Source organism: Nocardia sp. MH4, assembly GCF_019266065.1.
GTDB lineage: Bacteria > Actinomycetota > Actinomycetes > Mycobacteriales > Mycobacteriaceae > Nocardia > Nocardia canadensis.
In genome coordinates this window covers 1-53,187 of the sequence record NZ_LPNR01000125.1, presented here as the reverse complement: position 1 = coordinate 53,187, position 53,187 = coordinate 1, and the positions used below count along the sequence as shown (strand labels likewise).

Genomic DNA, 53,187 nt, shown 5'->3' with positions numbered 1-53,187 from the left:
CTCGCTGCGATGCTGCGCCGCCACCGGCTCACCCCGGCGTGGCACTACCACCTCATCGACATCGAAGCACTGGCTGTTGGCTACCTCCATGGCGGCGGACGCACCGACGTGATGCCGCGCGAGGCACGCGAGACCCTCGCGCTGCCGTGGAAGTCCGACGATCTGTCTCGCGCCATCGGCGTCGAGCCTCCCACCGAGGAGGAGCGGCACACCGCGATGGGTGATGCCCGCTGGGCGATGCGGGTCTACGACGCGATCACCGGCGGCCAGCAGTGACCGCCGCCTGCCAGCACTGGTCTATCCACGGTGGCCGCTGCACCGTCTGCGGCCTGCCTGCTCACCAGATCCCCACCCGCCCGAAGGTGGCCAGCCGATGACCCGCCGCACCCTCACCCTGACATGCGACCACTGCGGCTACCTCCAGCGCCGGGACATCCCCGACGGCCAGACCCGCGACGACATCGAACCCGGCTGGCACGTCGAGCTCGAGGAGGAGGGCTGGGAGTTCGCCGGCGGCTGCGAGCAAGACGTCTGTCCCGCCTGCGCCCGAGCCCAGGCAATCCCGTTCACCACCACCGAGGAGATCCGAGCATGACCACCCCCGAGCCCACCATCACTGCCACCCGCTACGAGGTGTCGTGCCTGCCGCCCGAGCACGCCGCCCACCGCCGGTCCACGGTCGCCATCGAGCGTCGCGGCCCGGACAGCTGGGCAGTCATGATCGACGGCTTCGCCCACGACGCCCACGGAGAGCCGTCGATCGAACCGCGCCCGTCCGAGCGGACCGATGAATGGCTCGCTCGGTACCGGTTCGACCTCGAAACCGCAACCGCGGTTGCCTCGAAGCTCGCTCGCATTGCCGCGGCAATGCTGACCGGCGGTGCGCGATGAGCCAGAACCCGAACCACCCCCGCGTGGACGCCGTCGCCGAGATGGAAGCGGCCCTGGACGCCATCCATGACGGCTTCATGGACCACCTGATCAACGGCGAGGACAACAGCGATGGCGAGTGACCGCGACACCCTGACCGAGATCATCGACGCCGCATCGTTCCAAGCGCCCAGCTACAGCGCGTGCGCGGCTGACGCGGTGATCGCTGCTGGCTGGCGTCCACCCGCCCGCGAGATCACCGACCCGGCCGAGCTCGACAAGCTCCCCGGCAGGTCGATCGTCGTCGGGACCCGAGGCACCCACGGCGGCATGGCGTATCAGCTGACCTCATGGGACGGCTTCACCAACGCGCCGAACTGGGCCAGCGCCTACGACACCGAGGACCGCTCGAGCTCGCGCCAGGTGATCAAGCGCGAAGGCAGCGTGATCGTCCTGTACGTCCCAACACCGGGGGCGCGACCATGATCGACGTCCTGATCCTGCCCGGCACCGGATTCCCGCGCGGCGACGGCATCTCGCAGGCCTTCGCCGACGCCCTCGACCCGGCGAAGTTCCGGCCGCGGATCGTCGAGTACGCCGCGGCCTACGGCGGACTCGATATGCCGTACGCGCAGAGCCGCTTCACCGGCCGCCGCTCGCTGCTCCGAGCAATCTCCGGCTATCGGCCGTACGTGCTCGCCGGGTACTCGCAGGGCGCTGGCATTGCTGGCGACCTCGCCCGCGAGATCGTCGAGCACATGCCCGGCGTGGCCGCCGACCACCTCGTCGGCTGCGCGCTCATCGCCGACCCGCTCCGGCCGGTCGGCGCCGGGATGCCGCACCGGCCACCCGCGCCCGGCTACGGCATCGCCGGACAGCGTGCCGTGCCCGGGCCCGTGTGGTGGGCGGCGGCCGACGGCGACCCGATCACCGCGCTGCCCGCAGGCAATCCGCTCCGGAGCGTGGCCGACCTGTCCGAGTGGTGGTCGCTCGCAGGCCCGGCCGAGATCCACGCCTGGGCCCTCGACCTCGTCGACAAGGCGCGACACCAGCGCATCCAACGGTGGTGGTCCGGCGAGAACTGGCGGACGTGGGCCGGGGCGTTGAAGTTCGCCCGCGGCTACCTGATCGACGGCCGCCACACCGCCGACTATCTGCGCCTCGGCCACGTCCAGGCGCTCGCCGACACGGTCAACCGGGAGGTGGTCGGCCGTGGCTGACTACGACCCCGCGTGCCCGTTCTGCCAGCGCATCGACAACCGCGACTGGGAGCAGGACTACGCCGGAACTGTCGCCCGGTTCGAGCCGCTCAATCCGGTCACGCCTGGGCACATGCTGTTCGTCCCGATGTGGCACGCCGAGCACCCGTCGGCCGAAGCGGTGCGCGCCTGCATGGGCTACGCCGAGACCTTCGCCGAGAGTCAGGGCCCGGACTTCAACCTGATCACCTCGTCCGGCCCGGCGGCGACGCAGACCGTGCCACACGTCCACATCCACTACGTACCCCGCCGCGCCGATGACGGCCTGGCGCTCCCATGGACAGGACAACACCGATGACCGACCACCTCCACGCCGTCGAGATCACCGGCGACCCGGACAACGTGGTGACCTGGCGCATCAAGTTCACGTGCCACGGCGACAGCACCGCGCCGTGCCACCGATACCCGGACTGCGACTGCGAAACCTGGCCGTACGACGAGTCCGAGCACGAGCATCCCTACGTCGGGCATGACAGGTGCTGGATGCAGGACTGGTTCGACAACGACGCCATCGACCCGTCGACGGACACCCTCGACGAGGGCGACTACCGGCCAGGCATGTCGGGCCCGATCAGTGCCCGGCCGGAAGTGCCGGACTACATCGAATGGCACTTCACCACCGAGGAGGGCCGATGACCGACACCTGCTCCTGCCCGCCCGACGACTGCCACGGCGGGCACACCATCCAGATCGGTCGCCTCACGGACGAGCATCTGCGGCGGGTCACGGAGGGCAGGGATTGGCTGTCGCAGTCCGAGCGCTCGTCGATGGCCGCCGAGCTGCTGGCCCTGCGCGCCCGCGTCACGACCATGGAGGCCCAGGCCGCCGACCTCGCCGACGCGGAGTCGGAACGCGCCCGACTGTCGCTGTACGCTCGCAACGCCCGCCGCGTGATCGACACCCTGTGGAAGTCACGGCGAGGGCACCAGTCCCGCGCCTCGATGCACGCCCGGATGTACCGGCGGGCACGGCACTCCGAAGCCGAAACCCGCCGCGACCATGACGCGCTGGCCGCCCGCGTCGCCGAGCTGGAGGCCGCCCAGCGGGAGCCGATCGGGTATCTCCCGCTGGTGATCCGCGGCAACGGGAGGTTGTGGCTCGCAGGCACCGAGCCGACTTCACGGGCCGCCGCTGAGGCGCGCCTGATGCGGTGGAGGGGCGGCGAGCTCGACTGCCGCGTGGTCGAGCTACGGGAGGTGACCGAGTGAGCGCGTTTCCACCCAGCCCGAACCCGATGGCCGCGCTGCATGACGCCATCGTGTTCAACTCCCGCGACTTCGCCGAGTCGAAGTTCGAGGCGTGGATCTACGGCATCGTCGTCGGCTGGGACGACGAGGGCGACGAAGGCGAATCCGAAAGCGCGATGGACGCCGTCGCCGCCAAAGTCGGATGGACCGCGCAGGAGGTCGCGATCCTGCGCAAGCTGCGGACGCGCTGGCGCCACATCGAGTCCGCGGCTCCGGCGCTGTTGCGGGAGGTGCCCTGATGCCCTGGTTCGACCGCTACGAGGCCGCCCCCGGCCGCCCGACCGGCCTGCACGTCCTCACGGGCGGCATGACTGTCATCCCCGAGCCCGCCGACGACCCCGAACCGGTCACGCCTGTTGTGCCCGGTCTGCTCGCTCTGCTCGTGTCCCTCATCGCCAGGAGGTAGCCCCGTGGCCGACACCGACATGTTCCTGTCCCGTGCCGACTGCAACGAGCTCGTCGCCGCGCTGCGCGAGATCCCCGACCTCCTCGAGCCCCTCGCCCTGGCGATCGTCCGCGGCGACCGGCAGGGCCTCGATGCCTCCACCTGCCGCCCCGCGCCGCAGTCCAAGCCCCCGATCGATGTCGCCGCCCAGCAGATGGCCGACGACCTGCACAACCTGCTCATCGGCTGGGTGCGGGTGGTGTGCGAGCAGCGCGCCATCGACCCGCCCGCTGTCGAGACGATCCCCGCCGCGGCGAAGTGGCTCGACCGCAACGTCATTGCCCTGGCCATGACCGAAGGCGCCACCGATGCCTACCGGTCGATCACGCGGGCAATCGCGGCGCTGCAGCGGCGCCTGGACCGGCCTGGCGACGGCACGCTCACCGAGGACGAGCTGGCTGGCGCGAACCGACAGGTGCTGACCGCCTACCAGATCGACAAGGTGGTGCACCTGCTCGGCGAGCGCGGGGAAGGGCTCTCACGGCGCCGGGTCGAGGTGCTGGACAAGGCCGGGGCGCTGCATCCGTGCTCGCGGGACCGGGACACGGGGACCAGGTTCTATCGGCTGGGGGACATTCTGGAAGCGCACGCCGTGCATCCGCGACGTGGGAGAGGATCGACGGCATGATCGACTTGGACGGCGCTTTCCGCGCCCTCGGTGCACATCTCCGGGCCGAGCGCGCGCGGGCCGACTTCACTCAACCGGAACTGGCCCAGCTGACCGGTATCCACGTCGTCACGATCAGCAACATCGAACGCGACAAGGCGAACCTGAGCTTGGACCAGCTGCTCAAGATTGCGCCCGCGCTCGGCATGTCGCCGGGGCAGTTCCTCAACGCGGCGCTGGCGAACGTGGAGGAGAAGGCGTGAACATCGAGGATTTCATCAAGGCGCGGCTCGACGAGGACGAGCAGATCGCCGAGGCCGCCGCTGGCGGTAGCGCGGCGCGGTGGGTCGCCGACGAAGACGAGGTCTACGCGGTATTCGGATCGCTGACCGATCCAGATCGGTGCGAGGATCACGCGCCCGGCCGGCCGAACATGTGCGAGGACAACCGGATCGCCACCGCCGACGACTGCAGCGATCGGTGGCTGGACGAGCGGGCCCGCCACATCGCCCGGCATGACCCCGTCCGCGTGCTGCGGCAGGCGCCGATCCTGCGGGCCATGGTTGAGCTCATCCGGGGCATGGCCAGCATCACCCAGCAGATCGAGGCCGAGAGCGCGGTGCTGTACCCGCTTGCCGCGATCTGGGACCAGCACCCCGACTATCTGGAGGCGTGGAAGCCGTGACCATCGAGGAGTTCATCGAAGCGCGCCTCACCGAGGATGAGCGCGATGCGGAACGAGCGCAGGCCGCCGCCAGCCGCCCGGGCAGCGGTGGCGTGCTGTGGGTCGTCACCGGCACGGACAACGCCGTCGGCGTGTTCCACGACCCCGCCCGCGTGCTGCGGCAGGTGGCGGCGACGCGGGAGTTGTTCGAGCGTGCGAAGCCCTGGCCGAAGTGCCGAGGCCATCCTGGACCGTGGATGCCACATGGCGACTACGGGCCCGGATTCTGTGGCACGCCCGAGGAGGCCGACTCGCTCCGAGTGATCGCCGCGATCTGGTCCGATCATCCCGACTACCGGCCGGAGTGGGCGACCGCTTGACCGAATCGGAACTTGTCAGACCCCACTGCTGTACTGAATGCCTACCGATTTTCGTCACATCTTGGCCGTTCACGGCCATTTCGTGACCTTGAGTGCCTACCATTCGGGTATGGCGGATCACGCCACGGCCAATCAAGGAGGTGACACGCCCGATGCTGTGCGCTAACGACGTCGCATCGGTGCTCATCGCCCGACATGGCAGCCGCATGGACAGCCTGCCGCTACAGAAGCTGCTCTACTACGTCCAGGCGTGGCACCTGGCGATCACTGATGAGCCCCTGTACGCCGACACTCTCAAGGGGTGGGACAACGGACCAGTGGTCCCCGAAGTGTGGCATGCGCGTAAGGATGTCCGATCGCGCCAGCCGGAAAGCCAGGACCTCGCTGGGATCAACCTCGATGACGTCGCATCCAATGTCATCGACCTTGTCCTGCGGCAGTACGGCTCGATGTCCGGCGGTGAGCTGATCGCATTGACGCACGACGAGGATCCCTGGAAGGAAGCCCGCGGACTGCTGGGGCTTCGCAACCGTCCCATCAAGACCGAAACCATGGCGCGGTTCTATCGCAAGGAGCGGCGCCTGGGCGGACGAACCGCAGCAGATCTTGCCGCTAGCGGGGTCTCCGGGTCGGAGAGCATGGATCATCACAGCCCAATCGACGTCGACGCCCTCCTCGCACAACTGCAAGAAGAAAAACTTGAGGACGATCCATGGGGCGGGGCCAACCTTGAGGCGTTTTCCCCGATGGAGCTTGTAGATGTGCCGCTGGTTCGTAGTCGGCGCAGCCAGGAGCCGTAGCCGTTGCAGTCAGCCGGTGTTCCGCCGCAGCGACACATTGTCGTCTTCGACTGCAACGTCTATCTGGACGTCGCGGCCTTGGTTGGTCCCCCGTTCAGTTGGGATGAGTTCGACGAGGTAGTCGCGAGGTTGACCAAGAACTCGTCCCCCACTGTCATGGTCGACAGGGCGCCTCGTAACGGTCGCGTCTATCCCGATTCGATCCGAGCCCTGGCGCTGTGCACATCAGGCAACTTCGCCGGGCTTGAGACGATGCACGTCGGAGTGAATGACTCGATCCAGACTCTCGTCTTCCGGAAGGCGATGCAGGACCTTGGCTGGAGCAGGGCGGATGCCGCGACGCTGCTGAGCGAGATGATCGGGGGGCTCGTGGATTGGTCGGACGGGTTCACGATCATCGATAACTACCCCGACAGCAATCCACCTCTGGATCACGAGGACGGTATGGTATTCGGGGCATGCCGAAAGTTGGCGTCTGATGATCCGTTATCGCGGGTCTACTGCGTCACACGCGACATCGATTTCCTGGACTACCACCGGATGGGCCAGTTGCAGAACCACACAATCGTTCTGCCGCCGCCGCAGTTCGTCAGCTTGGTCCGGGCTGCCCGCAACCCTGCCAGCCGCATGGCTCCCCGCCGATAGCTGGGGCTGCTCGAACAGGTGGACACGCCGGACTGGCGAGGAGCCGCCAGCCGTTACGTCTGCTGTAGTCTCTAAAGTGCGCGAGTAATGGGTTAACACCCTGCACTGCGTACTAGCCCTAACCCCCAAGTCATCCCCTCCGACTTGGGGGTTTCGTGCGTCTGCAGGATTACCGCGACGCACCCCAAACTCAGCGCGTCAAACCGGAGTCATGCCCGGCAAGCAGCCCAACGCACCGATGACGGTCCTGAGGCCGGCCTATCCCGGTCCACCGTGGGCCCGACTTCCCAGCGCTCACACGCTCGGTGCCGCAACCCCGTCTACTCGGAACTCACCCGGGGGGGCCACGCTGCGCGCTGCTCAACGTCGCACCGGCCCTAGCGGTCAACCCCCCGCGCTCGCGCTACGGGCTCGGTGCGGCCCAGAAGTGCCACATCGTCGCTGGTCGCATATGAACCGATCGGTGCATCACCCAGAGGAGCACGTCATGCTGAACACCGCCTCCGCCATCGCCGCCCTGGTCCCGTGGGAGCTGCTCGGCCGCATCGCCATCGCCGTCCTGCGCGAGGTCTTCGCGTGACCGTGCGGACCACCGAGAGCGTGAGCGTCGACCCCACGACGGGCAGCGTCGTGTGGAATCCCGCCACCGACATCACGCCATCCGCCGAGGTGGTACGAGAGCGATTCCTCGACGCGGTGTTCACCGCCTCGGCCACGATCGGCGCTGCGCTCGGAATCTCCGGGCGCGCGATGTACGAGATCCTCGCTCCGCTGGCTGACGACGCTGCTGCTGCGTGCGTCGCAGCTGCCACCACGGGCGGTGCGGAATGAATCTCGCCGACCTGCTCGCCTGCCTCCTGCATCGGCCGATCCGCACGCTCGAGCAGCCGATCTACGTCACGCCGCTCGGTTATTGGGCGTGGTGATGGCACGCACACCGGAGCAGGTCGCGGCCGACGATGCTCTCACTACCGCCATCGACGCCGTGCACCGGGCGTACGACGAGGACACAGAGGGCGTGCTCACCGGCTACGTGCTTGTCGCGAAGCGGCACTTCTGGGACAGCGACGGCGACAGCCTGACCGCTGTCCACATGACCACCGGGAGTGACACCGCCATCTCCGACCAGCTCGGGATGCTCGAATACGCGAGCACCCTGTGCCGCAAACGGATCGCGGAATGACCGTGCCTGAGTGGCTCGATCGCCTGATCGTCGCGGCCATCGGCCGGCTCATTACCCTCGCCCGCTGGAACCGCTGGCCATGACCTGGTCCCGCGAGCCCGACCGATACCGCGGCGTCGGCCCGACCGTCGCTGCACGCATCCGTACCAGGGACGGCAACACCTGCCAGCTCTGCGGAGCAGCAGGCAACGAGGTCGACCACATCACCAACCGGCTGGCCGGCGGCACGGACGACGAGAGCAACCTGCGAGTCCTGTGCACCGGCTGCCACCGCGCCAAGACCCAGGCCGAGGCAGCCGAGGCACGCGCACGCCGACGAGCACGCGGCCGACTTCCGGTCGAGCCTCACCCCGGCCTGGTCGCCCGTCAGCGCACCGGCGCGTAACGCTCACCCGTCACCGCGATGAACCGGCCCCAGCTGTAGTAGGACACCCGCTCACCCACCCGAGCAGGCTCTTCCTCACCCCGCACGAACACGTGCAGACCACGCCCCGACATCGACCGCTCGACCCACAGCGCCCGCGTCCCCACCCGCTGCAGCACCGCCGCCGCCTCGGGATGCAGGCGCCCGTCGTCGTCGATCACCCCGTCCAGATCCCAGCACGCCAGCCCCTCACCCAGCATCACCCCGTGCTCGCGCCGAGCCACACGCTCGTGCGTCGTCCAGGTACCTGCATCGGTCGAGGACGCAGGCCGACCCGACACTTGCACCGGCCGCTTGCCCACACGCCGGGCCCACCGAGGCCGGGCAGTGAGGGAGGACGGCACCGTCGCCGGCATCCGCTGCTTGCGCTTGCGGCACCGCTGACCACACACGGCCGGACGAGGACCGCGGCCCGACCACTCGAAGGGTCGGCCGCACACCTGGCAGGACAGAGTCACCCCACCAGAATACCGGTTGACCTGGCGTTTGTCCCGAGTAGTGCAGGGCTGACCAGGGCAGCGGTGATCGTCTGTCAGGGGTGAGCGAGAGCCCAACGTGTCACGATCGGCCGCCCACGAGCCACCCAGGCCCCTCCACGGGGTGGGGGTGCACCCAGGCCCAGGCGGCCGAGTTCGGCGGAGCGCATAGAGCCTGCCAGGCCGTACGGGATGAGAAGCCCGTGGAGAGTCCATCCGCCCAGGCGGCGGAGCACCACCCCGACCCAGGAGGTCACCCCATGCCCGGACCCCCGCCCAAGCCCGCCGGCCAGCGTCGACGCCGCAACAAGCCCGCCTCGCACGGGGCTGCCGAGCCGGTCGTCCACCAGGCCGCCGTCGACGCACCCGAACTCGGGTACGACGCGCACCCGCTGGTCGCCGACCTCTGGGCCGCGCTCGTCGCGGGATCGGTAGAGGGCCGGTACTTCTCGGCCGCGGACTGGCAGCGGGCGCGGATCGAGCTGCACTACCTGAACGAGCTGCTCACCGCCGGGCAGACGCCGGGCGCCATGGCATGGGCGCAGGTCCAGTCGGCGCTCAACACCTTGCTGGTCTCGCCGGCCGACAAGCGCCGCCTGGGCGTCGAGCTCGAGCGCAAGCAGGTCGACGCCGACGAGGACGCCGCAGTCGCGCAGCTCGCCGAGTACCGTGACCGGCTCAGCGGCTGACCGGCTAGTCACACTGCCGCAGACCATTCCCGAGCTCACCCTCGGCTGGGAGGCGGTGAAGTGGGCGAGCAAGTACCTGCGCCAGCCGAACGGCCGCAAGGCGGGGGAGCGGTTCCAGTTCATCGACAGCCAGATCCGGTTCCTGCTGCACTGGTACGCGCTCAACCCGGACGGCTCGTGGGTCTATCACCACGGTGTCCGGCGGTTGGCGAAGGGCTCCGGCAAGTCGCCCTTCGCTGCGGTGCTGTCGCTGATCGAGTTCTGCGCGCCGGTCCGGCTCAAAGACTTCGACCCGAAGGCGCCCGGCGGGGTGGTCGGCAAGCCCGTGGCGATGCCGCTGGTTCAGATCGCCGCCACCGCGGAGTCGCAGACCGCGAACACGATGCGCATGGTCCGCGCGTTCGCGCCGAAGGGGTCGCGGGTGTGCGTCGAGCACAACCTCGACCCCGGGCGCACGCGATACAACATGCTGCCCGAGGGCTCGCTCGAGGTGATCACGGCCAGCTCCAGCGCGGCGGAAGGCGCTGAGGCGACCCACATCACCGCGGACGAGACCGAGTGGTGGTTGCCGTCCAACGGCGGGCCGACGATGGCGAGCACACTGCTCGACAACCTGACCAAGTCCGGCAACCGGATGCTGGAGACCTGCAACGCCTGGAAGCCCGACATCGGCTCGGTGGCACAGGACTCGTGGGAATCCTGGGTCGACCAGGAGGACAACGGCAGCACGTCGGGCTCGCTGACCCTCTACGACGCCCGCGTCGCCCCGCCGGACACCGATATGGCCGATGAGGACTCGCTGCGCGATGCGCTCGAGCACGTCTACGGAGACTGCTGGTTCGCCGACATCCGACCAATCATGGTCCGGATCTGGGATCCGAAGTCGCGCGCGGACGACTCGAAACGCAAGTACCTGAACTGGCCGACGGCGCCTGAGGATTCATGGTGCGACCCGCAGCTGTGGGCGCGCCTGGGCCCGCCGACCAAGCCGGTCCGGCCCGTCGCTGCCGGCGAAGAGGTCGTGTTGTTCTTCGACGGCTCGAAGTCCCGCGACGCCACCGCGCTGATCGGGTGCTGCATGTCCGACGGGCACGTGTTCACGCTCGGCGTGTGGGAGCCAGACCCGAACGATGAAGACTCCGTGGTCCCGGTCGTCGAGATCGACAACGCCGTGGCGAAGGCCTTCGACACCTACACCGTGATCGCCTTCTGGGCGGACGTGCGGGAGTGGGAGGAGTTCACCAAGGTCTCCTGGCCGGAGCGATACCGCGACCAGCTGGAGATCTGGGCCGTCCCGAGCGGGAAATCCCAGGAGCCGATCGCGTGGGATATGCGCTCGCACTCCTGGGATTTCGAGATGGGCTCCGAGCTCGTCGAGGCCGAGATCCGCGAGGGCAGCTTCACCCATGACGGGAACGCGCTGCTGTCCAAGCATGTCGGCAATGCACGCAGGTTCCAGGGCCGCTACGGCGTGACGGTCCGCAAGGAGTCGGCGCGCTCGCCGGACAAGATCGACGCCTGCGTGTCGATGATCGGCGCCCGAATTGCCTGGCGCCACGCGAAAGCCGCACCACGGAAAGACCAGATGACCGGCGAAGCCTTCTTCCTGTGAAAGGGGTGGCATGAACAAGACTCAGGCCGTCGATGCCGCCCGCGATCTGCTGCAGGGCCCGCGCGCGTACGAGGCGGATCGGCTCAACGTGATCGACGCCGCGATGCGCCCGTGGAACGCCGAGCGAGCGTTGGACTCGCTGACGATCAGGAACGTACGGTCCGAAGCTGCCCAAGCCAGGCTGGTCAACCTCGCGCGCAAGTCGCAGACGAACTTCCTGCCGCTGATCCTCGACATCTTCGGCCAGGGCCTGAAGGTAGACAACTACCTCGCCAGCGGCGGCCAGGAGACCGGGCAGCCGTGGACATGGTGGCAGCGCAACCGGATGGATGCTCGCCAAACTGGCATCCATCGCACCGCCCTGCAGTACGGCGTCAGCTACGCCACCGTCCTGCCGTCACTAACCTCCGGTGACGACCAGAACCCGGCCGCGGTGATCCGGGGTGTGAGCCCCCGGCAGATGACCGCGCTCTACGGCGAACCGCTGGAATGGGATCCGCGCACCGGCGGGCCGGTCGATGACGATTGGCCGATCGTGGCGCTGGAGATGAAGGGGCCGATGATCCGGCTCTACGACGAGAAAGCCGTCCACTTCATCGGCGTGAAGAACGTGCCGGCCAGCGCACTCGGTTGGACCGACCCGACCTACAGCTCGGTGAACAACTTCGAGTACATCGAAGGCCGCAACCATGACGTCGGCGTTTGCCCGGTCGTGCGCTACCGCGACCGCATGCTCCTCGACGGCGAAGAGGTCTACGGCATCATCGAGCCGTTGATGGCGATTCAGGGACGCATCGACGAGACCGTCTTCCACATGATGGCCAGCCAGTACGTTGCCGCCTTCAAACAGCGGTACGTCACCGGCTGGGCGCCGAAGGATGAGACGGAAGCTCTGCGCCAGGCCGCGTCCGACACCTGGTTCTTCCGGGACAAGGAAGTCAAGGCCGGCCAGTTCGACGAGACCGACCTGAAGAACTACATCGACTCCCAGTCCAGCGCGGTTCGCGATCTGTCGGCCATCGCCCAGATCCCGCCCCAGGCCATGGGCGTTGCGGGAATCAGCAACCTGTCCGAGGCGGCACTGGCGGGCCTGGAATCGGGACGCGAACGTAAGTCTGGCGAGCTGGAAACCTCTCTCGGCGAGAGCCACGAGCAGCTGCTGCGCACCTGCGCGCACATCACCGGCGACGCGGCGTCGGCCGCCGACTTCGCCAGTGAGGTGAAGTGGGCCGACGCCACAGCGCGCAGCTTCGCCCAGACGGTCGACGGCTTGGGCAAGCTCGGCACCATGCTCGGCATTCCGCCCGAGATCCTCTGGGAAGACATCCCCGGATGGACGAAGACGAAGGTCGACCGGGCGCGGACCGCATTGCTTGCGCAGGGTGAGGTCCCCGACATTCCGTTCCCGCCGGAGTAGCGCGTGATCGAGGCGACCGAGCTGGCGGTCTGGGCCGCACAGGTCTCCCGCCTGATCTTGCGGTACATGACGACCTACGGCATCCCCACCACCCGCGACCAACGGTGGGCAATGGCGCGGCACCTGTATCCGACCGTCACCCAGATGCGAGCGGAGGCATACGGACGCGTATCGGCGCAACTGCGCGCCGAAGGGCTACGGCCCGCGCCGGCGCCTCAGTACAGGCCCTCGGCGCTGGTGGCCGCGATCGAGCGCGCCACCAACGCCGAGCCGTACGTCCGGCCCGGTCGGGAGCGCGAGGGCGAACGTCCGGAACAGCGCGAGCGTGAGGAGCCGCAACGGCAGGCCGCCGAAGCGGAGTCGCAGGCTGAGCCAGAGCGTGACCGCCCCGTGGAGTCCCGTGCCAGAGTGCAGGTCTCAGCCCCGGCGCAGGAGCCGCGATCGCGCGTCCGGGTCCAGGTGGCGGTCAACGATCTCGATCCGCAGACCCGCCGCGCCGTCCGGAACCGCGTAACGATCACCGACGACAACCGGCGCGAACCAGCCGTTGTCCGGACGGTGACCGAGCGCGTGACGGCCACTGTCGAGCGGCACATCCGCGCCGCCGACCGCGAGACCATCGTGGCCACGGCGAATGCGGCTACCGAGGAGATCGGCTGGGCCAGGGTCCTGTCGGGCGACGAGAACTGCGCATTCTGCGCGATGCTCGCCAGCCGCGGCCCGGTGTATCGATCTGACAAGGCGGCCCTGTCCGTGGTCGGAGATCGCCGCGGTCGGACACGCGGGTCGCGTGAGCTCGGCGAGAGCTACCACGACAACTGCGACTGCGACGCCGTGCTCGTGCGCGCGGGCCAGGACTGGGCGGGCCGTGAGGAGTTCGAGCGGCTGGAGCGGCTGTGGGTCGCTGCGACTGCGGTCAACGGCGCCGACGCCCGCCGAACCTTCAACAGGGCATGGCGTCGTATCCAGAGCCACCCCGAGCTGGAGACCGAGATCGACCAGATCTGGGACGAATCGACCGAGGGCCTATCCGGCGCCGAAGCGCTCCGCGCGTTCGCTCGCGCGGTCGAAGAGAAGACCCCCGCCGCCCTGGAGGCGGCCCGACGCCCCAGGAGGGCACCAGATGACCGAGCCGATTCCGACGCAGCCTGAGCCTGAGGCACCCCCTGCCGCGCAGACGGCGCCGCTGAGCGGTGAGTTCCCAGAAGTACCGGCGGCTGCACCGCCGGACCTGTCCGCCTCGGACAAGGACGAGATCATCGCCAAGCTGCGCCGAGAGAACGCCAGCTGGCGCACGAAGGTGCGCGACCTCGAGCCGAAGGCCACCGCCCACGACGAGGCTGTCGAAGCGCAGAAGTCCGAGGTGCAGCGCGCCCTCGACCGCGCCACCGCCGCCGAGCAGACCGCCGCCCAGCGCGAGCAGGAACTGAACCTGCTGCGCGCCGCCGCCAAACACGGCATCCCCGAAGAAGACCACGACTTGCTGGGGTCAGGCACCCCGGAAGAACTGGAAGCCCGCGCCGCGCGCATCGCGGCGATGCGGCAGACCAGTGCACCCACCCCTCCGCCGCCGTCTGACCGGCCGGTCGAGGGACTGAGGCCAGGTGCCTCCCCGACTCCACCGGTACCGGTGGATACCTCATACCCCGCGGCCTGGCGGCCGACGGGCACCACCGAAAGGAGCTGAAGCTCATGGCAAACGAAAGCGCGCCCCTGTTTCGGCCCGGCCGCGACATCACCGGCCTGACCACTGCTGCCGTCACCGGCAAGACGTTCGTCGCTGTGTCGGCCGACGTCGACGCCACCACCGGAATGATCAAGGTCGCCACCGCCGCCGCGGGCGTGAAGGCGCTCGGTGTCGCCACCTGCGACGCGGCCTCCGGCGCCACCGTCGCGATTCAGCGCGGCGGCGTCCTGCAGGTCACTGCCGGCGGTGCGATCACCGCAGGCGCCGAGGTCGAGGTCGGCGCGTCCGGCCGCGCGATCACCCTCGCATCCGGCAAGGCCGTCGGCCTGGCGGTCAAGACCGCCTCCGGCGCCGGCGTCGACACCTTCATCGCGGTCTACGAGTAAGGGGACAGGACCATGGCCACTCCATACAGCCAGCAGTACCCGCTCGGCACCCCCACCCTCTCGGGCAACAGCATCACCGTTGACCTGATGCTGAAGGAGCCGACCCGGATCAACCAGTACATCAGCGACATCGCGCTGAAGAAGTACTTCGCCGATCGGATCTTCCGTACCGGTGGGGGCGTCACCGGCGGCGCGCTGCTCTACTCGCAGCTCACCGCGAACGACCTGTTCGCCACCCGCGGCGTGCAGGAAGTCGCACCGGGCGCCGAGTTCCCGGAGGTCACCTTCGACCGCCCGGCGCCGAAGGTCGCGACGGTCAAGAAGATCGGCGGCAAGTTCCGCGTCACCGACGAGGCCCGGGACCGCAACGACCTCTCGACCATCGAGACCGAGGGCCGCAAGCTCGGCAACACCATCACCAAGGACCTGCACCAGCGGGCCATCGCCGAGCTGGAAGCATCGATCACCGCGATCGGTTCCGATGTCCAGATGGCGGGTGTGTCCTGGCTCGATGCCGCCGCGGCAACCATGACCACAACCGCACCGGCGGCCCAGCCCGCGGCGGACTTCGCCAAGGCGCAGCTCAAGGCCGAGACCTTCGAGCTCGGCGGCACGTTCGATCTGTGGATCGTCAACCCGCAGGAGATGTCGAACTTCCAGATCACCTACGGCGATCGCTGGCGCGACGTGCTCACCAACAACGGTGTCGACATGATCGCGTCGAACGTCGTCACCGCAGGCACCGCGTACGTGGTCGAGGAGCGGATGGTCGGCGAGTTCCGCACCGAGCAGCCGCTCAACACGGTCACCTGGCGCGACGAGGCCACCGAGTCCACCTGGACACAGACCAGCATCCGCCCGGTCTTCGCGGTGACCAACCCGTACTCGATCCTCAAGGTCACGGGGCTCGCGGCCTGATGGCCGGCATCGAGCGGACCGTCGTTCTCGGTCTGATGTCCTACGTCGGCGAAGACGGCAAACACCGCTACGCCCAGTCAGGCGCGACCGTCCGCGTTCATCCGGATCACATCGAACGGTTCGACCGGCTCAACCTCCCGCAGGGCCAGGCGCCCGCGGCCGAACCGGTGGAGCCCGCGCCGAAGTCGCGCCCGCGCCAGCGCAAGGAGGACTGACCCATGGCCTTCGCCACTGCCGCTGATCTCGCCGAACGGTGGAAGCCTCTCTCCCCAGCGGAGGAGGCCCGTGCCACCGTGCTGCTCGGCGATGCGGCGTGGTGGCTGAAGGTCTGGTTCAAGCCCTACGCAGACCTCGTGGCCCTGGCGGCCGAGGACCCGCTGCTCGAAGAGGGCTTGAAGATCCTGTCCTGCAACATGGTCCGCCGAGCATTGACCTCGGCGGGCGACGGCGCCGCGGCGGCCCAGCAAGTGATGGGCCCGTTCACGGCCCAGATCAGCTACCGCAACCCCGACGGCTCGCTGTTCGTCTACAGCAGCGAGCGCGACGCGATCCTGTCCCTGCTCGGCATCAACGTGTCCGGTGCCGTCTCGATGACGAGCCCCGGCCTGTGAACCCGATCGGGATCGCCTTCGGCCAGACGGTCACCGTGCTTCGCGGCAGCCGCGACCGCACCGGCGACCAAGCCCTCGTCGAGCACCACACGATCGACGCTGCGGTCTTCTGGCCGGAATCGGTGTCGGGCACCGACGATCGCCGCGACACCTCGACGGTGCACGGTCAGCTCGCTGTGCCGCGGTCCGCCGACCTCCTCGCCACCGACCACGTCCGCCTCGCGGACGGGTCGATATGGGTAGCGGTCGGCGCACCGCAGTGGGATCACGTCCACCCGATGACCGGCTGGAACCCCGGCTACAAGGTGGCCAGGGTGAAAGGGGTGAGCTGATGGAGCACAACATCCCGGCCTACGCGAACTATGGCGTGCTCGGGCTGATGAAGTCTCCCGAGATGCGCGCGCTGATGCGGGAGCGTGGCGAGATGGCCGAGGCTCTCTATCGAGAGATCGTGGCGAAGCGGACCGGTCGCCTGGCGCGGTCGACCCGCATCGAAACCCACATCGGCGGCAAGGCGAACGACCGATGGGAGGTGACCTTGACGGTCACCGCCCCTTACGCCGCGAGCCACGAATTCGGCTACGACGACGGCGACCAAGGCGTCGGCGCCGCGTATCAGGATCTCAACCAGGTGCTGAACATGATGGGCTCGATATGACCATCGTGTTCCCCGACTGGTACGAGGGCGGCTACCCCGACCGCGAGCTGCTCATGCTCGACCTCATCCAGGCGTACCTGGACCTGTGCACCCCGGCCGGCCTGGCGTGCACCTGGCTACCCGACAACTACGCCAGCATGGTCGACGACGGCATCCCGGTGGTGCGCGTCTACCGCGGCGGTCTCGGCGCCGATGGCCTGTGGGACGCGGCCGCGATGCAGGTCGCGGTCATCGCCTCCACCCGCGCCGACAGCTGGGCACTGCTCGAGTACCTGCGCCAGATCCTGCTCAGCTTCGACCACGGCGGGAAGATACGCCGCGCGGACGGCGAGATCAACACGATCACCTCGATCGGCGAACTCATTGGGCCGCAGCAAATCCCGGAGCTCAATCCCGATTTCCGGATGGTCTCACTGACCTTCCGCGTGGAATGCCGACGGGACCGACACCTGCCGGACTACGCGGCCGTCCGCGAGTCCCTCCCTCTCTGATCACCCATCGCCGCACCCCGTCCACCGGACGGGGCATCCGGCGTGCCCAAGAAAGGAGCGGTCATGGCCGCCACCACATTTCGTGCATTGAAGGACAAGAACGACGCGCTGGTGATGTCGGCACAGGACTGGCTGGTCCTGCTGCACGACTGGACGCCCGGCGCCTCCTACATGCCGACCGACCTCACCGACGCCAGCGGCGTGCTGCAGACGCTCAGCGCCGGTTGGTTCACCTCCGGCGAGATCCAGAAGGCGGCCGGTGTCCAGCTGGCGCCGGATACCCAGACCTCGCCGATCGACGGCTACGGATCGTCTTCGCCGCGGCGCACGATGACCACCGCCGAGGGCTTCACGGTCGACTACTTCGCGCAGGAGTGGCGCAAGAAGAACTTGGAGCTGTGGCACAACGTCGACCTGTCGACCACCTCGGCGGCGCCGGGCAAGGGCTTCAGCGCGACGAAGACGTCTTCGTTGACCGTCCGCTATTACTCGGCGCTGCTCATCGCCCAGGACGAAGGCGTCGGCTCGCTGTACCCGTTCTTCAAGTTCCCGAAGGTGTCGGTGTCCAAGCGCGGCGCGATGGCCGGTGAACAGGGCAAGGAGCTCGGCCTGCCCGCCACCCTGACCGTCTTCGAGGATGCCGACTTCGGCGGCATGTACGACTTCGGTATCGCGGGCGCCGGTTTCGACGCGATCGCCCAGGACGCCGGATTCGCTGCGGCCGCGACCTCGATCAACATCACGCCCGCCGCGGCGACCCTGGCGGTCGGCGAGCAGGCGCAGCTGCTGGTCATCGACGACAACGGCTTCGACCGCACCGCGGAGTGCACCTACGGCACTTCCAACGCAGGCCGCGCGACGGTCTCGGGCTCGGGTCGCGTCACCGCAGTGGCGGTCGGCTCGGCGGCCACGATCACCGCCACCCTCGGCGCGCTGACCGACACCGCCGCCATCACCGTCGCCTGATCGGCGACCTCGATCGCTGCCCCGCGCCGTTTCTGGTGCGGCGCGGGGCAGCACCTCACCAGAGCCACCAGAGGCCAGGAGAAATATTATGACCACCCAGCGCAAGGCACCGGTCCGCAAGTCCCCGGCGAGAAAGACCGTCGAGGAGAAGATCACAGCCTTCGACGAGCTGCGCACCCGCGCCGGAGGGCGCGTCATCGGCAACGCGCCGGTCACCGCTCCGTTCGAGATCCCGGGATTCGAGCCCCCGCTGATTGTCCAGTGGCCGACGTCGCTCGCCGACAAGGTGACCCTCGACATCACCGACCGCAACGGCGACGTCGTCGGATTCCTGTACAACCTCCTGGGCGCCGAGCGCCTGGCCCTCGTGCTGGCCGCCTTCAATGACCAGCCCGACGCCGAGCGCCTCCTCGTCGGCCTCCAGCTCCGCATCCGCGATCACTTCCTCGGTGCAGGCGCCGGTGATGTGCCGGGGGGTACTCCGGCCTCGTCGACCTCATAGGAGGCTACGGGGCCGCGCTGCGCTGGGACGTGCAGACGATCCTTCATCTGGACCTGGACGACTGGCTGCGCGGTGAGCGCGACTGGATGACCTTGTTCGAGTTCGCCGATCGAATCCGCGCCCGGCCAGGCACCGCCTACGGGTCGGCCGTCCTGCAAGACCCCGACGTCGTCGAGGCCCTCGCCGCCGAGCCCGATGACGAGTCCGCCGATCTGCCGATCGAAGGCTTCGGCCTGATCGAATCGCGGCTCGCCGCACTCGAAGACCGCGTCACGCAAGCGGTCTGGCTGCTGGCTAAGGCCGATCCGGCCGGAGCACCGCGCGCCGCGCGCCCCGTCTACCCACACATCGAGATGCGCGAGGACAGGCGCCGTGCGCGCATGACCCGCCTGGAACACCAGCTGATCCCGGAAAGGGGTGATTGATCGTGGCCACGTACTCCGCCGGCGAAGCGTCGGTGAAGATCAAGCCCGACTTCCGGGGATTCGTCGTCGCGCTGCGCGAGGACCTGGAGAAGATCGAACAGAAGTTCGGCGTCGAGATCGTCCCCGACACGGCGGGATTCTCGCAGGCGCTCGAAACCGAGCTGTCGAAGATCAGCGCCAAACTGGGCGTCGAGATCGAGCCGGACACATCGGGCTTCGCGACCGACCTGGAGACGGAGCTCGCGGGGATCAACGCGGCCGTCGATGTCGGTGTCGAGATCTCCGACCCGAGCCTCGTCGCGGCCGCGCAGAAGATCCGGGACCACTTCGCCGGCTTCAGCATCACGATCGACGTCGACGCTGACGCCGCCTCGGCGACCGCCACCCTCGAAGCGCTGCGCACCGCGTACTCGCGGATGACGATGGACGTCGACGCCAACACCACGACGGCCGGCCTCCAGATCGAGGCGCTGCGTGCCGCGCACGAGACCCACACGATAGACGTCGACGCCGACACCACCGCGGCCGCCGCGCAGCTGGCCGCGCTGCAGTCGACGCTGGGTCGGGGGAGCGCGGGCGGCGGCCGCGGCCTGCTCGGCGCCGGGATCCTGAACGCCGGAGCCCTCGGCATCGCGGCCCTGCCCGCCGCCGCCTCGGTGATCGCGTCGATCGGCGCCGACGTGCAAACCCTCGGCGCGAACATCGCCCTGCTGCCAGGCATTTTCGCGGGCGCGGCGGCAGGCGCGACAACGTTGTCGATCGGCCTCGACAACATGAAGAACGCTTTCTCGGACTCGCCGAAGAAGGCGGCCAAGGCCTACGCCGAACTGTCGGTCGAGGGCAAGAAGCTCGTCGACGATCTCAAGGGCTTCGGCCCCCAGTGGGACCAGATCAAGGACAAGGTCCAGGACACCACTCTCGTCGGCCTGGCGGAGCCGATGAACACGCTGTTGAAGTCGCAGCTGCCTGCGGTCGAGACCGGCATGACCGGCCTCGCCGCACAATCCAACGCCATCGGCAAGACCGCCATCGGCGAGCTGTCCAGCGACAAGTCGGTGGCGGCAACTGCGACGATCTTCGGCGACAGCGCCGCGGCGGCGGAGCAGCTGAACGGCGCTGTGGTGCCTGTCATCAGCTCGATCCGCACGCTCGCCACGACCGGCACCAGCTTCCTGCCGCGCCTCACCGGCGCACTCACAGGGGCCGCCACCAAGTTCGACGCGTTCATCACGAAGTCGAGCAACTCGGGTCAGCTGTGGGGCTGGATGGACCGCGGTATCACCTCCGCGGGTCAGCTGATCTCGATCATCGGCAACCTCGGGTCGTCGCTGTCGAGCGTCTTCCGGGCGAGGCGAGGCGAGGGCGAGACCTTCCTGACCACCGTCGACCGGCTCACCGAGCGGATGTCTACCTGGCTGAAATCCTCCGAGGGCCAGGCGGAGCTGCGAACCTTCTTCCAGGAGGGCGCAGACCAGCTTGAGCGGTGGAAGCCGATCCTTTCCTCGGTCGGCTCGCTCATGGGCACTGCGTACGAAGCAGCGCAGGCCTGGAGCGGGATCCTGTTGCCCTTCTTGACGGCGGCGTCGAGCCTGCTCGCCTCGCACGACGGCATCCTCAAGACCCTCATCATCTCCTACCTGGCCTTCAAGACGATCGGCCCCATCTTCACACTGCTGCGCGGCTCGATCGTCGGCGCGACGGGCGCCCTATCGACCTTCCAGGCGGGCATGGCCGCATCGACGGCGACATCCACGATGGGCAAGGGGCTGGCCGGCCTCGGCGCAATGCTCGGCTCCGGCGGTGTGTTCGGCCTCGCCCTGGTCGGCGCGACGATCGGCCTCGGCCTGCTGGCACAGAAGCACCAGGAAGCCGCCGCAGCAGCAGCCGAGCAAAAGCGCAAGCTCGAGGAGCTGCGCGAGACGCTCGACGACCAGACCGGCGCAGTCACCGCCGAGACGCGGCTTACCGCGGCGAAGGACCTGGAGAACCGCGGCTTCCTGGAGCGCGCGCAGACCCTCGGCGTGAACCCACAGCAGTACGTGGATGCCGGCCTCGGACTGAATGATCAGGCGAAGGCCGAGATCAACGCTCGCCTGACGCAGATCATCCTCGAGCAGATCCCGAAGTCGCCCAACGGCGCCGCGAGCCAGTTCCAGCAGACCGGCGCAGGCCTGGGGCTGTCGCAGGAGCAGGTGGCCCAGGCCGTCCAGGGCGTACCCGAAGCGGTGAAAGCCTTCGAGCAGGCTTGGGCCTCGCACAACAACGGCATGGGCGGGTCGCTGCAGGATCTCGCCGAGCTCAAGGCAGCCCTCGGCGACGTCGGCGAATCCGCCGCCACCCTCGGCGGCGAGATGAACGGGCTCGACTCCGACACTGCGAAAGCTGGTGAGGCGCAACGCCGGTTGTACGAGGCACTGAACGGCACCTTCGGGCTCACCGAGGACGGGGCCAGCAAATTCCGCGAGCTCGGCCTGGCGGTCATCGGCGTACCCGACTCGAAAACCGTGGTGCTGCGGTCGACCACCGACGAGGAAAAGCGCAAGCTCGAGGACCTGGGCTACACCGTCCAGCGCATGCCCGACGGCACGGTGAAAGTCACCCTCGACGACGCGGCCGCGCGCGCCCAGATCGTCCAGCTGACCAAGCCGTCGTCGATGACGGTCTCGGTCAACTACGTGCCGAACACGCAGTCGATCCCGAGCTCGGTCATCGCCAACAGCAAGGATCTGAACTACACCGGCGAACCGAAGGCACTCGGCGGCCCGATCATCGGCGGAATCGCAGGCAGAGACTCTGTCCCGCTGCTCGCCATGCCCGGCGAACACATGCTCACGACCTCCGACGTCGACAAACTCGGCGGCCAGGGCGGTGTGTACCGATTCCGCGCCGCGCTACAGGCCGGGCTGGTCAAGCCGATGGCCAAGGGCGGCGCGGTCGAGTGGACCGAGAAGAACGAGATCGATCTACAGCAGGCGCAGACCGCGGTCGAGCAGGCCGAGGAGAAGGCGGCCAAGGTCGAGGCGAGCGCGACGGCCTCGGACGCCGACAAGCGGCAGGCGCGGCTGCGCGTCGAGGAGGCGCGGTACAAGGCGCAGCAGCTGGAGAACAAGAAGAACGGCACCGCTTCTGCCACCGCCGTCGCGCCGCAGGCCGCGCTGCCGGGCCGGGCGTCGGCGGACGATCTGGACCGAGCGGACGCCGAAGACGCTGTCGACCAGGCGAACGCGAAGCGCAACCAGGTCTATGCGGACCCGGCCAGCACCGACGCCGACAAGCTGAAGGCGGACCGCGCCTACCAGCGGGCGCAGAACGCGCTGGAGTCCCAGAACAAGTCGAGCAGCAGCAGCTCGTCGAGCACCGGCATCGAGAGCTATTCGGCGCAGAGCGTCGGCGCGAAGGCGGGCGAGATCATCGCCACCGGGATCCTGTCGTTCTTCGGCCTGGAGAACTCGATCCTGTCCAGCAGCAACACCTACAACAAGGCGATCAACACCGCGGTCGACTACTACAGCGGCAGCAGCTCGAGCTCGTCCAGCTCGACGCCGACCGGCGATTACAGCTACACGCCGAAGGAGGTCGCGGTCGAGGACGGCACGAGCAGCAGCTCGTCGAGCTCGTCGTCGAGCAGCTCGTCCGGATCGGATGTCACCTACAGCGCCGACGGCGGCGTCGAGCAGTGGCGCTCGACCTTCTCCGGAGTGCTCGACGCGCTGGCCAAGCCCGCCTCGGTGTGGCTGGACCTCGGCCTGGCGCAGATGCGGACCGAGTCCGGCGGCAATCCGAACGCGCAGAACAACAGCGACTCCAACGCCGCGAAGGGCACGCCGTCGAAGGGCCTCATGCAGGTCATCGACCCGACGTTCGCGACCTACCGATCGAGCCTGTACCCGAACGACATCTGGAATCCGGGCGCGAACATCGCGGCCGCGGTGCTGTACACGCAGGCGCGCTACGGCTCGCCTGCCGGGGTGTGGGGGCAGGGCCGCGGCTACGCCGCCGGCGGATGGGTCACCGGCGGAATCCCTGGCCGCGACAGCGTCGACGCGCGGCTGATGCCGAAGGAATTCGTCGTCGCTGCCGACCAGGCGCAGCAGTACGCGCCGCTGCTGGAGGCGATCAACGCGGGCCAGGTGCCCAGCCTGCCCACCGGCTTCGGCGCCGCGGCGGCGTCGTCGAACAGCACGCGGTCGGCGACCTACGACCGGTCGGTCAACTACCACGGAGACAACTACGTGATGAATCCCGAAGAGCTGTTCCGGCAGCAGGATCGGCACGTCGAGATGCAGTCCATGGGACCGCTGGCGGCGTTCACATGACCGACCAGATGATCATCTGGATGATCGGGGTGGACGGGTCCCGCTGGGACCTGTCCGGCCCGGACGCCGGACTCCAGGGTGTGGAGCTGCGCCCCGGCCCGAAGCGGCTGATCGATGCGCCCGCGAAGACTTTCTGGGTCCAGGGCGCGGCCCGGATGCATTACCAGGGCCGCCAATTCGAGCGCCGCGACCCGACCTTCGCCGTGAACATCGTCGGCGAGAACCCGTCGCACTGGCGCGACATCGACAGCCGGTTCCGCATGGCGCTTGGCATGTACGACAACGAGTTCGCGATGTACAACCAGACCGGCGCGGACGTTCGCCGCCTGGATCTGCGACTGCTGTCCGATCCGGTGCCCTGGGAAAACGGACCGTGGGAGAGCGGCCGCGACCCGCACCTGTACTCGGCCTCGACGCTGCTCATCAATGCTGCCGCTAGCCAGCAATTCTGGTACGGCCCTGACATCGAGCTCGAGTGGGAGCTGGAGTCCGGAACCTCTGGCGGAGTCAACTTCGACGTCGAGAACTTGGGCGACGTCGTGGTCTGGCCGAGGTGGTTCGTCACCGCGCCGGGCGCCTGGATCCTGCCTGACTACTCGTGGGGCCAGGAGCTCGCCTATCAGCGCCCGCTGCTCGCGGATGTGATCCGGAAGGTGCCCGTGCCGGTGCTGCTGCCCGGCGAGGACTGCGACGTGTGGGTCGATCCGGACGAGGAGCCCTACGTCGCCGCGAACGGTGCGCCGGTCTGGGCGCGGGCCGGGGGCAACGGGATGTTGTACCCGATCGCCCCGCATACCAAGTCGACCTCGGTGCCGGTGACCGTCACCGGCGCGAATCCTGGTGCGGCCGTGACGCTCACGATCCCGCGCCGCTACAGCCGACCACTGGGGGTGACGCTGTGACGACCACGCTCGCCGATATCCCGCGACTGCGCGCGCAGTGTGATCAGACCCGCGAGGTCCATCGCGCGATGAAGCGGGCTGATCCGCTGGTCCGGCTGTGGGCGAACAAGCCGGACGGCGCGGCCGGGCTGGTGCTGCGCGGGACCGCGCGCGACAACATCGCGGGCCGCTTCCCGTTCAAGAAGAACGCGTTCGGCACCGCGGGCACGCTGAAGCTGCGCACCGATCACTACCTCGCGAAGTGGCTCGTCTCGATCCCGAACGACCCCGAGGCGAAAAAGAATGTCGTGATCACCGTCGATTTCATGGGCGGGAAACTGCGATGGTCCGGGCTGCTGAAGAATTGGAAGGTCGTGCGCGACGGGCGCGGAGTCCGCTACCTCGAAGCGACATTCATCGACGACCTACAGTTCCTGCAATTCATGCTCGGCCCACCGAATCCGGTACTACCGATATGGCTCTTCCAATTTCCGCGCGTACTGCCCATTTTCGCCCCGGCGAAATGGGCAATTTCCATTTTGATCCTGATAAATCTAATTCGTTTGAACGGCAATCTATATACGATGCCGGACGATCCATTCGCGATGGACAGTTACGACGACCTCGTCGACTGGTCCGACTGGCAAGTCCTGATCAAGTGCAAGCCGTTCGATCTGGATGACAGCTCGTTGTGGACGATTCTCGCCACGCGCATGAATCGGCTCGACGAGGTGATCGCCGATGCGCTCGACGATGCGCAGCTGGTGATGACCTATCGCCGATGCCTCACCGTCGACGGCGAGGTCTCCGACGTGCCGGGCGTGCCCGAGGTCGCCAACGGTGCGCTCATCCTGGAGGTCCAGGACAAGAGCGGGTACTGGGGCCCCGACGGCACCGGCACCGGCGGCGGCGTCGCCGGTGGATTCGCCCGGACCGTGCAGTCCTTCCTGTCCGGATTCGTCGAGGACACGCAGATCCTCGTCACCGACGACCAGACCGTCCACCCCGAGGAGTACTACCGGCCCGGCTTCCTCGGCACCGTGCCCGGCCACCCCTGGGTGGTGGTGAGAGACTCGGAATGGACATCGATCCAATCATCGCAATTGACATGGGCGCCAGCGACAGCCGTCGGCGTGATCGTCGGCGGCGATAATCCCTTGGCCGATAGTCTCGCCCGGCTGGCGATCGAATCCACGGCCGCGCTGATCGGGTATTTCCTGCTCGCCGGATTCTCCGGTCTCGGTGCGATCGCCGCCGATATTGCGATGCCATTCCTGATCGGCACAATTTTCGCCTGGCTCCAGTGGGAGAACCTGTCTCGCGGCCACAACCTCGGATGGGTCCATCTCTACGAGGTTTTCCACCAGGGCGCCGAGAACAACGCCTGGTCGCTGTCTGCGATCGCCGCTCTCCGTGCTGGGTTCCTCGCCACGAAGTCGGAGAGCGCGCACCAATTCTCGATGGGCTTCGGCGGGCCTCACCTGCCCGGCGTGCACTTCGGAATCGGCGACCGGATGGGCTCCGTCGACGGCTACGTCTCCGACGCGATCTGGGTCGACCAGGTCGAGGAGATCGATCCCTCGTGGGACTGGGAGGCGGGCAAGGCGCTCGACATCAAGGTCACCGTCGGCCAGGCGAAGGCCGCCATGTCGCAGGCCGAGCGCAGCTCGCGGCTGCTGTCCAAGGCGCTGACCACCATCTCCAACATCGGCGTCCACCTCGTCTCATGAGCACGGAAGAGGGATTCATGGAGTACCCACCGGCGCCGCCCGGATTCGAGCACCTCGATATGTCCGACCCCAAACAGGCTCTCGCCTGGGCACTGAGCTCGATGCCCTCGCACCAGAGCGGCGGCCAGCCGGTCCCGATCCCGCCGAAGGTCGTGCCGAGCTGGAGCGAGTTCCTCACCGCGCTCGGCCTGGTCTACGACCCGAGCAGGCAAACGCTGTTCCCGGTCGTCGACCAGGAGCGCGCGCCGCTGGGCTGGCTCGCGCCGGTGCAGTGGGTCTCGCGCGAGGAGTACGACAAGCACGAGGCCAAGCGCGCCGGACGCACCGCCGACATGGAGGCCACCCTCCAGCGGCTCAATCCCGGTCTCGCGCAGCAGATCGCCGACATGACCGACCCCGAGAAGCGCGACGCGATGGCGTCACAGGCCGCGGCCATCGGCGACATCCTCGCGCACATCCAGGCCCAGCACGGAGGTGGCAAGAATGGCTGAGAAGGTACTGCCCTACGACCGGCGCTGGGTCACTCAGGAGACCGGCTGGTGGTGCGGACCTGCGTCCGCGCAGACCGTCCTGCAGTCCCTCGGCATCGTCGTCGAGGAGTCCCAGCTCGCCCGCGAAATCGGAACCACCTGGAACGGAACCGATTACGTCGGCTTGATCGTGCCGGTGCTGAACGCGCACCTGGGCCGCGACGTGTACGAGGCGCGCTACCTCGAGATGGACCCGGCCGCGCCCGAGCAGATCGAGCAGCTCTGGCGAGACATCGTCTCCAGCATCGAGGCCGACCACGGCGTCATCGCGAACATCGTGGCGCCGGTGGACAACTACCCGCGCGGCGTCCGCGGCTCGATCTCACCGTCGTACTCCGGCGGGACCGTCTACCACTACATCGCGGTGATGGGCTACTCGGACGAGGGCGGCGAGCGCACAGTCTGGATCGCGGACTCCGGCTTCCGACCGTACGGGTACTGGCTCAGCTTCGCCCAGCTCGGCACGCTCATCCCGCCGAAGGGCTACGCGTCCGCGCCGATCGGCCCGCCCCCTCCGCCCCCGCCCGGACTCACCGCCGAGGTGCTGTCGGATGCGATGGGTGCGGCGCTGCCGCTCGAGCGGTACCGCGAGCTGCTGCCCGCCGTCTCCGAGGCGCTGCGCGCGGCGCGCTGCACGACCGTCGATCGCGCCGCGATGTGGATGGCGCAGGTCGGGCACGAGTCGGTCGGCCTGTGCTACATGGAAGAGCTGCGCGACGGCTCCGACTACGAGTGGCGCGCCGACCTCGGCAACACCGAGCCCGGCGACGGCCGCCGCTTCAAGGGCCGCGGCCCGATCCAGATCACCGGTCGGCACAACTACGGCGCGGTGTCGGCCTGGGCGCACGCCGAGGGGCTGGTGCCGACGCCGACGTACTTCGTCGACAACCCCGCTGAGCTCGGCACCGACCGGTACGCCTTCGCTGGCGTGACCTGGTACTGGACCGTCGCCCGACCCATGAACCGCTACGCCGACGCGGCCGACATCGTCGGCGCGAGCCGCGCGGTGAACGGCGGCGACAACGGCCTCGACGACCGCATCAACCGCTGGAACCACGCCCGCGCACTCGGCGCGGTGCTGCTACCTGAGGAGGACACCTTGGCCGCACTCAGCCCGGAAGAGCAGCGTGAGCTCTTCGACAACGTGAAGTACATCCGAGAGCAGCTCGGCCCGAAGCTGCCCGTGTGGGGCGAGGAGTCCTCGCTCGGCCGCAACGACAAGGGCGAGGAGCTCACGCTCCGCGACGCCGTCGCCAAGCAGCTCCGGACCGGCGGTGCGCGATGAGCATCTCCCGTGTACCCGAGCCCGCGTTGTTCCGGTCTTTCCTTGTAACCGTGACCGGCGTCGTTGCCTTCGTCATCGGCAAGAATGTCGACACGTCATGGATCGAATCCGCGACGGTGCTGTACGGCATCGCCTCGCCGATCATCGCTGGCCTGCTCATCCGCAGCGCGGTCCGGCCGGCCTCCACCTCGATCTCGATTGAGGACGGTCTACGGGGCGGCCGGTGAGCCCGGAGCAGATCGCTGCCTTCGGTGGCATCATCGCCGCGGTCCTGGCCGCCTGGACCGGCTTTCAGGGCAGGAAGGTCAGCGAGCTACAAGGCCGGATCGAGAAGCTCGAAGAGGAGCTCTCTGCCGCCGAGGCGCTGGGTCGTGCGGCGCTGAAGTACATCCGGAAGTACTGGCGTTGGTCGGACCAGCGCGACATCGCGCACCAGCGGGGTGTCGAGCCGCCGTCACCGCCGGAGCTGCCGGAGCTTCTCAAGGATGAGCTGTGACTTTCCCGGGCTACTCGGGCGGCGCGCAGCCGGGCAACTGGGGACTGTCGGCGAACGGGTCCATTCCCGGAATGGGCGGCCTCACGCAGAGCGCGGTCACGGACAAGATCGCGGGCGAGGCGATGCAGGGATCCAACTGGCCCGGCCTCGGCGGGATGCTCGTCGGGATGATCCTGTCGCTGATCGCGGGCGCGCTCGGCGCGGTGCTCGGCGGATTCGGGTCGATCATCGACGCGATCTTCGGCACAGTGAACGACGACTTCGTCAGCCAGCTGCCCACGATCAACGACCACTCGCAGAGCATCACCGAGCTGCAGGCCGCGTTCAATCAGCTCATCCTGCAGGGCAACGCGATCGTGTTCACCAGCAACAACACCTATACGCCCAGCGACGGCATCGTCTCGATCGAGGTCATCATGCTCGGCGCCGGTGCCGGTGGGGCAGCGGGGCGCTGGGACATCATCGCGGGCAACCGGCGAGTCGGTAGCGGCGGCGGTGGCGGCGGCGAGGTGCACACCACCATCCCGGCCAGCCTGCTGCCGATGACCGGCGGCCACTTCGACCCGATCTCGATCGTGATCGGCGCGGGCGGGGCGGGCGGTACGGGCGACGCGCAGGCCGGGACCGGCGGCGGCAACACCAGCTTCGGTTCCTACCTCACGGCCGGTGGCGGCGTCGGCGGCCTGTCCGTCTACACCGCCGGTGCCAACGTCGGCGGCGGCGGAGGCGGCGCGGGCATGATCGTCGGCGGCGCTGGCGGCGGCGCAGGCGGTTCCGGCGCGGGCGAGAACTCGCCCTTCGCTGGCGGCAACTCGATCTCGGGCTTCTCGCTCAACGGTGGTGGCGGCGGTGGTGGCGGCGGCATGGGCTTCGCCGGTGGCGTGCCCGCTGCTGGTGGCATCGGTGGCATCTCGCCTGGCGGTACCCCTGGTAACCCCGGGCAGCCGCCCTCCGACGTCGTCGCGACCGGCGGCGGTGGCGGCGGCGGCAGCTCGAGTGGCGGATCCAGCGGAGCCGGTGGCGCCATCCCCGCAGGCGGTGGTGGCGGCGGCGGGGGCGACATCAGCGCCCGCGGCAACGGTGGCAACGGCGCGCGCGGCCAGCTGTTCGTCATCGAGCGGATGAGCTGACGTGTACGCGGTCCTCACCGTCTACACGTCGAACGCGACCTGGACGAAACCCGCTCACCTCGTGGGCCTGGACGTGATCCTGCGCGCGGCAGGCGGCGCGGGCTCGGCATCCACCGGCGGCGGGGGCGGCGCGGCCGTCGCCACCCAGAAGCGATTCGCCTCGGCGCAAGTCCCCGACTCGGTCGCGATCATCGTCGGCGCGGGCGGAAGCTCCGGCGGGCCCGGGGGTAGCTCGGCGTTCGGGGATCTGCTCGCCGCGCCAGGCGGCGCGGGCGGGAGCTCCGGCGGCGCTGGCGGTCTCGTGTCCGGGATGCGGGGCGGCAACGGCGGTGCGTCGGGCCAGCCCGGCGAGTCCGTGACCTCCGGCGTCGTGCGGCTGCTGGCCGCCGGGGGCGGGGGAGCGGGCTCCGGATCGACCGGCGGCGGGTCCGGCCTGGTCCCTGCGGGCGGCACCAGCCCGGTCTTCTGGCAGGCCTGCCAGTCCGGCGGCGGCGGAAACGCTGGCAACACTGGCGGATTCCCGGCGGGCGGCGGTGGAGCGTCGGCGGCCGGAGCTGGCGGCGCGGTCACCGTCATCGAGTACATCACCGACTAGGAGGACCACATGGCCACGGCCACACTGCATCTCGCCGACGTCGGCGGGTTTCCCGGATCTGCCCGCTGCTGGCAGCTCGACCCACCCGCCGTGATCGGCGGTCGCCCGGCCGAGTTCGTCACTATCTACGTCCAGGAGGGCTTTGCCCACCAGTTCCCCGAGACCGTCACCGTCCGCGCGCTGCCCGATTCGGGTGCGGTCGACGGCCCTTCGGTGATGAGGCTGCCCGGCAGCTTCGTCCTGCCCGGCGACCCCGACAGCCCTGAGTACATCGACGGTTGCCATTTCCTGGCGCTGCAGTTCCTCGGTGGCTACACCGTGCGCGTCCAGGACGAGTCGTGAGCGAGGACGCGGGCCACCGGCCACGGCATCGGGCGATCATCCTCTCCGCCGCCGCCGGATTCGTACACCACATCAAGCCGCGCACCACCCCGTTCCCGGTCGGTGTGGAGGCGCGGGTCGAGCTGTGGGACTCCACGTACACGACCCTGCTCGATACATGGGACGCGACCTCGATCAGCACCGGCCTGATCGCCTGGGCGATCGTCCCCGCCACCACGGACACGATCCCGGAGAACTCGCGCTACCGGATGTATCTGACCTACCCGACCGCGCCCGCGCTGCCCTATATGTGGGCTCACGGCCAGGTCGTCCGCCAGCAGTAGCGCTCACCGCTTCACCCCGAATTTCCCCAACCCCCAAGCCATTCGGCTGGGGGTTTCGTCGTTTCAGGAGGAGACCATGGCTATCGCAGTCGCCGCCACGCGGCAGGCACTCGCCGACACCTACAAGACCCAGGGCGGCGCGGGCACCGTCTGGGTGTCCCTGCACACCGGCGATCCCGGCACCACCGGCACGGCCGAGGCGTCGGGCGGTAGCCCGGCCTATGCCCGCAAGCAGTCGACCTGGACGTCCGGGTCGGGCGGCGTGCTCACCGGCAGCCAGGTCGTGATCGATGTCCCGGCTGGCACCTACACCTACGCCGGTATGTGGACCGCGGTGTCGGGCGGCACCTTCATCGACAAGGTCGCGATCACCTCCACGACCTTGGGCAGCCAGGGCCAGATCCTCGTCACCCCGAGCTACACGCAGAGCTGATGCGCGAAGACGCGCCGCTGCCCAGCGTCGAGTACGCCGACGAGCCGGTCACGATCTGGCTGCTCGACGCGCCGCTGCCCAGCGTCGAGGAAATCCCCGGCGTGCCTGACGGCGTGGTGATCCCGGACGGCGTGGTCGCCAACTTCACTGGCGGCAGCTTGGCCGCGGCCGAGGTCATCGCGAAGCCTGGCCTGTACCCGGAGTTCTCGGGGCGCGGCACGCTCACGGCAATGATCCGGATCAAGGTCGCCGTCACTGCGGCGTTCGGCGGCGAAGGCACGGTCGAGCTCCCCGGCTCGATCCCCGCGCGGTTCGGCGGTACCGGCGCGTTCTCCGCGCTCGCCTACCCCGGCCGCGTGCTGGGCGCACCATTCGCCGGCAGCGGCGCCCTGGGCGCCGTGGTGATTCCCGTCGGCACCACGGACGCACCCTTCACCGGCAGCGGCCAGCTCGCCGCGGTCGTCGCCGTCCCGGTGGCCGCGGACTTCACTGGTTCCGGCGCGCTCTCGGCGGCGGCTCTCGGTGGCATCCCTGTAGCTGCAGCCCTCACCGGCGCGGGCACGCTTTCCGCAGCTACGACCTACCGCTACGCCGTCACCGCGGCGTTCACCGGCTCCGGTGCGTTCACCGCGTCGCTGCAGACCTTCTCGGTGGCCGCGGACTTCACCGGCTCCGGCGCGCTGTCAGCTTCGGTCACTGCTGGATTCCAGCCGTCCGGTATGACGAAGAATGGCACGCAGGCCGCCATGACCGGGTGGGGCACCGTCACGAACTGGACGCCGACCACCGGCACGTACCCGGGCAGCTCGGTGGACGGGTCACACCGGCTGGTCGTGCAAGGTTTCAAGACGAACGCGAGCCTGTCCGCTTCCGTTCCGTACACTGGCGCGGTCTTCGGCACGACGCACAGAATCAGGCTGGTCGATCAGTCGGGCAATGTGCTTGTCACCGGCGCCAACGTAGGGTCCGGCGCCACCTCGGGTACGTGCACGGCGTCGGCGACCGGCGTCAATCTGACCGGCGTCACGGCGATCGGCGTCCAGATGGACGGCAGTTCGGCGTCCGGCACGATCACCTCGGGTGCCACCTGCAATCTCACGATTACGTAGACGGCGCAGCCGCGCGCGGGCCGCGTGCCTCACGTCGAATCAGCAGCGATCCGGCGAGAGCGATCACGCCGACTCCGGCGAGTGGCCAGAAGATCACCCGCCGAGGGAATGCCGCGTCGGCGCATTTGATGGCCAGCTTCTCGGCCTGCCGCCCGCCGAGCTTGGACGATCCGTCCCACGGCTCGGCAGTAATCGAGTTGCTGCAGGTCACCTCACCGGCAAGGTCGGGATCGGGAAGCTTCACCTCCCACAGCAGGCCTGTGATGGCAACGGCGATCAGCACCACGCCGATAGCTGCGATGAACTGCCGAACAGACATTCGATTCCCCTCGGATCAGGCCGGCCTAGTCCGGCCGCCGCCGACCATCCTGCCGCCTACCCATCGGTACCGCAGCTGAAACAAAGAGCGCCCCGCCTGGATCTTTCAAGTCCAGACGGGGCGCCTTTTCGCGTATCCGTGCTCAGCCGTTCCGCTCGTCCATCTGGGTCGGCTTGCGGTAGCTGTCGGCACCGTCGACCAGAATCTTCCGGGGAAGGGCATCGATGTCACCGGCATGGCACGCGCCGTTGTTGCCGGGGGTCTCGATCGAGTTCATGTCACCTCCTCTCACTCCATCGGTCGAGCTCGGACGGGTAGGTCAGCGGCGAAAGATCGCGTCGAATATCAGCCAGGTCACGCCCACCAGCAGCAGGCACACGATCACGAGGATGGCTGTGTCCATGACGATCTCCCTCTCCAGGCAGGGCGGGCGGGTCGAAGATATTGGCGAGACGGCGAGCGAACGTCTCCTCTGGCGACACCGTGATCACGTCGGCTACCGCCACTAACTCCTCGGGAATGTCGCCGCCGACGTGCGCAGCCGACGGCATGACGACTGCGTCTGCCTCGGCCTTCGCGACTGCGGCGATCAGCTTGACTACTGGATCCGCGGTGAACTCGCCGAACACGATCGTCTTGGATAGTCGGTAGCCGAGTCGCTCTGTGATGGTGCGGATCTGGATCTCGTGCCACACGCGGCGCGCCCCGGATACGTCAGTCCGGAGGTACCCGATCGCGGGCGGCCTCACTGGCCGACCTTGAATCCTGGGACTTCCATGGTGGCGCGGCCGATCGAGGTCGCTGCCCAGCCTCGGCCGCGCCGCGACATCTCCCAGAGGTCGCCGTCGTTCGTCGGCCGGCAATCGACGAGCCCCAGCAGGCTCATTCGAGCAGCTGCCTCGACGGCTTCGCGTTGGGCCAGGTTGGTATCGCGGGCAAGCTCCCTGGCGGTGAGCGTTCCGCCCGGCGCGAGGACCGCTAGCACACGGGCTTCGGTGGGGTTGATCGGATCGTGCGTTGCCATCGGACACCTCGGAGTGGTCGGAGCGTGGTGCTGAAACGCTACGAAGCGAAGCTGCGGCGGCACCACAAACTTGCAGCAACTTGCACCAACCGATCCGAATCGTGAGCAAAGGACTCGCTGCTCAGTCACCATGGATCTGTACCGCGCAAGTTCGCGCACACAACTGGACAAGGTGGATGACCATGCGGCTAAAGTTCCTGGGCAACGGCGGTTCTCAGCAGGGCGGCTGCCCGACTCTCTACGCAACCGACCAAGACACCTACGTGGTGCAGGGTTGGCGCACCGATAGGCCCGACACCGTCGAGATCCCGCACCTGCTGCTGGGTTTCGCCGAGCCGGATACCTTCGTCGGCGCAGCGATGACCGATACGGGTCGCGGTACGTTCCTCATCAGCGGGGCGCCGGTGCGCGACGCGGAAGCGTTGGCGACTATGAACCTGCCCGGCCATGAAGCCGGGATCGAAGTTCCGAAGAAGGAGAGGACGTTCTACGGTGCAGCTGGTCAGGCCTGACGAGTTCGCCGACCTACTGAGCTCGGTGCAGCGCAGCGCCTTCCATCTGGAGGTGCAGGACTCCTACCTCGTCGACGACGAGGACGAGCACTTCGCAAAGTTCCTCGCCGGTGAGGTCGACGACTATGCCTGGATGGACGGCTGGTCCGACCTGGTGAGGTCAGTGGTCGCCCGCGGCTGCAAGGTCGAGCGCGCCCGTGTGGTGACAGTGCCCCACAGCGACTACATCCGGTGGTCGCTGGAGGTGTCCCGGGTGAACATTGCGGCAGGGGAGGACATCCGGTACTTGCCTCGCCACGAGATCAGTCCGGACCTGCTGACGGCAGAGGACTGGTGGCTGTTCGACAGCGAACGGGTCGGATTTACTGCGGTCGATGCGGCCGGCCGGTGGGTAGGGACCGCGGTCACCGACGATCACAAGGTCGTTGACATGTGCGTCGCTGTCCGCGACAGTGTCTGGCCGATCGCGATTCCGCACGCCGACTACCTGTCTCACCGGTGACCCAATCGGTCACCCAAGCGCGCGAAGCTCTCGGACTCCGACTCCGGGAGCTTCGCCGCGACGCCAAACTCACGGCTCGGCGCCTCTCTCAACTCGCCGACTGGCACGAATCCAAGGTATCGAGGATCGAGAACGGCAAGCAGACGCCGTCCGAAGCCGACATCGAGGACTGGTGCTCACACACCGGCCACCCCGAGCAGCTCAGCGATCTGATCGCGACGCTGCGCCATCTCGAAGCCGCCTACATGGAGTGGAAGCGCGTGCTCGGCGGCGGGACTCGCCGCCGTCAGCGGATGTCGCTGAAGCTGGAGGGCGAGACCCGCACGATGCGCTGGTACGAGGCATCTGTGGTCCCTGGTCTACTTCAGACTCCCGAGTACGCCGAGGGCCTGCTGTCGAAGATCATCGAGTTCTACGGAATCCCGGACGATCTCCAGGAGGGCGTGGCTGCGCGGATCGAGCGGCAGAGAGTCCTGTACCGCGGCGCTGGCCGGTTCACCTTCATCCTCGCCGAGCAGGCCTTGCAGACGACCGTCGGCGATGACGGAGTAATGCTCGGGCAGCTCGACCGGCTGCTGACGATGATGTCTCTTCCTCGTGTCGTTCTCGGCATCGTGCCGGCGAAGACTCCCTACCACGGTCCCGTGACGAACGGCTTCGTCATCTTCGACCAGCGCCTGGTCCAGATCGAGACCATCACCGCCGAGCTGAACGTGAACCAGCCGCGCGAGATAGAACTGTACGAGCGGGTATTCGCGGGCCTGGTCGAGAACGCTGCGTTCGGTGACGAGGCTCGCAAGCTTATTGTTCGGGTACTGCACGAGCGTCGCCCCAGTGGTCGCAGCGAGCATTGACCGGCGGCCAGTAGATCGTGACTCCGCAGCGACGGCAGCAGTACGTGCGGTGGTGGCCCTCTGCTGCGAGGCATGGCACGGTGCCGACGAGAGCCTCGCCCGGGCCGAGCTGGTGGCCAGCCGGACATGCGATCGGCATCGGCTCAGCCCAGGCCCCGCCACGCACCTGGTAGAGGCGACCGGGGTCGACCGGCCTCCCGTCGCCGAGGTGCCAGACGATCGAACTCATGTGCGAATTCTAGGCGCGTCCGAGCATGGCTCGCATCCGGCCGAGCACCGCGGCCGATGACTCTCCCGGCTGGTAGCGCAGGTGCGGCATCCGCAGGATTGCCAGCACGGCCTGGATCTCGTCCATAGTCGGCGGCGCGTCGAGCTCGGCCTCGAGGATGTAGTAGAGCTGCTCGTCGATGAGTGGGGAGTCCGGGTCGATGTGATCCACAACCGCCGCAATCACCTCCGCGTCGGCTGCGGAGATCGGGTCGTCAGTGTCCGACACGTCTGGAGTGTATCGGCGGAACCGATCGTCGGGGTGCTGCGTCCAATGGTGCATGGACGACATCGATCGGGATGCGCTGCGTGAGGCTGGGATCGATCCGGATGACTGGGCGGGTGCAACTCCGAATGGCCGCCGTGCGCGTCGGCCTGGAGCAGTTGCGCGCACGGCAGCACGGTCCTATCCGTCCAGCTCGGCCAGAGCCTGGACCCAGGTGCGCGACCGCAGCCACGCCAGGCCAGCAGTGTGGAAGTACCCCAAGCCGAGCAGCTCCTGTGCCCGACGAGTCCACGCCTCTGGCGCCCGCTCCGGGTACCGGGTCGACCCGAATGCTTCCCGGGTGCTCCAGTAGCTCGACAGATCGGACAGGTGGGTCGGGTCGGCATCGATCCACATCAGCACCGACACGGCCTCAGCCAGGTCGGTGTGGCTCCGGAACAGCCGAAGCGACGTGATGGCGGCGAGGCCGGCCGACAGGCGGGACAGAACGCCGCGGACTTCGTCCTCGGTGGGGCCGTTGCACCACGACATCGTCCACCCCCGCGCCGCCTCGTAGGTCGCTTCGAACGGCACCTCGTACCGATCAGTGAGGGCGCGGGCGAGAATGTGCATCTGACGGGGACGACTCTTGCTCGTGGTCAGGACATGCTGGACAGGAACGGTCATGGCGACGGCCTTCGGTTGGAGTGAGGAGTACCCCTAAAAAACCATCAGTGGAGCGAACTTCACTATCCTGCTCGCCGCGCTGCTCGGGTTGGCGAGATTGCTGACCGCGGGTCCGCGAACGAGTGCCGCTGCCGCCGCGGTGACGGTGGTGGTGTTCGTCGTTCTCGCGCGGCCCGACCCCAGTGTGCTGCGGGCCGCGGGCATGGGGTCGGTGACGGTACTCGCGTTGCTCACCGGCCGCCGCAAACAAGCGCTGCCCGCGCTGGGTGCCGCGGTGATCGGACTGCTCGTTGTGGCACCGCAGTTGGCGGTGAGCGCGGGGTTCGCGTTGTCGGTGCTCGCGACCGCCGGCCTGATCCTGCTCGCGCCGAGCTGGGCGGATTGGTTGCGGGCGCACGGGTGGTGGCGCGTACCCGCCGAGATCGTCGCGGTGTCGGCAGGGGCGTTCGTCGTCACCCTCCCGCTGATGGTCGCACTGTCGGGACGGGTGAGCGTGGTCGCGATCGTGGCGAACGCGCTTGTCGCGCCGGTGGTCGGGGTGATCACCGTGATCGGTGCGGTGGGTGCGGCCGTCGCCTGCCTCTGGGGTGAAGCGGCGGTGTGGGTGCTGTGGTGCGCGCGCCCACCGCTGTGGTGGCTGCTGGCGGTAGCCGACCGGACCGCCGCCGTGCCCGGTGCCACGATCTCGGTGCCGTCCGGCGTGACCGGGGGACTGGTCACAGCGGCGATCGTCGTCGTCCTCGTGGCAGCTCTGCGATGGTCGAAGGCTCGCCGATTGCTCGCCGTCGCCGCCTTGGGCGTCGCGATAGTGCTTGTCCCAGTGCGCCTATGGCAGCCGGGATGGCCGCCGACCGGCTGGGCACTGGCGATGTGCGATGTAGGCCAGGGCGATGGCCTCGCCCTCTCCGTCGCCCCCAACGCCGCGATCGTGATCGATACCGGCCCGGACCCCCGCCCGATCCGCCGCTGCCTCGACCGCCTGCGCATCACCCACATCCCCCTCCTGATCCTCACCCACCCACACGCCGACCACATCGACGGCCTGGCCGGCGCACTCCGCGGCCGCACCACCGCCGCCATAGCCACCGCACCCGGTGAACTTCTTTCCACCGGCGGCCCGCACTCCACCAGCGGTCACACCATCGGCGGCACCCCCTCCACCGGCACTGGGCACTCTGACACCAGCGGGCATCCCGCTGCCGTCGGGCATCCTGTCGCCGTCGGGCCCTCCACGAGCGGCGCGCCCTCCACGAGCGGTGGGCATCCCGCTGGCGCCGAGCAGTCTGCCGGGGCCGAGCACTCTGTCGGCGCCGAGAGCACCAACCAGCGCCACCCGAACGGCGGACACTCGGCCGGGCTACCGTCCGCCTCTCGCCAGGATGTTGTGGCGCAGCGGAATTCATCTGGTCCAACCGTCGCGACCGAGGGGATCGAGCGAGTCGTCGAGCTCGCCGAGGCCGCCGGGATCCCGCTGATGGAATTGCGCGCGGGGCAGGTACTGACGTTCGGGGCAGTCGAATTGACGGTGCTCGCGCCGGGGCGGGAAGCGTCGTCGCTGGACCTGGACGAAGCCAACGATCGGTCGCTGGTGTTGCGGGCGCGCACCGCCGTGGGCACGATTCTGTTCACCGGCGATATCGAAGCGACCGCGCAATCTCGGGTGTCGCGTGACAGCGACATCCGCGCCGACATTCTCAAGGTCCCACATCATGGGTCCCGCACCACCACACCGGAGTTCCTGCGCGCGGTCCACCCGCGCCTGGCCTTGATCAGCGCCGGGACGGACAACTCGTTCGGCCACCCGCACCCCACGATCATCACCGCGTTGGACACCCTCGGCGTCACGATCGCCCGGACCGATCACGACGGCGACGTGATCGTGTCGGGCACCGCCGTCGAACCGCGCACAACGACATCCCGTCGGCGGACTCCAGCCCCTCCGTGAACCGCCGGCAGCGGGCGGCCGGGAGACCCCGCGCGGCGGCCGACCACCTCGAACGACCGCGACCGGCTCGCTGTCGGTGCCCGAACGTAGGATCGCCTGGTGAGCGAACGCCCTGCCGCGGTACATCTGGTTCTCGGTGACGAGGAACTGCTGGTCGAACGCGCCGTGGCGCAGGTGACCGGCCAGGTGCGGGCCGAGGCGCCCGATCCGGACTCGGTGCCGGTGGATCGGCTGCGCGCCGGTGACGCGAGTACCGCCGAACTGGCCGAGCTGTTGAGTCCGTCGCTGTTCGCCGAGGACCGGGTGATCGTGCTCGAGTCGGCCGCGGAGGCGGGCAAGGACGCGGTGGCGGTGATCACCGACGCGGCGGCCGACCCGCCGGCGGGCGTGGTGCTGATGGTGCTGCATTCGGGCGGCGGCCGCGCCAAAGCACTGGTGCCCGCGCTGCAGAAGCAGGGCGCGGTGGTGCACGAGTGCGCCAAGCTCACCAAGGCCGGCGAGCGGGCGGAGTTCGTGCGCGCGGAGTTTCGCGCTCTCGGGGTGCGGGTGGCGCCGGACGTGGTCCAGGTGCTGATCGAGTCCGTCGGCTCGGAGCTGCGTGAGCTGGCCGCGGCCTGCTCACAGCTGGTCGCCGACACCGGCGGCAAGGTCGATGTGAACGCGGTCCGCCGCTACTACTCCGGCCGCGCCGAGGTGACCGGGTTCGATGTCGCGGAGCTCGCCGTCGCGGGCGACCGCCCGGCGGCGATGGAGGCCCTGCGCTGGGCCACCGACCGCGGTGTCCCGCACGTGCTGCTGGCCGACGCCCTCGCCGATTCCGTGCACACCATCGCCCGCGTCGGCTCCGCGGGCCGAGGCGACCCGTTCAAACTCGCCCAGCAGCTCGGCATGCCCCCGTGGAAGGTCAAGAAGGCGCAGGCCCAGGCCCGTGGCTGGACCCCGGCCACCATCGGCACCGCCCTCCAGGTGGTCGCCACCCTCAACGCCGACGTCAAGGGTGGCGCCGCCGACGCCACCTACGCCGTGGAACACGCCCTCTCCCGCATCCTCGACCTGCGCGCCGCGGGCTGAGTCGACGGGCGACGACGTGGTGCGCCTGATCCCCGAGCTCATCTGTGCCGACCTCCGGGCCAGCCTCGAGTTCTACGGTCTACTCGGGTTCCGGATCCGCTACGAGCGCCCCGCGGAACGGTTCGCCTATCTCGAACGCGACGGTATCGACCTCATGCTCGAACAGCCGACGGACCACGAGCCGCTCTACCCGCACGCGCCGCTCGAATATCCGTACGGTCGCGGCATCAACTTCACCATCGACGTGGACGATGTCGCCGAGCTCCATGCGGTGATCACCGCGACCGGGCGGGAACTGTTCCTCCCGCTGGAGGACCGCTGGTACGCGCGGGCAACCGACGTCGTGGGCGTGCGCCAGTTCGCCGTGCAGGACCCGGACGGGTACCTTCTGCGGATTTCCCAGAACCTCGGTACGCGCAGTCGCTGAGCCGACACGCCTGGTCGCGGTGGAATCGGGACCGAATCGCGATGTCGGTCCGGCCTCACGGCTGGCACAGTTGATCATGACATGGACGAGCCGACTGTCAGCCGGACCGGGGAGCGCGGGAGCAGTCGACGCGCTCGTGGTTCGGCGGGCCGGTGGGCCAGGGCATTCGGGAAGGGGTTCGCCGCCGGGATGTCGGCGCTGGTGGTGGCTGTCACCGCGTACGGGTGGTCGACGGCAGGCAGTTTCGACGCCGGGTTCCTGCGCTCGCAGGCCATCGAGGACGACGCGCCGCACTCGCTCGGCGGGGATCTGAACATCCTGCTGATCGGGCTCGACACCCGGCGCGATCAGAACGGGAACGAGCTGCCGACGGAAATCCTGGATCAGCTGCACGCCGGCGACGGGGACGAGGGCGGCTACAACGCCAATACGCTGATCCTGGTGCATATTCCGGCCGCGCTGGACAAGATCGTCGCGGTGTCGATTCCGCGTGACGACTACGTGCCGGTCAGTGGCATCCCGGGCTACACCCACGCCAAGATCAAGGAGGCGTACGGGTTGAAGAAGGCCGCGGTGCAGGATCAGCTGATCGCACGCGGCGTCACCGATCAGCGCCAGCTCGAACAGGCGGGCAGGGAGGCGGGGCGGGCCTCTATCGTGCGGGCGGTGCGTGATCTGACCGGAGTGCCGATCGACCGGTTCGCCGAGATCACCCTCGCCGGTTTCTACGATCTCGCCGCCACGCTGGGCGGGGTGGAGGTGTGCCTGAACCATCCGGTGCAGGACCTCGAGTTCTCCGGCGCGAACTTCCCGGCCGGCCGCCAGCATCTCGATCCGGCCCAGGCGCTGGCCTTCGTGCGGCAGCGGCACGGGCTGGAGAACGGCGATCTGGACCGCACCCACCGCCAGCAAGCGTTTCTGACCTCGGTCGCCGGGCAGCTGCGTAGTGCGGGCACCCTGACCGACCCCGGCAAACTGTCGGCGTTGATGGAGGTGGCGCACCGCAATATCGTCCTGTCGGACGGCTGGAACATGACCGAGTTCGTGCGCACCCTCGGCAGCGCGAAAGACCCGCAGGTGGAATTCCGCACCCTGCCGATCCTGCGCTACGACGTGATCAACGGGCAGGACGTGAACATCGTGGACCGAGCGGCGATCCGCCGCGAGATCGCGGCCGCGTTCGGGATGCCGGCACCCGCGTCGACGACGACCCGGCGAACAACGGCGCGGACCGAACCGCCCGCCGCCTGGCCGGGCGAGACGTCCACCGGTGCCTGGCAGACCAGCGCGACCACGCCGGTGACGGACACCCCCGACGCGGGCAAGCCGGTCCGCAGCGACATCACCTCGGGGCGGATCCCCTGTGTGAACTGATCAGTCGCCGACGACGGCGAGCTCCTCGTCGTCCTCGAGATCCTCGTAGCGACCTTCCCACTCCTCGTAGAGCGGGACCTCGTCCTCGCGGGTGACGATCCAGGCGGCCGCGAAGCCGCCGTCCTCGTCCGGGACCATCACATTCTCGATCTTGAGTCCGATGCCCAGGATCTCCGCGGCGCGGATCACCTCGGCCAGGTCGTCGCCTCGTACCACCGTCTGATTCGCGTACACCGTCAGCATGCGCGGAATGGTAGCCGACGACAAAAGCCGCCGTGGTCATCGAGGCCACGGCGGCTGCGTCTTGCGAAGTATTGCTGAGCGGGTGGACCCGCTCCGATCAGATCTTGTTCAGAGCCAGCGCGAGCGCGGACTTCTTGTTGGCCGCCTGGTTGGCGTGGATGACGCCCTTGGAAGCGGCCTTGTCGAGCTTGCGGCTCGCGAACTGCAGCTGCTCGGCAGCCTTTTCCTTGTCACCGCTGGCGGCAGCTTCACGGAAGTTGCGGATCGCGGTGCGCAGCGCGGACTTGACCGACTGGTTGCGCTTGCGCGCCGCCTCGTTGGTACGGATCCGCTTCATCTGGGACTTGATGTTGGCCACGCCTGTATCCTCTGGTTTCCTGTCGCTGGGTGGTATGTCTCGAAAGCTCGTCGGGCGCGCGCCCACGATGCAGCAGATGGTGCTGAACTACGGGTAACACCGCGCCGAAGATCGAGGTTACCAGCTCGGCACCGCCCGGCGAAATCGGGCTCCGATCGACCGGCCCCCGGCTCCGCTGATTTCATCCATTTCAGGTGATGCAAGAAATTTACCTGTGTCTCACACGACCCTGCTGCCGGGTGATGCACAGTTTTTCTCATGACCTCCACCACAGCGCCGAGTACGGCTCGATCTGCATCACCGGCGTTGGTGAGAACGAACGGGCATCCGGTGAACGCGCACGCCGGTTTGTTCGAGGGGTACGGCCCGGGCCGCTTCGCCGACGCGTTCGACGAGATGTTCGACGCGGCGGGACGAGTGCGGGCGCCGTATAAAGGCATTCACGCCGCGATGGCCGCCAACGACGTAGACGACCTGGCCAAACGCTCCGACGCGCTGGACCGGGCATTCATCGATCAGGGCATCACGTTCTCCCTGTCGGGGCAGGAACGGCCGTTCCCGCTGGATCTGGTGCCGCGGGTGATCGCCGCCGCCGAGTGGGCCAAGCTCGAGCGGGGCATCAAACAGCGGGTCACCGCGCTGGAGCTGTTCCTGGCCGACGTCTACGGCGAGCAGAACATCCTGCGCGATCAGGTGATCCCCAAGCGGCTGGTCACCTCGTGTGAGCACTTCCACCGCGAGGCCGCGGGCCTGGTCCCGCCGAACGGGGTGCGCATCCATGTCTCGGGCATCGACCTGGTGCGCGACGAACGCGGCGACTTCCGGGTGCTCGAGGACAACCTGCGCTCGCCGTCGGGGGTGTCCTATGTGATGGAGAACCGGCGCACGATGGCCCGGGTCTTCCCCGACCTGTTCTCCTCGCACCGGGTGCGCGCGGTCGGCGACTATCCCACGCACCTACTCCGGGCGCTGCGGGCCTCCGCGGCGCCCAACGAGGCCGACCCGACCGTCGTCGTGCTCACCCCGGGTGTGCACAACTCCGCCTACTTCGAGCATTCGCTGCTGGCCAGGCAGATGGGCGTCGAGCTGGTCGAGGGGCGTGACCTGTTCTGCCGCGACAATGTCGTCTACATGCGCACGACCGCGGGCGAGCGCCAGGTCGACGTGATCTACCGCCGCATCGACGACACCTTCCTCGACCCCATGCACTTCCGCCCCGACTCGGTGCTCGGCGTGGCCGGCGTGCTCAACGCCGCCCGCGCGGGCAACGTGGTGATCTCCAGCGCGGTCGGCAACGGCGTCGGTGACGACAAACTCATCTACACCTATGTGCCCACGATCATCGAGTACTACCTCGGCGAGAAGCCGATCCTGCCCAACGTCGACACCTTCCGCTGCTGGCTCGACGACGAACGCGAGGAGGTGCTCGACCGGGTCGGCGAGCTCGTGGTGAAGCCGGTCGAGGGGTCCGGCGGCTACGGCATCGTCATCGGGCCCGACGCGTCCCCGCGCGAGCTGGAGGCGGTCAAGCGCAAGGTCAAGGCCGATCCGCGCGGCTGGATCGCCCAGCCGGTGGTGCAGCTGTCGACCGTGCCGACCAAGATCGGCAACGATCTCGCGCCCCGGCACGTCGACCTGCGCCCGTTCGCGGTGAACGACGGCGAGGACATCTGGGTGCTGCCCGGTGGGCTGACCAGGGTCGCGTTGCCGGAGGGCTCGCTGGTGGTCAACTCGAGCCAGGGCGGCGGCAGTAAGGACACCTGGGTGCTGGCCGGTCGCTCCGGCCTCGTCGACCGGGAACTGGCCGGTCCGGAACTGGTGAGCGATCCGCCGCAGGCCGACTCCTTCGAAATCGGTCGCGAACTCAGCGCGCCGCAGGCCAATCAGCAACAGCAGCAACAACAACAGACGCAGCGGCTGATCGGGGACTGACACACATGCTTGCTCGCAACGCCGAATCCCTCTACTGGATCGGCCGATATGTCGAGCGCGCCGACGACACCGCGCGCATCCTCGACGTCGCCGTGCATCAACTGCTCGAAGACGCCACCGTCGACGCCGACCGCACCTCCCGGGTCCTGCTCAAGGTGCTCGGCATCGAGCCGCCGGAGGGGCTGCGCCTGGACGTGTGGTCGGTGACCGACCTGGTCGCGTTCAGCCACGACCACGGCGTCTCGATCAGCGACTCCATCGGCAAGGCCCGCGAGAACGCCCGCGGCGCACGCGAAGTCACCTCCAGCGAGATGTGGGAGTGCCTCAACGCCACCTACAACGGGCTGGCGACGGCGGAGAAGGCGGCGCGCGGCCTCGGCCCGCACGAGTTCTTCTCCTACATCAAGGACCGCGCGGCGATGTTCACCGGACTGACCGACTCGACGCTCTCGCGCGACGACGGCTACCGTTTCCTGCTGCTCGGCCGCTCCATCGAACGCGTGGACATGATGGTGCGGCTGCTGCTCTCGCGCGCGGGCGACCGCACCTCCTCGCCGGCCTGGGTGACGGTGCTGCGCTCGGCGGGCGCCCACGACACCTATCTGCGCACCCACCGCGGCGCGCTCGACGCGGCCAGGGTCGCCGAGTTCATCCTCATCGACCGGCTCTTCCCGCGCTCGGTGTTCCACACGCTGCGCGTCGCCGAGGCCTGCCTGACCGAACTCGACCAGCGGCCCGGCAGTCGCGTCGGCGCGCGTCACGAGGCCCAGCGGGTGCTCGGCCGGGCGCGCAGCGAACTCGAATTCCTGCCGCCGGGGGTGCTGCTGGAGGACTTGCAGAGCAGACTGCTCGCGCTGCAGAAATCGTGCCGCGAGGTCAGCGAGGCCGTGTCACGCCAGTACTTCCACGCCGCCCCCTGGGTGGCGTGGACCGATGTGCGCAGCAGTTCCGACGGCCGCGTGCAGGTGGAGGGAGAACTGTGAGCTGGCGGATCAGGGTGGTGCACACCACCGGATATGTCTACGACGCGCCCGTGACGCGCTCGTTCAACGAGGCCAGGCTGACGCCGCGCGCCGACAGCAGGCAGAACGTGATCCTCAATCGCGTCGAAACCGTGCCGGCCACCAGGTCGTATCGCTACACCGACTACTGGGGCACCGCGGTCACCGCGTTCGACCTGCACGCACCGCACACCGAACTCGAGGTGACCGGGTCCTCGGTGGTGGAGACCGAGCCGTTCGCGGAACCGACCGAGGAACTGAGCTGGGACGACCTGCGCAGCGGTCCGATCGTCGACCGCTTCGACGAAATGCTCAGTCCCACCTCCTATGTGCCGCGCGATCGCAAGCTCGCGACGGTGGCCAGGCAGCTGTCCCGGGGCGAGGAACCGGCCAAGGCGGTGGTGCGCGCGGCCGAATGGGTGCACAAGGAGATGGACTACATCGCGGGCACCACCTCGGTGCACACCTCGGCGTTGCAGGCCTTCGCCGAGCGGCGCGGTGTCTGCCAGGACTACGCCCACCTGACCCTGGTGTTGCTGCGCAGCATGGGAATTCCCAGCCGGTACGTCTCCGGCTACCTGCATCCGAAGCCGGGCGCCGAGATCGGCGAGACCGTGGCAGGCCAGTCGCACGCCTGGGTGGAGGCTTGGACCGGGCAGTGGTGGGGCTACGACCCGACGAACAACCTCGCCGTCAACGAGCAGCACGTCTCGGTCGGGGTCGGGCGCGATTACGCCGATGTGCCTCCGCTGAAAGGTGTCTTCTCCGGCGGCGGCTCGACGGACCTCGAGGTCGTTGTAGAGGTGACCCGCCTCGCGTAATGTCCAGTTCGCTCGTGCGGAACCCCGCCTTGCCGCGGGGACAAGTCCTCTCGGAGAGGTGGTGGCAGATGTCTCCCACTGCACAGGAACTGGTCGAACCCGAAGTCGTCCCCGAAGTCAAGAAATGGGTAGCCGAGGGTCTGGGCACCTTCATACTCGTGATCGGTGGTGTGGGCACCGCGGTCCTGGCCGGTGAACGAGTAGGCGCGCTCGGTATCGCGCTCGCCTTCGGTCTGTCGCTGATGTTCCTCGTCTACGCGATCGGACCGATCTCGGGTTGTCACGTCAATCCCGCGGTCACCCTCGGTCAACTCCTGCTCGGCAGGCTGACGGCCGCGTCGGCCGCGGGCTATTGGATCGCCCAGCTGATCGGTGGATTCCTGGCCGGTCTCGTGCTGTTCGCGCTGGCCAAGAACCTGCCGTCCTACGATCGGGCGGTCGACGGGCTCGGCGCCAACGGCTGGGGCGCACACAGTCCGTCCGCGGTGACCGGGCCGCTGGGCGAGGTCGTGGTGCAGAACGGGTACGGGATGGCGGCGATGATCATCATCGAGGTGATGCTCACCGCGCTGCTGGTGTTCGTGGTCCTCGCCTCGACCGATCAGATCTCCGATGTGCCGCTGGCCGGTCTGTCCATCGGTGTCACCCTCGCGGTGATCCACCTGATCTCGATCCCGGTCGACGGCACCTCGGTCAACCCGGCGCGCAGTCTCGGCGTGGCGCCCTACCAGGACGGCGCGATGGGCCAGGTGTGGGCTTTCATCGTCTTCCCGCTGCTCGGCGGGGTTCTGGGCGCGCTGGTCTACGGCTTGATCTTCGGGCGATCCAGGGACGTCCTGAGCTAGCGCAGGACGCGCCGACGACGAAGCCCCGATTCGGAGTACCGGATCGGGGCTTCGCAGTCTCGCTCAGCTCCAGCGGTATTCGGCGACGAGCCGATGCGCGACCAGGTCGAAGGTCTTGCGTTCCACGATCGCGCCCTCGCGGCGGATGCCGTCTTCCGGCACGTCCAGCACTCGATCCAGCCGGACCCAGCTGGGCCTGCCGTCGTGGTCCCACGGGCCCGAACCGATCCCGACCCAGTTGTGATCGTGCGCGCGGTCGGGCTTGGACGACAGCATCAGCCCGAGCAGGGTCTTGCGGTCACGCCCGACGACCAGCACCGGGCGGTCCTTGCCGTTGGTGGGGTCCTCCTCGTAGGGCACCCAGGTCCACACGATCTCGCCCGGGTCGGCGCGTCCGTCGAGCTGCGGGCAGTAGACGATCTGCCGGGCGCGGTGGGCGGTGGGCACCGGCGTCGACGCGGTCGGGCGCACCGCGACGGTGGGTTCCGGCTTGGCCGCCAGCGCCCCCACCAGCTTCTCGAGCAGCCGTGGACCCTGCTTGCGCACGATCTTCGGTCCCTGCTCCTTGGCGATGACGCCGAGTTGCTTACCGAGAGTGTTCCAACTGCTGGCCATCCCTGAAATATAACGGTGACGCACGCTTCGGTGCACCGGTGACAAGGCGGCGATTCGACGCATGGGACGATAGACGCAGTTCGCCGATACCCCTCGAGGAGTGGAGTGGCTTCCAGTTTTGCCGATACGACGTTCACCGATCCGTCCCGGATCCGGAACTTCTGCATCATCGCGCACATCGATCACGGCAAGTCGACCCTGGCCGATCGGATGCTGCAGCTGACCGGTGTGGTCGAGGAACGGGCCATGCGCGCCCAGTACCTGGATCGGATGGACATCGAGCGCGAGCGCGGCATCACGATCAAGGCGCAGAACGTGCGCCTGCCGTGGACTGTCGACGGCCAGGACTACGTCCTGCACATGATCGACACCCCGGGCCACGTCGACTTCACCTACGAGGTCTCGCGCGCGCTCGAGGCCTGTGAGGGCGCGATCCTGCTGGTCGACGCCGCCCAGGGCATCGAGGCGCAGACGCTGGCGAATCTGTACCTGGCGATGGAACGCGATCTGGTGATCATCCCGGTGCTGAACAAGATCGACCTGCCCGCCGCCGACCCGGACCGCTACGCCGCCGAGATCGCCCACATCGTCGGTTGCGAGGCCGACGACGTGCTGCGGGTGTCGGGCAAGACCGGCGTGGGTGTGGGTGAGCTGCTGGACAAGGTGATCGCCGAGGTGCCGCCGCCGGTCGGTGACGCCGATGCCCCGGCTCGCGCGCTGATCTTCGACTCGGTCTACGACACCTACCGTGGCGTGGTCACCTATGTCCGGGTGGTCGACGGCAAGCTGACCCCGCGCCAGAAGATCAAGATGATGTCGACCGGCGCGCAGCACGAGCTGCTCGAGATCGGCATCGTCTCGCCCGAACCGAAGCCCACCCAGGGACTCGGCGTCGGCGAGGTGGGATACCTGATCACCGGTGTGAAGGATGTGCGTCAGTCCAAGGTCGGTGACACCGTCACCTCCGCGCGCGACGGCGCCACCTCGGCGCTGGCCGGCTACCAGGAACCGCGCCCGATGGTCTACTCGGGCCTGTACCCGGTCGACGGCTCCGACTACCCGGATCTGCGTGACGCGCTGGACAAGCTGCAGCTCAACGACGCGGCGCTGACCTACGTGCCGGAGACCTCGGTGGCGCTGGGCTTCGGTTTCCGCTGCGGCTTCCTCGGCCTGCTGCACATGGAGATCACCCGCGAGCGGTTGCAACGCGAGTTCGGCCTCGACCTCATCTCGACCGCGCCCAACGTGATCTACCGGGTCGTCATGGAAGACGGCACCGAGCACATCGTCACCAACCCGTCGTACTGGCCCGAGGGCAAGGTGCGCCAGACCTTCGAGCCGGTCACCAAGTGCACCGTGATCGCGCCCAGCGAGTTCGTCGGCACCATCATGGAGCTGTGCCAGAGCCGTCGCGGTGAGCTGCTCGGCATGGACTACCTGTCGGAGACGCGCGTGGAGATGCGCTACACGCTGCCGATGGCCGAGATCATCTTCGACTTCTTCGACTCGCTGAAGTCGCGCACGCGCGGTTACGCCTCGCTCGATTACGAGGAGGCGGGCGAGCAGTCGTCGGCGCTGGTGAAGGTCGACATCCTGCTCCAGGGCGAGGCTGTCGACGCGTTCAGTGCCATCGTGCACAAGGACGCCGCCCAGGCCTACGGCAACAAGATGACCTCCAAGCTGCGCGAACTCATCCCGCGTCAGCAGTTCGAGGTGCCGATCCAGGCCGCGATCGGCTCGAAGATCATCGCGCGCGAGAACATCAGGGCGATCCGCAAGGACGTGCTCGCCAAGTGCTACGGCGGTGACATCAGCCGCAAGCGCAAGCTGCTCGAGAAGCAGAAGGAAGGCAAGAAGCGGATGAAGACCATCGGCCGGGTCGACGTGCCGCAGGAAGCCTTCGTGGCCGCGCTGTCCTCGGACGCGGCCTCGGACAAGCCCAAGGGCAAGTAGTTCCCACCCCGTTCACCCCGGCTCGGCGGTGATGCGCACCAGCAGGCGCGTCCCGCCGAGTGGGCTTTCGGTGAGTTCGGCCGTGCCGCCGTGCAATTCGGCCTGCTGCCGGACCAGCGCCAGGCCCAGACCCGAGCCGGGGGAGCCGGGCCGTTTGGCGAAGCGGTCGAAAGCGGTGGGGGACAGGTGTTCCGGTACCCCGGTGCCGTTGTCGTCGACGGTGATCTCGATCCCGTCCGCGTCCGCGTGTGCCGCGACCGCGATCTCGGTGGCATGTCCGTGCAGGACCGCGTTGGCGACGGCGTTGGTGACGATCAGCAGGATCCCGCCGGGCAGGCCGGTGATCGGAACCGGGTCGCACGCGGTCAGCGCGATGTCGACGCCGGGTTGCGCGCGCCGGGCGTTCTGGACGGCGCGATCGAGAGTCTCGCAGAGTTCGAACGGCTCGAACGCGCCCGCGTCGGTGAGCTCGCCGACGGCCAGGCGCTCCAGATCGGTGAGGGTGCGTTCGATCTGGCGTTCGGCGGCCAGCACATCGGACAGGACGGCGTCGCGCTGCTCGGCCGGGAGATCGGCACCGGCCAGGACCTGCAAATCGGTGCGCATCGCGGTGAGCGGGGTGCGCAGTTCGTGCGCGCAGACCGCGGCGAAATCGCGCGCGCCCGCCAGCGCCTGCCTGGTCTCACCGTGCGCGGTCTCGAGGCGCGCCAGCATCCGGGTGATGGCGTCGGAGAGTTCCTCGGCCTCCCTGGCACCACGGCCCGACAGCGGTGGCAACTCGTCGAGGGTGTCGATCTCGTGGGTGGCGGTGGCCAGCCTGCGCAGCGGGCGCGCCGCGAAACCGGCCAGCACCCAACCCAATCCGGCCGCGATCAGCACCCCACCGACGCCGATGCCCAAGCCGATGAGCTGGCTGCGGGTGATCGCGGCGTCGACCAGCTCACGATCGGGATCGAGCCGGACCAGCAGGCCCGGCGCGCCCTGGACCTTGGCCAGCGCGGTGTCGGACGGATTGCCCGGCGCTGCCACCACCGGTGGTTCGGGGGTGCCGGGGACCGTCCGCTCGTCCGCCGGGAGCGGGATCGGCAGCGCGGGGACGCCGTCGACGCGCTGCACCACCCGGACATTCATCGTCGATACCGTCTGATCGAGTTGCCGGGTGCCCGCGACCTTCAGCAGCGCCGCATAGGTGAGTCCCAGGGTGATCGCCACCAGCGCGGCGACCAACGCCGACACCACGGCCACCCGCGTTCGCAACGACCACGACCCGGTCCTCACGGGCGCTCGCGCAGGACGAATCCGACGCCGCGCACCGTGTGCACGACCCGACCGACGCCGTCGGCCTCGAGCTTGCGGCGCAGATACGAGACGAACACGTCGACCACATTGGTGTCGGTGGCGAAGTCGTAACCCCAGACGGCGGACAGGATCTGCTCGCGCCCGAGCACGATGCCGACGTTGTCGGCGAGCATCGCCAGCAGCTCGAACTCGCGTTTGGTGAGTTCGACCAGTCGTCCGGCCGCGTGCACCCGGTGCCCGGCCGGATCGATCTCGACCCGGCCCACCCGCACCGTCTTGCCCTGCGGCGCAGCGGTTGCCGCGCTGCGGCGCAGCAGCGCGCGCAGCCGGGCGATCAGCTCGCCGAGGTCGAACGGTTTGGTGAGGTAGTCGTCGGCGCCGCGTTCGAGTGCCGCGATCCGGTCGCTCACCGCGCTGCGGGCGCTGAGCACGCAGATGGGGATGTCGTTGCCCATCGCCCGCAGGGCCGTCACCACGCCGACGCCGTCGAGTTCGGGCATGTTCACGTCGAGCACCATGGCGTCCGGGGTGGTGGAACGCACCAGGGCGAGCGCCGCGGCGCCGTCACCGGCCGTGACGACGTCGAAGCCCGAGAGTTCCAGGCCGCGCCGCAGCGAGGCCAGTACCCTGACCTCGTCGTCGACGACCAAGATCTGCTGTCCGGTCATCCGCTCACCCTAGTTCGATCCCTCGTTTCTCCTGGTCAGCGCACGTGCGGCGGGCGGATCACGAGAACGCCACCCGGCGCCTCGCCCGGGTCGACGTCGCGGCAGTCGCCCGGCGCCTCGACGGCCGGGTCGCCCGGATGTCCGGGCAGGGCGGGCAGCGGTGCCGCGGGGGCGCCCTCGTAGCGCTCGATGTGGATGCGCGCGCCCTCCGGCGGCAGGGGCCGGGCGGGAGTACCGGGCGCCGAGCAGATGATCAGCGTCCGTTCGGGCCCGATTTCCCTGGTCACGGCGGGATCGGCGGTCGCGGCGCCGGCCACTGCGGCGATCGTCGCGGTCAGCAGTGCGGTGCCGCCGACCAGGGCGGCGGCACGGGAACGGCGGCGGGCGGTGAATACGGTCATGGGCGGGACTCCTCCGAGGGGGTTTCGCCGATCGGTGCGACCGGCGAAACCGACGCTAAGCAGCCGATCTTCAGGGACCGTTGAGCAATCGTTAGAGTTCTCTTGGGATCGTGAACCCCCCGATTCCACCGGGTCGCCGAAAACTGTTGCTCGCCATAAGGTGGTACCAACCGTTCTGGACGAAACAACGGTTCGGCCTCCGGGTAATAGTGTTGGATGATCTTCACTTCGCCTCGTTCGTGGTGGGGGGTCGACAGTGATGCGAGTGTTGGAGCATTGATGACGCGTGATCTGCCTTTCGATGACGATGCTGCGCGCGCGGAGGGGACCGACACGGCCTACCGGGTCGCCAACGGTGTCGCGCGGGTAGCACGCGCGGGCGCCTACGTCACCGGTGGAGCCCTGGTCGCCGCGAACGGCACCGGTCCCGACACGACCCCGGGCACCAGCAACGCCGACAGCCGGGTCGCCGGTTGGTCTTCGCAGTACCCCTCCGACCCCAGCCCGGACGCGCCGAGCCCGGTCGTGACGTTCCCCGACCTCGCCGACGTGCCCGCCCCACATCCGGTGCCGCACACGCCGTTCGCTCCGCACGCGCCTGCTCCGGCCGACGTCACCATGGTCGCGCGAGCCACCGAATCCGACTGGCGCCCACAGATTCCCGGCTCCGACGACGAGCGGGAGCTGCGGATTCCCGGCTCCGACAGCCATCCCTCCAGCGGCTTCGGCATCCCCGGCTACGCGCAGGCACCGACCACGCCCGGCCGCGGTCTCGGCGACACCGACACCGACAACCCGTTCGGCCTGCCGGAGACGCCCGCCTTCGGGTTGCCCGGTCACGGGATCGGCATTCCCGGTTTCGACGGGCTGCCCGGCCACGGCATCGGCATCCCCGGCTATGACGGCATCGGCCTGCCCGGTTCGCCCGGTGGCCTGCCCGGCGCGAGCGTGCCCGGCGCGGGTCAGCCCGGCGACGGACTGTTCGACGGCATCGGTGACATGTTCGACGGCTTCGGCGCGATGGTGAACACCGAATGGCAGATCGACGCGCACGCCGGCCTGGACGGCGTGTGGTTCACCTCGCAGATGAAGGTCACCGCGCAGGTCGGCCAGGTCGGCGATCAGCTCGACGACTACGGCAAGTGGCTCGGCGACGGCATCAAGGTGCCCGGCGACACGACCGCGGGCGGTACCGGCGGGGGGTTGTCCTCGCCGACCGGGCCGAGCCTGCCCGGCTCGTCGTCCTCGGGCGTCGGCCTTCCCGGCGGCGCCACCGGACCGTCGTCCGCCGCGCCAGCCCCGGCCGCCCCGCTGGCACAGGCCCCGGCGCCC

At 68.6% G+C, this 53,187-nt stretch carries 74 protein-coding genes and 1 pseudogene (1 of these 75 only partly in view); 61 read left to right on the top strand and 14 right to left on the bottom strand.

Annotated features, from left to right (window positions below):
* The 20 genes from ATM97_RS29210 to ATM97_RS29120 all read left to right on the top strand — a co-directional run.
* Positions 1–276 carry the 3' end of a hypothetical protein gene (locus ATM97_RS29210; protein WP_218721418.1) on the top strand. Its footprint begins 345 nt before the window's first position, so the window shows 276 of its 621 coding nt (coding positions 346–621); its start codon lies off the left edge, out of view; its stop codon occupies positions 274–276.
* A 97-nt stretch (positions 277–373) separates the two neighbouring features.
* Positions 374–595 carry a hypothetical protein gene (locus ATM97_RS29205; protein WP_218721417.1) on the top strand — a complete coding sequence of 74 codons (222 nt, stop codon included), beginning with the start codon at positions 374–376 and terminating at the stop codon, positions 593–595.
* Entirely contained in the window at positions 592–891 is a 300-nt protein-coding gene (locus ATM97_RS29200; RefSeq protein WP_218721416.1) for a hypothetical protein, read from the top strand. The genes ATM97_RS29205 and ATM97_RS29200 overlap by 4 nt, the downstream gene beginning before the upstream one ends.
* On the top strand, positions 888–1,013 hold the full coding sequence (locus ATM97_RS34660; RefSeq protein WP_255588599.1) for a hypothetical protein: 126 nt from the start codon (positions 888–890) through the stop codon (positions 1,011–1,013). Before ATM97_RS29200 ends, ATM97_RS34660 begins: the two co-directional genes overlap by 4 nt.
* On the top strand, positions 1,003–1,356 hold the full coding sequence (locus ATM97_RS29195) for a hypothetical protein (RefSeq protein ID WP_218721415.1): 354 nt from the start codon (positions 1,003–1,005) through the stop codon (positions 1,354–1,356). The genes ATM97_RS34660 and ATM97_RS29195 overlap by 11 nt, the downstream gene beginning before the upstream one ends.
* The gene (locus tag ATM97_RS29190) at positions 1,353–2,090 is read left to right on the top strand and encodes a cutinase family protein (protein WP_218721414.1); all 738 of its coding nucleotides are present in this window, start codon (positions 1,353–1,355) and stop codon (positions 2,088–2,090) included. The genes ATM97_RS29195 and ATM97_RS29190 overlap by 4 nt, the downstream gene beginning before the upstream one ends.
* Positions 2,083–2,427: an HIT family protein gene (locus ATM97_RS29185; protein WP_218721413.1), complete on the top strand. Its 345-nt coding sequence runs from the start codon at positions 2,083–2,085 to the stop codon at positions 2,425–2,427. Before ATM97_RS29190 ends, ATM97_RS29185 begins: the two co-directional genes overlap by 8 nt.
* Positions 2,424–2,765 carry a hypothetical protein gene (locus ATM97_RS29180; protein ID WP_218721412.1) on the top strand — a complete coding sequence of 114 codons (342 nt, stop codon included), beginning with the start codon at positions 2,424–2,426 and terminating at the stop codon, positions 2,763–2,765. Before ATM97_RS29185 ends, ATM97_RS29180 begins: the two co-directional genes overlap by 4 nt.
* Positions 2,762–3,337, top strand: a complete 576-nt coding sequence (locus tag ATM97_RS29175; protein ID WP_218721411.1) for a hypothetical protein — start codon at positions 2,762–2,764, stop codon at positions 3,335–3,337. Before ATM97_RS29180 ends, ATM97_RS29175 begins: the two co-directional genes overlap by 4 nt.
* Positions 3,334–3,615, top strand: a complete 282-nt coding sequence (locus ATM97_RS29170) for a hypothetical protein (protein WP_218721410.1) — start codon at positions 3,334–3,336, stop codon at positions 3,613–3,615. Before ATM97_RS29175 ends, ATM97_RS29170 begins: the two co-directional genes overlap by 4 nt.
* Complete coding sequence (locus ATM97_RS29165; protein ID WP_218721409.1) at positions 3,615–3,782, top strand: hypothetical protein; 168 nt, start codon at positions 3,615–3,617, stop codon at positions 3,780–3,782. Before ATM97_RS29170 ends, ATM97_RS29165 begins: the two co-directional genes overlap by 1 nt.
* 4 nt (positions 3,783–3,786) lie before the next feature.
* On the top strand, positions 3,787–4,449 hold the full coding sequence (locus tag ATM97_RS29160; RefSeq protein ID WP_218721408.1) for a hypothetical protein: 663 nt from the start codon (positions 3,787–3,789) through the stop codon (positions 4,447–4,449).
* Positions 4,446–4,691 (top strand): helix-turn-helix domain-containing protein, encoded by a 246-nt coding sequence (locus tag ATM97_RS29155; RefSeq protein WP_218721407.1) that lies wholly within the window; start codon positions 4,446–4,448, stop codon positions 4,689–4,691. The genes ATM97_RS29160 and ATM97_RS29155 overlap by 4 nt, the downstream gene beginning before the upstream one ends.
* Complete coding sequence (locus ATM97_RS29150; protein WP_218721406.1) at positions 4,688–5,113, top strand: DUF6221 family protein; 426 nt, start codon at positions 4,688–4,690, stop codon at positions 5,111–5,113. Before ATM97_RS29155 ends, ATM97_RS29150 begins: the two co-directional genes overlap by 4 nt.
* Positions 5,110–5,472, top strand: coding sequence for a DUF6221 family protein (locus tag ATM97_RS29145; protein WP_218721405.1), 363 nt, complete (start codon positions 5,110–5,112; stop codon positions 5,470–5,472). Before ATM97_RS29150 ends, ATM97_RS29145 begins: the two co-directional genes overlap by 4 nt.
* Positions 5,473–5,624: 152 nt before the next feature.
* Positions 5,625–6,272, top strand: a complete 648-nt coding sequence (locus ATM97_RS29140) for a Panacea domain-containing protein (RefSeq protein ID WP_218721404.1) — start codon at positions 5,625–5,627, stop codon at positions 6,270–6,272.
* Between the two features lie 3 nt (positions 6,273–6,275).
* Entirely contained in the window at positions 6,276–6,917 is a 642-nt protein-coding gene (locus tag ATM97_RS29135) for a hypothetical protein (RefSeq protein ID WP_218721403.1), read from the top strand.
* A gap of 600 nt (positions 6,918–7,517) precedes the next feature.
* Positions 7,518–7,748, top strand: a complete 231-nt coding sequence (locus ATM97_RS29130; protein ID WP_218721402.1) for a hypothetical protein — start codon at positions 7,518–7,520, stop codon at positions 7,746–7,748.
* Positions 7,749–7,842: 94 nt separating this feature from the next.
* Positions 7,843–8,100 carry a hypothetical protein gene (locus ATM97_RS29125; protein ID WP_218721401.1) on the top strand — a complete coding sequence of 86 codons (258 nt, stop codon included), beginning with the start codon at positions 7,843–7,845 and terminating at the stop codon, positions 8,098–8,100.
* A 79-nt stretch (positions 8,101–8,179) separates the two neighbouring features.
* On the top strand, positions 8,180–8,485 hold the full coding sequence (locus ATM97_RS29120) for an HNH endonuclease (protein ID WP_218721400.1): 306 nt from the start codon (positions 8,180–8,182) through the stop codon (positions 8,483–8,485).
* Here the strand turns inward: ATM97_RS29120 and ATM97_RS29115 are convergent.
* The gene (locus ATM97_RS29115; protein WP_218721399.1) at positions 8,467–8,748 is read right to left on the bottom strand and encodes a hypothetical protein; all 282 of its coding nucleotides are present in this window, start codon (positions 8,746–8,748) and stop codon (positions 8,467–8,469) included. The genes ATM97_RS29120 and ATM97_RS29115 overlap by 19 nt on opposite strands.
* Positions 8,749–9,260: 512 nt before the next feature.
* Here ATM97_RS29115 and ATM97_RS29110 point away from each other — a divergent pair.
* The 17 genes from ATM97_RS29110 (at position 9,261) to ATM97_RS29030 (ending at position 24,580) form a co-directional block, all read left to right on the top strand.
* Entirely contained in the window at positions 9,261–9,689 is a 429-nt protein-coding gene (locus tag ATM97_RS29110; protein ID WP_218721398.1) for a hypothetical protein, read from the top strand.
* Positions 9,670–11,301, top strand: coding sequence for a phage terminase family protein (locus tag ATM97_RS29105; RefSeq protein WP_218721397.1), 1,632 nt, complete (start codon positions 9,670–9,672; stop codon positions 11,299–11,301). Before ATM97_RS29110 ends, ATM97_RS29105 begins: the two co-directional genes overlap by 20 nt.
* An 88-nt stretch (positions 11,302–11,389) precedes the next feature.
* Positions 11,390–12,718 (top strand): phage portal protein, encoded by a 1,329-nt coding sequence (locus tag ATM97_RS29100; RefSeq protein ID WP_218721396.1) that lies wholly within the window; start codon positions 11,390–11,392, stop codon positions 12,716–12,718.
* Positions 12,719–12,721: 3 nt separating this feature from the next.
* Entirely contained in the window at positions 12,722–13,870 is a 1,149-nt protein-coding gene (locus tag ATM97_RS29095; protein WP_218721395.1) for a hypothetical protein, read from the top strand.
* Positions 13,842–14,405, top strand: coding sequence for a hypothetical protein (locus tag ATM97_RS29090; RefSeq protein WP_218721394.1), 564 nt, complete (start codon positions 13,842–13,844; stop codon positions 14,403–14,405). Before ATM97_RS29095 ends, ATM97_RS29090 begins: the two co-directional genes overlap by 29 nt.
* A gap of 5 nt (positions 14,406–14,410) precedes the next feature.
* Positions 14,411–14,791 carry a capsid cement protein gene (locus tag ATM97_RS29085; RefSeq protein WP_218721393.1) on the top strand — a complete coding sequence of 127 codons (381 nt, stop codon included), beginning with the start codon at positions 14,411–14,413 and terminating at the stop codon, positions 14,789–14,791.
* 12 nt (positions 14,792–14,803) lie between these two features.
* Positions 14,804–15,709 carry a major capsid protein gene (locus tag ATM97_RS29080; RefSeq protein WP_218721392.1) on the top strand — a complete coding sequence of 302 codons (906 nt, stop codon included), beginning with the start codon at positions 14,804–14,806 and terminating at the stop codon, positions 15,707–15,709.
* A complete protein-coding gene (locus tag ATM97_RS29075) occupies positions 15,709–15,924 on the top strand; it encodes a hypothetical protein (RefSeq protein WP_218721391.1) in 216 nt (71 codons plus the stop codon). Before ATM97_RS29080 ends, ATM97_RS29075 begins: the two co-directional genes overlap by 1 nt.
* A gap of 3 nt (positions 15,925–15,927) precedes the next feature.
* Positions 15,928–16,320, top strand: a complete 393-nt coding sequence (locus ATM97_RS29070; RefSeq protein WP_218721390.1) for a Gp19/Gp15/Gp42 family protein — start codon at positions 15,928–15,930, stop codon at positions 16,318–16,320.
* Positions 16,317–16,652: a hypothetical protein gene (locus ATM97_RS29065; protein WP_218721389.1), complete on the top strand. Its 336-nt coding sequence runs from the start codon at positions 16,317–16,319 to the stop codon at positions 16,650–16,652. The genes ATM97_RS29070 and ATM97_RS29065 overlap by 4 nt, the downstream gene beginning before the upstream one ends.
* A complete protein-coding gene (locus ATM97_RS29060; protein WP_218721388.1) occupies positions 16,652–16,978 on the top strand; it encodes a hypothetical protein in 327 nt (108 codons plus the stop codon). The genes ATM97_RS29065 and ATM97_RS29060 overlap by 1 nt, the downstream gene beginning before the upstream one ends.
* Complete coding sequence (locus ATM97_RS29055; RefSeq protein WP_218721387.1) at positions 16,975–17,469, top strand: hypothetical protein; 495 nt, start codon at positions 16,975–16,977, stop codon at positions 17,467–17,469. The genes ATM97_RS29060 and ATM97_RS29055 overlap by 4 nt, the downstream gene beginning before the upstream one ends.
* Before the next feature lie 63 nt (positions 17,470–17,532).
* Complete coding sequence (locus tag ATM97_RS29050; protein WP_218721386.1) at positions 17,533–18,435, top strand: Ig-like domain-containing protein; 903 nt, start codon at positions 17,533–17,535, stop codon at positions 18,433–18,435.
* A gap of 88 nt (positions 18,436–18,523) precedes the next feature.
* Positions 18,524–18,937, top strand: a complete 414-nt coding sequence (locus tag ATM97_RS29045) for a hypothetical protein (RefSeq protein ID WP_218721385.1) — start codon at positions 18,524–18,526, stop codon at positions 18,935–18,937.
* Positions 18,938–18,966: 29 nt separating this feature from the next.
* The gene (locus ATM97_RS29040; protein WP_218721384.1) at positions 18,967–19,362 is read left to right on the top strand and encodes a hypothetical protein; all 396 of its coding nucleotides are present in this window, start codon (positions 18,967–18,969) and stop codon (positions 19,360–19,362) included.
* A 2-nt stretch (positions 19,363–19,364) separates the two neighbouring features.
* Positions 19,365–23,678 carry a transglycosylase SLT domain-containing protein gene (locus ATM97_RS34940; RefSeq protein ID WP_308248660.1) on the top strand — a complete coding sequence of 1,438 codons (4,314 nt, stop codon included), beginning with the start codon at positions 19,365–19,367 and terminating at the stop codon, positions 23,676–23,678.
* Between the two features lie 80 nt (positions 23,679–23,758).
* The gene (locus ATM97_RS29030; RefSeq protein WP_218721383.1) at positions 23,759–24,580 is read left to right on the top strand and encodes a hypothetical protein; all 822 of its coding nucleotides are present in this window, start codon (positions 23,759–23,761) and stop codon (positions 24,578–24,580) included.
* A gap of 43 nt (positions 24,581–24,623) precedes the next feature.
* Here ATM97_RS29030 and ATM97_RS29025 read toward each other — a convergent pair whose 3' ends face one another.
* Positions 24,624–24,803: a hypothetical protein gene (locus tag ATM97_RS29025; RefSeq protein WP_218721382.1), complete on the bottom strand. Its 180-nt coding sequence runs from the start codon at positions 24,801–24,803 to the stop codon at positions 24,624–24,626.
* A 64-nt stretch (positions 24,804–24,867) separates the two neighbouring features.
* Between ATM97_RS29025 and ATM97_RS29020 the strand changes: the two genes are divergently transcribed.
* The 11 genes from ATM97_RS29020 to ATM97_RS28965 all read left to right on the top strand — a co-directional run bounded on the left by ATM97_RS29020 (position 24,868) and on the right by ATM97_RS28965 (position 32,532).
* On the top strand, positions 24,868–26,289 hold the full coding sequence (locus tag ATM97_RS29020; protein WP_218721381.1) for a hypothetical protein: 1,422 nt from the start codon (positions 24,868–24,870) through the stop codon (positions 26,287–26,289).
* Positions 26,286–26,780 carry a DUF2744 domain-containing protein gene (locus ATM97_RS29015; RefSeq protein WP_218721380.1) on the top strand — a complete coding sequence of 165 codons (495 nt, stop codon included), beginning with the start codon at positions 26,286–26,288 and terminating at the stop codon, positions 26,778–26,780. Before ATM97_RS29020 ends, ATM97_RS29015 begins: the two co-directional genes overlap by 4 nt.
* The gene (locus ATM97_RS34655; protein ID WP_255588598.1) at positions 26,773–28,104 is read left to right on the top strand and encodes a C39 family peptidase; all 1,332 of its coding nucleotides are present in this window, start codon (positions 26,773–26,775) and stop codon (positions 28,102–28,104) included. Before ATM97_RS29015 ends, ATM97_RS34655 begins: the two co-directional genes overlap by 8 nt.
* Before the next feature lie 50 nt (positions 28,105–28,154).
* Positions 28,155–28,331 carry a hypothetical protein gene (locus ATM97_RS29000; protein ID WP_218721379.1) on the top strand — a complete coding sequence of 59 codons (177 nt, stop codon included), beginning with the start codon at positions 28,155–28,157 and terminating at the stop codon, positions 28,329–28,331.
* Complete coding sequence (locus ATM97_RS28995; RefSeq protein WP_218721378.1) at positions 28,328–28,600, top strand: hypothetical protein; 273 nt, start codon at positions 28,328–28,330, stop codon at positions 28,598–28,600. The genes ATM97_RS29000 and ATM97_RS28995 overlap by 4 nt, the downstream gene beginning before the upstream one ends.
* Complete coding sequence (locus ATM97_RS28990) at positions 28,597–29,730, top strand: hypothetical protein (RefSeq protein ID WP_218721377.1); 1,134 nt, start codon at positions 28,597–28,599, stop codon at positions 29,728–29,730. The genes ATM97_RS28995 and ATM97_RS28990 overlap by 4 nt, the downstream gene beginning before the upstream one ends.
* Position 29,731: 1 nt before the next feature.
* Positions 29,732–30,325: a hypothetical protein gene (locus ATM97_RS28985; RefSeq protein WP_218721376.1), complete on the top strand. Its 594-nt coding sequence runs from the start codon at positions 29,732–29,734 to the stop codon at positions 30,323–30,325.
* A gap of 9 nt (positions 30,326–30,334) precedes the next feature.
* On the top strand, positions 30,335–30,667 hold the full coding sequence (locus ATM97_RS28980; RefSeq protein WP_218721375.1) for a hypothetical protein: 333 nt from the start codon (positions 30,335–30,337) through the stop codon (positions 30,665–30,667).
* On the top strand, positions 30,664–30,990 hold the full coding sequence (locus tag ATM97_RS28975; protein ID WP_218721374.1) for a hypothetical protein: 327 nt from the start codon (positions 30,664–30,666) through the stop codon (positions 30,988–30,990). Before ATM97_RS28980 ends, ATM97_RS28975 begins: the two co-directional genes overlap by 4 nt.
* A 76-nt stretch (positions 30,991–31,066) precedes the next feature.
* Positions 31,067–31,423 (top strand): hypothetical protein, encoded by a 357-nt coding sequence (locus ATM97_RS28970; protein WP_218721373.1) that lies wholly within the window; start codon positions 31,067–31,069, stop codon positions 31,421–31,423.
* Complete coding sequence (locus ATM97_RS28965; RefSeq protein WP_218721372.1) at positions 31,423–32,532, top strand: hypothetical protein; 1,110 nt, start codon at positions 31,423–31,425, stop codon at positions 32,530–32,532. Before ATM97_RS28970 ends, ATM97_RS28965 begins: the two co-directional genes overlap by 1 nt.
* Here the strand turns inward: ATM97_RS28965 and ATM97_RS28960 are convergent.
* The 4 genes from ATM97_RS28960 to ATM97_RS28950 all read right to left on the bottom strand — a co-directional run bounded on the left by ATM97_RS28960 (position 32,525) and on the right by ATM97_RS28950 (position 33,875).
* A complete protein-coding gene (locus ATM97_RS28960; protein ID WP_218721371.1) occupies positions 32,525–32,851 on the bottom strand; it encodes a hypothetical protein in 327 nt (108 codons plus the stop codon). The genes ATM97_RS28965 and ATM97_RS28960 overlap by 8 nt on opposite strands.
* Before the next feature lie 142 nt (positions 32,852–32,993).
* Entirely contained in the window at positions 32,994–33,128 is a 135-nt protein-coding gene (locus ATM97_RS34650; protein ID WP_255588597.1) for a hypothetical protein, read from the bottom strand.
* Between the two features lies 1 nt (position 33,129).
* Positions 33,130–33,546, bottom strand: a complete 417-nt coding sequence (locus ATM97_RS28955; RefSeq protein ID WP_218721370.1) for a hypothetical protein — start codon at positions 33,544–33,546, stop codon at positions 33,130–33,132.
* Between the two features lie 50 nt (positions 33,547–33,596).
* Positions 33,597–33,875 carry a helix-turn-helix domain-containing protein gene (locus ATM97_RS28950; protein WP_218721369.1) on the bottom strand — a complete coding sequence of 93 codons (279 nt, stop codon included), beginning with the start codon at positions 33,873–33,875 and terminating at the stop codon, positions 33,597–33,599.
* A gap of 176 nt (positions 33,876–34,051) precedes the next feature.
* Between ATM97_RS28950 and ATM97_RS28945 the strand changes: the two genes are divergently transcribed.
* The 3 genes from ATM97_RS28945 to ATM97_RS28935 are packed head-to-tail and all read left to right on the top strand — an operon-like array spanning position 34,052 to position 35,743.
* A complete protein-coding gene (locus ATM97_RS28945) occupies positions 34,052–34,387 on the top strand; it encodes a hypothetical protein (protein WP_255588596.1) in 336 nt (111 codons plus the stop codon).
* Complete coding sequence (locus ATM97_RS28940; RefSeq protein WP_374104917.1) at positions 34,323–34,889, top strand: DUF6879 family protein; 567 nt, start codon at positions 34,323–34,325, stop codon at positions 34,887–34,889. The genes ATM97_RS28945 and ATM97_RS28940 overlap by 65 nt, the downstream gene beginning before the upstream one ends.
* On the top strand, positions 34,886–35,743 hold the full coding sequence (locus tag ATM97_RS28935; RefSeq protein ID WP_218721368.1) for a helix-turn-helix transcriptional regulator: 858 nt from the start codon (positions 34,886–34,888) through the stop codon (positions 35,741–35,743). The genes ATM97_RS28940 and ATM97_RS28935 overlap by 4 nt, the downstream gene beginning before the upstream one ends.
* Before the next feature lie 238 nt (positions 35,744–35,981).
* Here ATM97_RS28935 and ATM97_RS28930 read toward each other — a convergent pair whose 3' ends face one another.
* Both ATM97_RS28930 and ATM97_RS28925 read right to left on the bottom strand, forming a co-directional pair.
* Positions 35,982–36,239, bottom strand: a complete 258-nt coding sequence (locus ATM97_RS28930; protein ID WP_218721367.1) for a hypothetical protein — start codon at positions 36,237–36,239, stop codon at positions 35,982–35,984.
* Positions 36,240–36,416: 177 nt separating this feature from the next.
* Positions 36,417–36,902: a hypothetical protein gene (locus ATM97_RS28925; protein WP_218721366.1), complete on the bottom strand. Its 486-nt coding sequence runs from the start codon at positions 36,900–36,902 to the stop codon at positions 36,417–36,419.
* Positions 36,903–36,945: 43 nt separating this feature from the next.
* On the opposite strand from ATM97_RS28925, the gene ATM97_RS34935 reads away from it, so the two are divergent.
* The 4 genes from ATM97_RS34935 to ATM97_RS28905 all read left to right on the top strand — a co-directional run bounded on the left by ATM97_RS34935 (position 36,946) and on the right by ATM97_RS28905 (position 41,719).
* A complete protein-coding gene (locus ATM97_RS34935) occupies positions 36,946–38,847 on the top strand; it encodes a ComEC/Rec2 family competence protein (RefSeq protein WP_308248673.1) in 1,902 nt (633 codons plus the stop codon).
* Between the two features lie 99 nt (positions 38,848–38,946).
* Positions 38,947–39,918, top strand: coding sequence for a DNA polymerase III subunit delta (gene holA / locus ATM97_RS28915; protein WP_218721364.1), 972 nt, complete (start codon positions 38,947–38,949; stop codon positions 39,916–39,918).
* 16 nt (positions 39,919–39,934) lie between these two features.
* The gene (locus ATM97_RS28910; RefSeq protein ID WP_218721363.1) at positions 39,935–40,345 is read left to right on the top strand and encodes a VOC family protein; all 411 of its coding nucleotides are present in this window, start codon (positions 39,935–39,937) and stop codon (positions 40,343–40,345) included.
* A gap of 81 nt (positions 40,346–40,426) precedes the next feature.
* Positions 40,427–41,719 carry an LCP family protein gene (locus ATM97_RS28905; RefSeq protein ID WP_218721362.1) on the top strand — a complete coding sequence of 431 codons (1,293 nt, stop codon included), beginning with the start codon at positions 40,427–40,429 and terminating at the stop codon, positions 41,717–41,719.
* On the opposite strand, the gene ATM97_RS28900 is transcribed toward ATM97_RS28905, so the two are convergent.
* The gene (locus tag ATM97_RS28900; RefSeq protein ID WP_218721361.1) at positions 41,720–41,962 is read right to left on the bottom strand and encodes a hypothetical protein; all 243 of its coding nucleotides are present in this window, start codon (positions 41,960–41,962) and stop codon (positions 41,720–41,722) included.
* A 97-nt stretch (positions 41,963–42,059) separates the two neighbouring features.
* Positions 42,060–42,320: a 30S ribosomal protein S20 gene (rpsT, locus tag ATM97_RS28895; RefSeq protein ID WP_019045815.1), complete on the bottom strand. Its 261-nt coding sequence runs from the start codon at positions 42,318–42,320 to the stop codon at positions 42,060–42,062.
* Positions 42,321–42,716: 396 nt separating this feature from the next.
* Here rpsT and ATM97_RS28890 point away from each other — a divergent pair, with 396 nt between their 5' ends.
* The 4 genes from ATM97_RS28890 (at position 42,717) to ATM97_RS28875 (ending at position 46,919) form a co-directional block, all read left to right on the top strand.
* A complete protein-coding gene (locus tag ATM97_RS28890; protein ID WP_255588616.1) occupies positions 42,717–44,252 on the top strand; it encodes a circularly permuted type 2 ATP-grasp protein in 1,536 nt (511 codons plus the stop codon).
* A 5-nt stretch (positions 44,253–44,257) separates the two neighbouring features.
* Entirely contained in the window at positions 44,258–45,235 is a 978-nt protein-coding gene (locus tag ATM97_RS28885; RefSeq protein ID WP_218721360.1) for an alpha-E domain-containing protein, read from the top strand.
* Entirely contained in the window at positions 45,232–46,074 is an 843-nt protein-coding gene (locus ATM97_RS28880) for a transglutaminase family protein (protein ID WP_218721359.1), read from the top strand. The genes ATM97_RS28885 and ATM97_RS28880 overlap by 4 nt, the downstream gene beginning before the upstream one ends.
* Before the next feature lie 68 nt (positions 46,075–46,142).
* Positions 46,143–46,919: an aquaporin gene (locus ATM97_RS28875; RefSeq protein WP_218721358.1), complete on the top strand. Its 777-nt coding sequence runs from the start codon at positions 46,143–46,145 to the stop codon at positions 46,917–46,919.
* A 63-nt stretch (positions 46,920–46,982) separates the two neighbouring features.
* On the opposite strand, the gene ATM97_RS28870 is transcribed toward ATM97_RS28875, so the two are convergent.
* The gene (locus ATM97_RS28870) at positions 46,983–47,534 is read right to left on the bottom strand and encodes a type II toxin-antitoxin system PemK/MazF family toxin (protein ID WP_218721357.1); all 552 of its coding nucleotides are present in this window, start codon (positions 47,532–47,534) and stop codon (positions 46,983–46,985) included.
* A gap of 105 nt (positions 47,535–47,639) precedes the next feature.
* On the opposite strand from ATM97_RS28870, the gene lepA reads away from it, so the two are divergent.
* Positions 47,640–49,487 carry a translation elongation factor 4 gene (lepA, locus tag ATM97_RS28865; protein WP_218721356.1) on the top strand — a complete coding sequence of 616 codons (1,848 nt, stop codon included), beginning with the start codon at positions 47,640–47,642 and terminating at the stop codon, positions 49,485–49,487.
* 12 nt (positions 49,488–49,499) lie between these two features.
* Here lepA and ATM97_RS28860 read toward each other — a convergent pair whose 3' ends face one another.
* Genes ATM97_RS28860 through ATM97_RS28850 form a run of 3 tightly spaced genes read right to left on the bottom strand, consistent with a single transcriptional unit; the run spans position 49,500 to position 51,855 of the window.
* Positions 49,500–50,723, bottom strand: a complete 1,224-nt coding sequence (locus tag ATM97_RS28860; protein ID WP_308248658.1) for a HAMP domain-containing sensor histidine kinase — start codon at positions 50,721–50,723, stop codon at positions 49,500–49,502.
* A 38-nt stretch (positions 50,724–50,761) separates the two neighbouring features.
* The gene (locus tag ATM97_RS28855) at positions 50,762–51,454 is read right to left on the bottom strand and encodes a response regulator transcription factor (RefSeq protein WP_218721354.1); all 693 of its coding nucleotides are present in this window, start codon (positions 51,452–51,454) and stop codon (positions 50,762–50,764) included.
* Between the two features lie 35 nt (positions 51,455–51,489).
* On the bottom strand, positions 51,490–51,855 hold the full coding sequence (locus ATM97_RS28850) for a hypothetical protein (RefSeq protein ID WP_218721353.1): 366 nt from the start codon (positions 51,853–51,855) through the stop codon (positions 51,490–51,492).
* A gap of 279 nt (positions 51,856–52,134) precedes the next feature.
* On the opposite strand from ATM97_RS28850, the pseudogene ATM97_RS28845 reads away from it, so the two are divergent.
* Positions 52,135–53,187, top strand: a pseudogene (locus ATM97_RS28845) (hypothetical protein); the annotation flags it as partial.

Excerpts from the sequence above, each read along its gene's own strand:
- ATM97_RS29205 (WP_218721417.1), top strand. The coding sequence starts at position 374 with ATGACCCGCCGCACCCTCACCCTGACATGCGACCACTGCGGCTACCTC.
- ATM97_RS29200 (WP_218721416.1), top strand. The coding sequence starts at position 592 with ATGACCACCCCCGAGCCCACCATCACTGCCACCCGCTACGAGGTGTCG.
- ATM97_RS34660 (WP_255588599.1), top strand. The coding sequence starts at position 888 with ATGAGCCAGAACCCGAACCACCCCCGCGTGGACGCCGTCGCCGAGATG.
- ATM97_RS29195 (WP_218721415.1), top strand. The coding sequence starts at position 1,003 with ATGGCGAGTGACCGCGACACCCTGACCGAGATCATCGACGCCGCATCG.
- ATM97_RS29190 (WP_218721414.1), top strand. The coding sequence starts at position 1,353 with ATGATCGACGTCCTGATCCTGCCCGGCACCGGATTCCCGCGCGGCGAC.
- ATM97_RS29180 (WP_218721412.1), top strand. The coding sequence starts at position 2,424 with ATGACCGACCACCTCCACGCCGTCGAGATCACCGGCGACCCGGACAAC.
- ATM97_RS29175 (WP_218721411.1), top strand. The coding sequence starts at position 2,762 with ATGACCGACACCTGCTCCTGCCCGCCCGACGACTGCCACGGCGGGCAC.
- ATM97_RS29165 (WP_218721409.1), top strand. The coding sequence starts at position 3,615 with ATGCCCTGGTTCGACCGCTACGAGGCCGCCCCCGGCCGCCCGACCGGC.
- ATM97_RS29155 (WP_218721407.1), top strand. The coding sequence starts at position 4,446 with ATGATCGACTTGGACGGCGCTTTCCGCGCCCTCGGTGCACATCTCCGG.
- ATM97_RS29140 (WP_218721404.1), top strand. The coding sequence starts at position 5,625 with ATGCTGTGCGCTAACGACGTCGCATCGGTGCTCATCGCCCGACATGGC.
- ATM97_RS29125 (WP_218721401.1), top strand. The coding sequence starts at position 7,843 with ATGGCACGCACACCGGAGCAGGTCGCGGCCGACGATGCTCTCACTACC.
- ATM97_RS29120 (WP_218721400.1), top strand. The coding sequence starts at position 8,180 with ATGACCTGGTCCCGCGAGCCCGACCGATACCGCGGCGTCGGCCCGACC.
- ATM97_RS29110 (WP_218721398.1), top strand. The coding sequence starts at position 9,261 with ATGCCCGGACCCCCGCCCAAGCCCGCCGGCCAGCGTCGACGCCGCAAC.
- ATM97_RS29090 (WP_218721394.1), top strand. The coding sequence starts at position 13,842 with ATGACCGAGCCGATTCCGACGCAGCCTGAGCCTGAGGCACCCCCTGCC.
- ATM97_RS29085 (WP_218721393.1), top strand. The coding sequence starts at position 14,411 with ATGGCAAACGAAAGCGCGCCCCTGTTTCGGCCCGGCCGCGACATCACC.
- ATM97_RS29080 (WP_218721392.1), top strand. The coding sequence starts at position 14,804 with ATGGCCACTCCATACAGCCAGCAGTACCCGCTCGGCACCCCCACCCTC.
- ATM97_RS29075 (WP_218721391.1), top strand. The coding sequence starts at position 15,709 with ATGGCCGGCATCGAGCGGACCGTCGTTCTCGGTCTGATGTCCTACGTC.
- ATM97_RS29070 (WP_218721390.1), top strand. The coding sequence starts at position 15,928 with ATGGCCTTCGCCACTGCCGCTGATCTCGCCGAACGGTGGAAGCCTCTC.
- ATM97_RS29060 (WP_218721388.1), top strand. The coding sequence starts at position 16,652 with ATGGAGCACAACATCCCGGCCTACGCGAACTATGGCGTGCTCGGGCTG.
- ATM97_RS29055 (WP_218721387.1), top strand. The coding sequence starts at position 16,975 with ATGACCATCGTGTTCCCCGACTGGTACGAGGGCGGCTACCCCGACCGC.
- ATM97_RS29050 (WP_218721386.1), top strand. The coding sequence starts at position 17,533 with ATGGCCGCCACCACATTTCGTGCATTGAAGGACAAGAACGACGCGCTG.
- ATM97_RS29045 (WP_218721385.1), top strand. The coding sequence starts at position 18,524 with ATGACCACCCAGCGCAAGGCACCGGTCCGCAAGTCCCCGGCGAGAAAG.
- ATM97_RS29015 (WP_218721380.1), top strand. The coding sequence starts at position 26,286 with ATGAGCACGGAAGAGGGATTCATGGAGTACCCACCGGCGCCGCCCGGA.
- ATM97_RS34655 (WP_255588598.1), top strand. The coding sequence starts at position 26,773 with ATGGCTGAGAAGGTACTGCCCTACGACCGGCGCTGGGTCACTCAGGAG.
- ATM97_RS28980 (WP_218721375.1), top strand. The coding sequence starts at position 30,335 with ATGGCCACGGCCACACTGCATCTCGCCGACGTCGGCGGGTTTCCCGGA.
- ATM97_RS28970 (WP_218721373.1), top strand. The coding sequence starts at position 31,067 with ATGGCTATCGCAGTCGCCGCCACGCGGCAGGCACTCGCCGACACCTAC.
- ATM97_RS28965 (WP_218721372.1), top strand. The coding sequence starts at position 31,423 with ATGCGCGAAGACGCGCCGCTGCCCAGCGTCGAGTACGCCGACGAGCCG.
- ATM97_RS28960 (WP_218721371.1), bottom strand. The coding sequence starts at position 32,851 with ATGTCTGTTCGGCAGTTCATCGCAGCTATCGGCGTGGTGCTGATCGCC.
- ATM97_RS34650 (WP_255588597.1), bottom strand. The coding sequence starts at position 33,128 with ATGAACTCGATCGAGACCCCCGGCAACAACGGCGCGTGCCATGCCGGT.
- ATM97_RS28950 (WP_218721369.1), bottom strand. The coding sequence starts at position 33,875 with ATGGCAACGCACGATCCGATCAACCCCACCGAAGCCCGTGTGCTAGCG.
- ATM97_RS28945 (WP_255588596.1), top strand. The coding sequence starts at position 34,052 with ATGACCATGCGGCTAAAGTTCCTGGGCAACGGCGGTTCTCAGCAGGGC.
- ATM97_RS28940 (WP_374104917.1), top strand. The coding sequence starts at position 34,323 with ATGAAGCCGGGATCGAAGTTCCGAAGAAGGAGAGGACGTTCTACGGTG.
- ATM97_RS28925 (WP_218721366.1), bottom strand. The coding sequence starts at position 36,902 with ATGACCGTTCCTGTCCAGCATGTCCTGACCACGAGCAAGAGTCGTCCC.
- ATM97_RS28905 (WP_218721362.1), top strand. The coding sequence starts at position 40,427 with ATGGACGAGCCGACTGTCAGCCGGACCGGGGAGCGCGGGAGCAGTCGA.
- ATM97_RS28900 (WP_218721361.1), bottom strand. The coding sequence starts at position 41,962 with ATGCTGACGGTGTACGCGAATCAGACGGTGGTACGAGGCGACGACCTG.
- ATM97_RS28890 (WP_255588616.1), top strand. The coding sequence starts at position 42,717 with ATGTTCGACGCGGCGGGACGAGTGCGGGCGCCGTATAAAGGCATTCAC.
- ATM97_RS28885 (WP_218721360.1), top strand. The coding sequence starts at position 44,258 with ATGCTTGCTCGCAACGCCGAATCCCTCTACTGGATCGGCCGATATGTC.
- ATM97_RS28875 (WP_218721358.1), top strand. The coding sequence starts at position 46,143 with ATGTCTCCCACTGCACAGGAACTGGTCGAACCCGAAGTCGTCCCCGAA.
- ATM97_RS28870 (WP_218721357.1), bottom strand. The coding sequence starts at position 47,534 with ATGGCCAGCAGTTGGAACACTCTCGGTAAGCAACTCGGCGTCATCGCC.
- ATM97_RS28855 (WP_218721354.1), bottom strand. The coding sequence starts at position 51,454 with ATGACCGGACAGCAGATCTTGGTCGTCGACGACGAGGTCAGGGTACTG.
- ATM97_RS28850 (WP_218721353.1), bottom strand. The coding sequence starts at position 51,855 with ATGACCGTATTCACCGCCCGCCGCCGTTCCCGTGCCGCCGCCCTGGTC.